This window comes from Streptomyces sp. NPDC052042 (genome assembly GCF_044548345.1).
Lineage (GTDB): Bacteria > Actinomycetota > Actinomycetes > Streptomycetales > Streptomycetaceae > Streptomyces.
In genome coordinates this window covers 285,227-342,897 of the sequence record NZ_JBIUBU010000001.1, presented here as the reverse complement: position 1 = coordinate 342,897, position 57,671 = coordinate 285,227, and the positions used below count along the sequence as shown (strand labels likewise).

Below are 57,671 nucleotides of genomic sequence, written 5' to 3'. Positions count from 1 at the left end.
CGACGCGGCCCGGCTGCGGCCCGTCCTCGACGAACGGCATGACGTCGTGGTCGTCGGCGCGGGCTGGATCGGCGCCGAGTTCGCCACCGCGGCCCGCGCCGCCGGCTGCACGGTCACCGTCCTGGAGGCCGCCGACCGGCCGCTGGCCGGCGCGCTGCCCGCCGAGGTCGCCGCCCCGATGGCGGCCTGGTACGCCGAGAGTGGCGCCGAACTCCTCACCGGCGCCCGGGTCGACCGGGTCGAACCGGGCCGGGTGGTCCTGGCGGACGGCCGTGAGATCCCGGCCGGGGCCGTCGTCGTCGGCATCGGCGCCCGCCCCGCCACCGGCTGGCTGGCCGGCTCCGGCATCGGTCTCGGCCCCGACGGATCGGTGACCGCCGACGCCGCGCTGTGCACCTCGCTGCCCGACGTGTACGCGGTCGGGGACTGCGCCTCGTTCCCCTCCGCCCGGTACGGCGAGCGCCTGCTCGTCCACCACTGGGACAACGCGCTCCAGGGCCCCCGGACCGTCGCGGCGGGCATCGTCGCGGCGGACGGGGACCGCCCGGCTCCGCCCGCCTACGACCCCGTCCCGTACTTCTGGTCCGAGCAGTTCGACCGGTTCGTGCAGTACGCGGGCCACCACGAGGGCGCCGACACCCTGCTGTGGCGCGGCGATCCCGCGGACCCCGCCTGGTCGGTGTGCTGGCTGCGCGACGGCGTCCTGGTCGCGGTCCTCGCCGTCGGCCGCCCCCGCGACCTGGCGCAGGGCCGCAGGCTCGTCGAGGCGGGCGCGCGGATCGACCCGGTGCGGGCCGCCGACCCCTCCGTACCCCTGAAGTCGACGACCCTCTGACGGCGTACCGGCACCGCCCGTACGGTCGGCCCGGCTACCGACTGTCGGTCCGGGATGGCACGCTTGTCCCGTGACCGAGATTGACACGAAAACCGATGCTCTCGTCCCCGCCTGGCTCCACCTCCCCGACATCGCCGAGAAGCTCGGCGTCGAGGTGACACGTGTGCGGCAGCTGGTCAAGGAGGGTCAGCTCATCGCCGTGCGCCGAGGTGAGAACCGGGCGCTCCAGGTGCCGGCCGCCTTCATCGCCGGCAACAAGGTGGTCAAGGGCCTCTCCGGCACCCTGACCCTGCTGCGGGACGACGGCTTCAACGACGAAGAGATGCTGGAGTGGCTCTTCACCCCCGATCCGACCCTGCCGGGCACCCCCGCCCAGGCGCTGAGCGAGAATCGCGGCACGGAGGTGAAGCGCCGCGCCCAGGCGCTCGCCGTCTGAACCGGTGACCGCCGGCCGGGTGCGGGTCCGACGGCCCGCACCCGGCCCCGCTCCGACCACCACCGCTCACGCTCTTTCGGGGGGAATCGCATCATGTCCACGCCTCGCGCACAGCTGTCCGACGCCCGGCTCTACCTGTGCACGGACGCCCGCAGGCGCCAAGGGGACCTCCCGGCCTTCCTCGACGCCGTTCTCGGCGCCGGGGTGGACATCGTCCAACTGCGCGACAAGGGCATGGAGGCCGCCGAGGAACTCGAACACCTCGCGGTCTTCGCCGACGCCTGCAAGCGCCACGGCAAGCTCCTCGCGGTGAACGACCGGGCCGACGTCGCGCACGCCATCGGCTCCGATGTGCTCCATCTCGGCCAGGGCGATCTGCCGGTCCCTGCGGCCCGCGCCGTCCTCGGCGACGACGTGCTGATCGGCCGCTCCACCCACGCCGAGTCCGAGGTCGACGCGGCCGCTGCCCAGCCCGGCGTGGACTACTTCTGCACCGGGCCCTGCTGGCCCACCCCGACCAAGCCCGGACGGCCCGCGCCGGGGCTGGACCTCGTGCGGTACGCCGCCTCGCTCGGCACCCGGCGGCCCTGGTTCGCCATCGGCGGGATCGACGCGGGCAATCTCGACGAGGTCCTGGACGCCGGGGCGCGCCGGGTGGTCGTCGTCCGGGCGATCACCGAGGCCGACGACCCCGCCGCGGCCACTGCCGAACTCGCCGGAAGGATCAGGGCCCGCGCCGGAGCCTGAGCGGGAGGTGTGCCCGCGTCCCGGCCCGGGGCGGACGGAGGTCCGGACCGCCCGTGAACCGGACTCGGTCCGGGGCCGCGCCGGGGCGCGATCCGGACCGCGCCGCCGTGCGATCGGTGGCACGTATCGAAGCGTGGGCCGGCCGGATGTCCGAAGGATGGACAAACAAACGCGCAATCCGGACATTTAGCGCTGGTCTGGTCCTGTGGTCCGCGCACTCTGGTTAACCTGCCCGTATGGCCCTTGGCACACCTACCACCAGGACGGATCACGCCCCCACGGTGCGTGAACTTCTCGCGACCGGCGAGCCTTCGTACTCCTTCGAGTTCTGGGCGCCCAAGACCGAGAAGGGCGAGCGGAACCTCTGGAACGCCCTGCGCCGCGTCGAGGCGGTGCGGCCGAGCTTTGTCTCCGTGACCTACGGCGCCGGCGGCTCCACCCGGGCGGGGACGGTCAAGGCCACGCAGGAGATCGCCGCCGACACCACCCTGACCCCGGTCGCGCACCTCACCGCCGTCAACCACTCCGTCGCCGAACTGCGCAACATGGTCGGGCAGTACGCCGACGCCGGGATCAGGAACATCCTGGCCGTGCGCGGCGACCCGCCGGGCGACCCGATGGGTGAATGGGTCGAGCACCCGCAGGGCGTCCGGTACGCGGCCGACCTCGTCCGGCTCATCAAGGAATCCGGCGATTTCTGTGTGGGGGTCGCGGCATTTCCCGAGAGGCATCCGCGCTCCACCGACTGGGACACCGACATCCGGCATTTCGTGGAAAAGTGCCGCGCCGGTGCCGATTATGCGATCACCCAGATGTTCTTCAATCCGGACGACTATGTGCGCATGCGTGACCGAGTGGTCGCCGCGGGTTGCGAAACTCCGATCATTCCCGAGGTCATGCCACTGACCAGCGTCAAGCAGCTCGAGCGGTTCGCCCAGCTCAGCAACGCCTCCGTCCCGTCGTCGCTGAGAGAGCGCATCCTCGAGGTCAAGGACGATCCCGCCGCTGTACGCTCCATTGGTATCGACTTCGCAACGCGGTTCTGCGCGAAGCTGCTTTCCGAAGGTGTGCCCGGACTGCACTTCATCACGCTCAACAACTCGACGGCGACGCTCGAAATCCACGAGAATCTCGGACTGCACAAGCAGTTGTGACCGGCCGTACCCGCCACGACCCCGGGCGGTGGCCGTAGGAGGGGGCGGGCATGGGCTGGACGGTCCTCTACATCGCGTTCGGAATCGTCGCGCTGTGGTTGCTCGGCGAGGTGCTCCTGCAGTACAAGGCGCGCCTTCGCTGGCGCCTGCTGGCCTTCACCGGCTTCCTCTGCGTGGTCGTCGGCGTGCTGCTGCCGTCCGTGCCGGTGATCGCCGCCGGTACGATCGCGTTCGCGGTCGGCCAGTCGTACGTCACGTTGTCCTTCCGGCGCGGCTTCTCCACCGGCTGGGCGCTGGGGGAGGGCCCCCGTGAGAGCCGTCGCCGCCGCGCCGGGAAGGGCCGGGGCGCCCGCAGGGCGGCACCCGCGCCCAAGGGGGCTGACGCGGACGCGGAGCAGAACGGGCAGGCCCCCGCGCAGGTACAGCCCGAGTCCCCGGCCACCGCCGTCTACGAGCCGGAGCCGCTGCCCGACGACACCGGCCAGTACGGCGTCTACTCCGACCACGCCCGGGCGGTGCGGGACGGCGGTCACGACGACCAGACGGGGATGCTGTCGCAGCCGGGGTACGCCGCGTACGACGGCGGCACCGGCCCCGCCGGGTACCCGGCGCCTGGCCAGGACCTCCTCACCGGCCATGATCCGTTCGCCACGAGCCATGACCCGTTCGCCACCGGCCATGGTCCGTTCCCGTCCGGACAGGACGCCCCGGGCGGCCGGGACTCCTTCGCCGCGTCGTACGACTACGGCACGGGCGGACAGCAGCAGTACGCCGCCTACTCCGACCCCTACGTCGGGGGTGGCACCTCGGGCGGCCACCCCCCGTACGACGGCTACGGCGACGGCTACGACGTCTTCGGCGGCCGACAGCAGTACGCCGCCGACCCTTACACCCAGCAGTACGCGGAGACTCCAGCGGGCGGAGTCTGGGTGCCGCAGCAGCGCGAGGGCGAGCAGTACCCGGCCATGCCCCCGGGACAGCCCGCGGGGCCCGCCCCGTACCCGAACGGCCATGAGGACGGCGACGGGTACGACGGGCGGTACCGCTGAGGGCCGTTTTGCCATCCGCGGCGGATCGGCGCGGGGCGTGGGGTGCGAGGCGGAGGGACAACCCGGATACCGGGTGCGCGCGGGGTTCCGACGACGCGGCGCGGCACTGCGGCCGACACCGGGCGCCCGCCGGGGAGCGCGGGAGCGCCCTCACCCAGGGGCGGGTGCCCTTCCCGCCGGCCCCGGTCCGGGCGGCTTTCGGGACACCGGGATCCGAAGCGGGTCACTGGGAACCGCGGAACGCGTCCCCCTCCACGATCAGCCCCGCGACCAGCGCCCCCGACATTCCGGCGTGGGCGAGCCCGCCACCGGGATGCGCCCAGCCGCCCGCGAGGTAGAGCCCCGGCAGGTCGGTGCGGTTGCCGGGACGCAGATATGCCCCCCCGGCCCCGGCCAGCGCGGGCCCGGGCACCGAACCGCCCTCGGCTCCCGTGTCCGCCGCCGTCTCGGCCGGGGTCCGCACCTCGGCGTGGAGCGTCCGCTCCCGCAGGCCCGGCACGACCGTTCCGGCAACCTCGATCAGGGTGTCGGCGAACCGCGTGCGGGTCGCCGTGCCCGTCCAGTCCACCGCCCCCTGCGGGGCGACCGTCGCCGTCAGCGTCACCGCCTCGTGCGCGTCGTCGGGGCGGGCCGTCGGGTCGTCCGGGCGCAGCACCGTCACCGTGGGCCGCTCGGCGACCCGGCCGGCGAACACCGCCTCCTGCTCCGCCGCGCCGTCCGCCGGATGCACCACGGTCCGGTGGACGGTGTCCGCGGGCCGGGCGCCGCGCAGCGACAGCATGACCAGGAACCGGCCCGGCACCACCGGCCGCCCCGCCATGTCCCCGTCCGGCCACGGCTCTTGGCCCGGCACCAGACCGGGACGGGGCCGGGCACCCAGCACGACGTGGTCGGCCTCCGCGGCCGAGCCGTCCGCGAACTCGACGCCCGCCGCCCGGCCGTCCTTCGCGATCACCCGGACGACCTCACGGCCCAGGACGAACTCCACCCTCCGGGCCAGGCACCGTTCGTACACCGCCTGCGCCAGGGCCCGGATCCCGCCCTCGACGTACCAGCTGCCGAAGGTCTCCTCCATGTACGGCAGCAGGGCGGCAGAGGCCGGCGCGCGACGCGGGTCCAGTCCGTACGACAGGGCGTAGCCGTCCAGCAGGGCGGCCAGCCGGGGGTCCGCCAGCTCCCACGCGCCGATCTCGGCCACCGTGCCCGCCTGCCGGGCGGGCCGCAGCAGCCGGCGCTGCCGGAGCGCCGGATACGGATCACGGCCGAGCAGCTGCGGATCGGCACCGAGCGGCTCCTCCAGGAGCGGGCGTCTCGACCGGTCCCAGGCGTCCCGCGCCCGGTCGAGGAACGCCCCCCAGACCGCACCCGCACCGCCGCCCAGCGCGGTGTCCAGGGCGGCGACGACCCCGGCCCGGGAGGCGTTCGGCAGCGAGACGGCCGTGCCGTCCGCGAAGACGTGACGGCTCGCCGGGTCGACCTGGCTCATCGCGACGCACCGCTCCAGCGGCTCCTTGCCCGTCTTCACGAACAGGTCGCGGTAGACCGCGGGCAGATGCAGCAGGGCGGGCCCGGTGTCGAAGGCGAAGCCGTCCCGGGTACAGCGGCCGACCGAGCCGCCGTAGGTCTGCGACCGCTCGTACACCGTCACCCGGTGGCCTGCCACCGCGAGCCGGGCCGCCGCCGCCATCGCGCCCATCCCGGCGCCGATCACCGCAATCCGTGCCATGCCAGCGACCTTAACCGCCGCCTTCGGCACCCCGTCCACGGGCCTCGCGACCGCCCGCGACGCTCAGGCCGGTGGCGCGGGCGAACCCGCCGCGGTGGCCAGGCGTCGCTGCTCGCGGCGCCGGGCCCTGTGGCGCAGGAACCGGCTGATGCGGGACGTCAGGAAGACCACGACCACCAGGCCGAGCAGCAGCAGCGTCGCGGCGATGATCGCGGCCGCCAGCGGATGGAACAGGGCGAAGACGATGATCCCCGCCACGCCCAGGTCCTCGGCCGCACTCACCGCGATATTGCTGAACGGCTCGGGGGAGGTGTTGACCGCCATCCTGGTGCCCGCCTTCACCAGATGGCTGACCAACGCCGTGGAACCGCCGATGGCACCGGCCGCGATTTCCGGCAGCGAGCCGCTCTCGCCCGCCAGCAGCGCCGCCACGACCGCCCCGGCGACCGGTCTGACGGCGGTCTGCAGCGCGTCCCAGGCCGTGTCCACGTACGGGATCTTGTCCGCGACCATCTCGCACAGGAACAGCACACCGGCCACGATCAGGACGTCCGTGCGCTGCAGCGCCGCGGGCACCTCGTCGGAGAAACCGGTCACGCCGAAGACGCCGAGCAGCAGGACCACCGCGTAGGCGTTGATCCCGCTCGCCCAGCCGCTCGTGAACACCAGGGGAAGTACGGACACGGACGCGATGGTAACCAGACGGATCCCGGTCCCGGGCGGGGTTCCGCGCAGGACGTGAGTATCCGTACCTAGACGGTGAGATGAGTAGGTGTGCGGATGGGTTCCCTCCCGCGCGGACGGAAGAGTGGAACGCGGACAGGGGAGCGGCGCACGGCACCGCCGGCACGGGGCGGCGGAACGGGCGCGGCACTCCTTCCGGACCAAGGGGGGTACGGGGGAGCACGACGGAGAGCCGGCGGGCCACGGGGGAGAACGCGGCCAGGGGGACGGCTTTCCGGCAACGAGGAGGACGCCGGTCCGGTACGGACCCGGGAGACCGGGCCCACCGGGCCGGCGTCCTTCGCGCACCGGCCCGGTGACGGCGGATCAGCGTCCGCCGACCCGGCCGCGCAGCAGCAGCGACAGCGCCGAGTGCACGTCGTCGATCGACCGCTCCGGCTGGAACGCCTGCCAGTCCAGGGCCGCCACCAGCACCATGCCGACCAGGGCGGCGGCCGTCAGCGGAATGTCGATCTCCTCGCTGAGCTCACCGCGTTCCACGCCCTCGCGCAGCACCCCCTCGACCACGGCCACCGCGTCCTGACGCACCACCAGGAGGGTCGACTGCCAGGCCCGGTTGGTGCGCCACAGCTCCGCGACGTACAGCTGGGTGAAGGCCGGGTAGCGGTCGATGAAGACCAGGCCCGCCCTGATCATCGCGTCCAGGGCCTCGACCGGGGTGCCGCCTCGCTCCCCGGTCTCCTCGGCCGCGGAGCGCAGCGACGCGGTGAGCAGCCCCACGCCGTGGCGCAGCAGTTCCTCGAAGAGCTCGGTCTTGCTCTTGAAGTTGTAGTAGACCGTGCCCTTGGCGACCCCGGCGCGCTCGGCGATCTCGTCCACCGTGGTCGCCGAGAAACCCTTCTCGGCGATGAGGGTCACAGCCGCCTCGTAGAGCTTCTGCCGGGTGGCCTGGCGGCGCGTGCCGCTGCTGCTTTCCATGCCCTTGATTCTCACAGGTTCCGCGCTCACAGGCTCAGCTCCGGATGCAGTCGGTCCAGGGTCCACACCTGCTTGCGGCGAGCCGCGAACGCGGTCAGGGCGAGTGCCCCCGCCGTGAAGGCCAACAGCACCGCGGAGCCCTGCCAGACCGGGCCGAGCCCGCCGCCCGTGATCAGTCTGCGCAGCGCGTCGACGATGTAACTCATCGGCAGGTAGGGGTGGATCGCGTTGAAGAAGCCGGGGCTGGTCTGCACGGGGTACGTGCCCCCGGCCGAGGTCAGCTGGAGCATCAGCACGGCCAGCACCAGAATGCGTCCGGCGGCCCCGAACTGGGCGTTGAGCCACTGCACGATCGCGGCGAAGCAGAAGATCACCAGTGCGAGGAAGCCGATCGTCCCGGCCGCCCTGGTCATCTCCAGGCCAAGTCCCCAGTGCAGTACGGACATCAGCGCGGCGACCTGGAGCAGGCCGATCGTGGCCACCGGCAGCCAGCCCGCGAAGGCGACCCGCCAGGCGGAGGCCCCGGCGGCCAGCGCACGCCGGTTGAGCGGCTGGATGAGCATGTACGCCACCATCGCGCCGACCCAGAGGGAGAGCGGGATGAAGTAGGGGGCGAAGCCGGTGCCGTAATTGGGGGCGGCGTGCAGCGACTCGGAGGCCAGCTTCACCGGGTCGGCCATGACCTCCGAGCGCGCCTCGCGGTCTTCCTTGCCGTAGTCGGGGATCTTGCCGACGCCGTCGTTGAGCCCCTGGGCGAGGCTCGTCGAGCCGTCGCCGAGCCGAACCAGCCCGCTGTCCAGGTCGGTTGCGCCCTTCTTGAGGTTGCCGACGCCGGTGTCCAGGTCGGCGGAGCCGGTCTGGGCCGTGACGAGACCGGTGTGCAGCTCGCTCGCTCCCTTGGCGACCTTGTGGGCGCCAGTGTTGAGCGCGTTGACCTTCGCCACGGCGGACTTCAGGTCCTCGTCCAGGCGCGGCGCGCTCTTGGCCAGGTCATCGGCCTGCCGCTGCAGCGTGGTCAGTTGGGAACGCAGCGTCTTCAGGTTCCCGTTCTCGTTCGTCACCAGTGTGTTGACGTCGTCGGCGACCTTCGCGACATCGGCCGCCGCGGTCGTCGCTCGCTTCAGCGGCGGGCAGGCGGAGGCGGCGGAGGGATCGGCGGCGTCGGCGGGCGGCTGCTCCGCACACGTGGTGCGGTAGACCTCGGCCAGGTCGTCGGAGGCCGTGTGGGCGGCGGTGGCCGCGGTGGGCGCCGCCTTCACCAGCAGGTCGAGGTTGTCCCGTACGGTCTGCGCGGAATCGGCGACCAGCCGGGCGGTGTCGCCGATCGACTCGCCGTTGTTCTTCAGGAACGGGCGCACCTGGGTCGCCACTCCGTTGACCTTGTCGGCCAGCGCCTGGGTTCCGCCCGCGACCTGCCGGGAGCCCGCTTCGAGGTCCCCGGAGCCCTTGTTGAGCTTGACGATCCCGCCGGCCAGGTTGCTGCTGCCGTTCTTGGCGTTCTTCAGCCCGTCGGCGAGGTCCTGCGAGCCCTTCTTCGCCTTGCCGATGCCGCCCTTGAGGTCGTCGGCGCCCTTGGCGGCCTTCGCGGTCGCTTCGTGCAGGTCGGAGAAGTTGATGAAGATCCGGTCGTAGAAACCCCGGGAGGCGTTGGTCGACGCGGCGGTGCGCACCTCGGAGAAGACCGAGCGCGAGATCTGCCCGACGATGTAGTTGTTGGCGTCGTTCGTGCGCACCTGGAGCGCGCCGGTCTCGGGGGAGTCGCCCGAACTGGAGGCGATCCGCTTGCTGAAGTCCGACGGCATGGTGAGCGAGAGGTAGAACGTGCCGTTCTCCACGCCCTTGCGGGCCTCGGCGGAGCTCACCTCGTGCCACTCGAAGGTCTTGGAGTCGAGGAGCTTGCCGGTGATCTCGTCACCGGCCGTGATGCGCTTCCCGCCGACGGTGGCGCCCTTGTCGTCGTTGACGAGCGCGACGGGGATCTTGTCGAGGCGGCCGTACGGGTCCCAGAAGGAGCAGAGGTACAGGGCGCCGTAGAGCAGCGGCAGGAGCAGCAGTGCGATCAGCGCGGCGACCGGCAGTCTTCCCCGGCCGAAACGCCTCAGCTCAAGCGCGGCAAGTTTCGGCGAACGCATCGGCCGGCCGTCCTTCCTCGGTGGTGGTCCGGTCGGTCGTGGGTTCCCCGGCCGCGGTCTTCTCCGAAGTGGCGGCCGTGGCCGCCGGGGCCGATGCCGCGTCGGCCGGGGCCTTCTCCCGCGTGGCCGTCGCGCCGGGCGTCGCGTCGGCCGGGGGCCCGCCCGCCGCGGACTTGTCGGCCGCGGTGCCGGTCCGTACGGTGACGGCGCCCTCGGGCGCCTGGCTGCACACGGCGAGCACGGTGGTGCCGTCGTCGGCGATGGACCGCAGCAGCTCCCAGGCCCGGTCACGTTCGGCGTCGGACAGCTTGAGGTCGGTGTCGTCCACCGCGAGCAGCCGCGGGCGGCCGATCAGGGCGAGGGCGATGGACAGCCGCAGCGCCTCCAGCCGCTCCAGGTCCCGGACGGCGGTCCGCTCGCCCTTGGGCAGGGTGGCGGGGTCGAGTCCGGCGGCGTCCAGCGCCGCGTCGATCCGCGCCCGCGCGGTGGCGACGCGCTCGGAGCGCGGACGCAGCAGGGCGCGCAGCGATCCGTCGTAACGGTGCTGGAGCAGGGCCCGTTCGCGCAGGTGCTCGGCGACGGTGAAGGCCGGGTCGAGTTCATTGACCCCGGGCACCTGGCCCAGGGCGCTGATGCGGCGTACGGCGGCCATCTTGCGGGGCAGACGCAGTCCGCCGATCTTCGCGTGGCCCGCGGTGGGGCGCATCCGTCCGGTGAGCGCGAGCAGCAGGCAGGTGCGACCGGAGCCGGACGGCCCCTCGATCGCCACCAGCGACCCGGGTCCGGCGTCGATGTCCACGTCCTGGAAGACCCAGCCGCGCGGCCCCTTGAGGCCGAAGCCCCCGGCGGTGACGGCTGCCCCGTGCGGACTGTCCACAAGCTCTCCCTTGTTTTTGAACTGACTAGTCAGTTCAAAAACATTATCGCGGACCCGTGATCGGCGCAAAGCGCGGGCGCCGTCACGGGCCGACCGCGGATGATCCGGTGTCCGGCGCCGGTGCGGGCGACGGTGCGGGCGGCGGGGGCCGCCGGGAGGAACGGCGGATCGATGCGTGGACCGGGCCGACTGTCAGTGGTGCCCGCGACGATGGATGCGTACGACCCCGCAGTCGTTGCACGAGACAGGAGGTTCGCCATGGCCCACTCCTCCGCCGCGCCCGCACCGCGGTACCGCGCGAGCGGTCCCGCCGTCCCCTCGCCGACCGGTCCGGCCGACGACGTCCACCCCGTCCCGCGTCGCGCCACGGCGCCCCCGGCCGCCCTCGACCTGCTCGCCCAGGCCCGTGCCGGGCTCGACGAGGCCGCCGCCCTCGACCTGCCGAACGAGCGCTACGCGACCGCCCACCTCGCCGCCCTGCGCACCGCCGCCGCGGTGCTCGCCGTGCGTGGCCGCCCCGAGACCTCGCGGCGGCGTCGGCAGCGAATCCGCAGCGCCTGGGAAGTCCTGCCCGAGACCGCGCCCGAGCTGGCCGAATGGAGCGCGTTGTTCGCCTCCGGCGCCCGCCGCAGGGCCCGTGCGGAAGCCGGCATACCGGGCGCGGCCAGCCGGCGGGACGCCGATGACCTGCTGCGCGACGCCGAGATGTTCCTGCGCCTGGTCGAACGGATGCTGGTGCCCCGGCCGGTCCTCCCGCGGCGCCGAGGAGACCGGCCCGACACGTGATGGAGGCGACGGCGGCGCGAGGCAATAGGGTGGAGAGCACCTGTACCACCTGCACCGTTCACGATCCGCCGTCACCGGCGGCACCGTGCCGAGGAGTCAACTGCCGTGTCGGACCAGCTGCGCCCCCGAGCCTCCCTCCGTACCGCCGTGGTCTGGGAGGTCCTCAAGGACGCCCTCGACCACCAGGTCAAGGCGACCGGCCGGGACGTCCTGGACGTACTGGACACCGGCGGCGGCACCGGCAACTTCGCGGTGCCGGTCGCCCGCCTCGGCCATCGGGTCACCGTCGTCGACCCCAGCCCCAACGCGCTCTTCGCGCTGGAGCGCCGCGCCGCCGAGGCCGGGGTCGCCGACCGGGTCCGCGGGGTCCAGGGCGATGTCCACGGCCTGTTCGAGGTGGTCGAGCGCGGTGGCTTCGACACGGTCCTGTGCCACGGGGTCCTGGAGTACGTGGACGACCCCGCCGAGGGCGTCCGCAACGCCGTCGAGGCACTCCGCCCGTCCGGGGCGCTCAGCCTGCTGGCCGCCGGGCTCGGCGGCGCCGTCCTGGCCAGGGCACTGGCCGGTCACTTCACCGAGGCGAGGCAGGCGCTCAGCGACCCGACGGGCCGCTGGGGTGCCGGGGACCCGGTACCCCGGCGCTACACGGCCGAGCAGCTCACCGACCTGGTCTCCTCGGCGGACGTGGAGGTCGGCGCCGTGCACGGCGTACGGGTCTTCGCCGACCTGGTGCCGGGCGTCCTGGTGGACACCGAGCCCGGCGCCATGGACGCGCTGCTCAAGCTGGAGGCGGCCGTCGCCGAACTGCCCGCGTTCCACTCGGTGGCGACGCAGCTGCACGTCCTGGGCACGAAGCGCGCCTGAGCGCCTGCCGCGCACCGCACCGGGCCGCCGCGGGGTCGCGGGCCGGCCGCGGTGCGGTTGATCTGGGACGCAGCCGCAGACGGAGTACGTCCCGAGCCGCCCGATCGCGGATCGCGCCCCGTATGATCGGAGGACAGCGTCCGGCATGACGGATCGGGGGTTGGGGAATCAACGCCTCAGCAGCCGATCCTTCGTGGCGGCCCGGACTGGCTGTGTGGCAAAGAGGGCGGGTTTCACGGGGGCGATTCCCTGCCTATCCTGGAAGGGCCGCAGACCGGCCGCCCCCCGCGGCCGACGACGAGGAGGACTCCGTGCCGCTCTCGGAGCACGAGCAGCGAATGCTCGAGCAGATGGAGCGAGCGCTGTACGCCGAAGATCCCAAGTTCGCGACAGCGCTCGAGGGAAGCGGGCTGCGTACGTACACCCGACGACGGGTCTACCAGGCGGTCGCAGGCTTCCTTGTGGGTATCGCGCTCCTCATGGCCGGAATGGTCGCCCAGCAGATCTGGATGGGCGTGGTGGGATTCCTCGTCATGCTGGGTTGCGCGGTTCTCGCGATCACCGGCTGGCGCAAGGCGCCCAGGCCGGGAGAGCAACCGGCGCCCGCGGCCGGCGGTTCGAACCGGCGGACCAGGCAGCGCCGCACGGTCATGGACCGGATCGAGCAGCGGTGGCAGCGCCGCCGCGACGAACCGGGCCGCTGATCCGGACCGCGTCCGGCACACGGCCCATGTGCTGAAACGCCGCTTGAACGCTTGAAGGCGAGGGGCGACCGCGAGAACGCGGTCGCCCCTCGCGCCTGTGCGGCGTCGGCCGTGAGCCCGGCGGGCGTGCACATCTCGGCGGGGTCCTTGCCGGGGTCCTTGGGTTCCCTTGTGGGGCCCGGCAAGGATCCCGCCGTCGGATGGGTCATCCCCGTCGGCGGAACGGCACGCGTGGCCGGCCCGCCCAGCGGATCCGCTCCCCTCGCGCCGTCCACTCACCCCTGAACGCCGCCCAGCGCTCCGACGCCGCGCGGATCACCCGAGCGGCCGAGCGCGGCGCCACGACGGCGCGGATTCGCGCCCTGCGACCCGCCGAGTCCCGCAGCCCGGCTCGTACCCGCTCCACGTCCTCGGCGAGCCCCACGGCGGGCCGGGGTTCCGGGGCGTAGAGCACCTGCTCCACCGCGTCCGCGACCCGGTGAGCCGCGGCCGAGGCCCCGGGGCCGAGCCGCCCCAGTCGCACCAGCCGGTCGGCCGTTCCGCGCGGGGTCAGGGAGTCGTCGGGCCCGATCCCGTGGTCCCACGCGGTGTCGACGACCTCCCGCCAGGCCGCCAGTGTCCTGGCCGTCGTGTCCGCCGGTGTGCGTCCCGCCGAGTAGGACAGCCGCCGCCTGCGCAGGCGAAGCCGCCAGATCAGGGGCAGTGACGGCAGCACCAGGACCGCCAGCGCGAGGGCGGCCAGGCCGAGAACGACACCCGGGGGCGTCCCCTGGTCCTGAGGAACCACCGCGCTCGGCGCCGCCTGGCTTCCGCACTCGCCCTGCTTGCGCATCTGGGCCGGGCAGTCGTCCGCGGCGGACGGCTCTGTGCTCGGAACGGCCGTGGGCCCGCTCTCCTGCGTGGCCGGTTCGGGCGCCTCACCGCCGCTCGGGGCGTCCGGCAGGGTGTAGGAGGGGGTGGTGCCCCGGGTGGGGGTCGGCTCGAAGCGTGTCCACCCGGTGCCCTCGAAGTACAGCTCCGGCCAGGCATGGGCGTCGCGCAGACCCACCGACATCGACCCGTCCGCCTGTGCGGTGCCGGGAGCGAAGCCCACCGCGACCCGCGCCGGAATGCCCAGCGTCCGGGCCATCGCGGCCATCGTGAACGAGAAGTGGACGCAGAAACCCTGCTTGTCCTCCAGGAACCGGACGATCGCGGTGCTTCCGGTGCCCGAGTCGACCGAGGTGCTGTAGGAGAAACCACCGTCCGAGACGAAGAAGTCCTGGAGCTTCACCGCGCGCTCGTAGTCGTTGGCGGCGCCCCTCGTCACCTCGGCGGCGGTCTCACCGACCACCTTCGGCAGGGACGGCGGGACGCGGGTGTACTCCCGCCGCAGGGCGGGCGGCGCGGCGGGGGCTGCGGCCAACTGAGCGGCGGTCGGCCGGACCACCAGGCTGGAGACCCGGTACCGCGCGCCGCCCGTCGTTTCCCCGTCGTCACCGACGAGGGTCCGGCCCGCCGGTTCGTACCGCCAGGACCCGTCGATCCTGACCTCGGTCGCGGGGTAGGGGAGCGGCAGATAGGTCTGCCGGTAGGAGGGGGAGGCGGAGACGCTCGACCTGATCTCGTCGACCGCGACGTCCGGACCCAGACCCGCCGGGTCCGGGAGCCGCTCCGGCACATCGCGCAGTCGGCGTGTGGCGGGCCGCCACGTGCTTCCGTCGAACGTGTCCAGGGCCAGGATCCGCAGATAGAAGTCCTGCGGATCCCGGGAGTCGGTGCGGTAGGAGAGCACCTGCCGGTTGTCCGGCTGATTCAGATCGTCCTGCATCGACACCAGGGGGTTCACCGCCGAGATGGTGCCGCCGCCCCCCTTGCCGTTCCCGGTCCTCGCGGCCAGCAGGCCGCCGTCGAGGGCGGGCAGGGCCGCCGGTGCCACCAGTGCGATCCCCAGCACCAGCAAGCCGATGCGGCGCCCGGTGCGGACCGGTGCCGTCGGCCGCCCGTCGGAGAACAGGCCGCCGCCCGTACCGTCCCGGGGCCCGGCACCGCCGGTGAAGACCCGCCCCCACCGGGAGAGCCGGTCCCGGCCCTCGGTCAGCAGGAGCAGCAGATAGCCGCCGGCCGCCAGCAGGAACCAGAGCCAGTCCGCCCCGCCCTCGGTCAGCGCCGCCGCGACCGAGAACAGCGCGAGGAGCGGCAGCCCGGCCGGCGCCGCGCTGCGGAACGTCACGGCGAGCGCGTCCACCAGCAGACCGACCAGCAGTACGCCGCCGATCAGCATCAGCCGGATGCCGTCCGTCGCCGGCGCCGGGGTGGCGTACCGTGCGACGTCGTCGGCACCCGAGACCAGCAGGTGCGCCAGATGCCGAACGGCCTCCGGTCCCGGCAGGACACCGGCGATCGCCCGCTCCCTGGCGAACACCAGTGTCAGCAGGACCAGCGCGACCAGCGCCTGCCCGACGACGACCAGCGTCCGCGGCACCGGCGCCCGGCGGATCACGGCCCCCGCCCCGCCCTGCACCGCCAGCAGGATCGTGGCCGGCAGGATCCACCCCGCCGGTTCGACCAGCGGCAGCATGGAGCACGCCGCCAGCAGTGTCGCCGCGACGGAGCACACCGCCAACCGCCCACGACCGCTCATGACCATCCCCCGGAGAAGCCCGTCGTGCCGCCGACGGCGGCCGGTCCGTCCACCGCCCCGGCCCGCCCCGCCTGCCGCCAGTGATCGGCGAGACCGGACCCCGGCCCCACCACGACCGCGGTCCAGCCCGATTCCCGCAGCAGCCGCAACCGCCGCTCGAAGTCCTCCCGTGCCCCCGGGGGCGCGACATCGTCCGGCTCCCAGGCCGTGCCGTCCATCACGAACGCGACGGCACCCGCGCCGCGCCGCCGCATCCCGGCCGCCACCGCCGCCTGCTCCTCGTCCAGATCGCCGAGGAACGCGATGAGCAGCCCGTCGCCGTCGTGGCGCAGCACGTCGTACGCGGCCGACAGACCGGCCGCGTCGGAGTGGCCGACCACCGCCAGGGCGTCCAGCAGCAGGTTCGCGGCCTCGCCGGACGCGTGCGCCGATCCCGTGAAACCGCCCCCGCCCGCGCCCGGGACGGCGTGCCCGTCGTCCGTCAGCAACCGGACCGAGTAGCCCCGCTCCAGCAGGTGCACCAGGGCGGACGCCGCCCCGGACACCGCCCACTCGAAGGCGGCGTCGGGCCCGGCCTCCCGGTACGCGGTCCGCCGGGTGTCCAGCAGCACCGTGCACTGCGGACGCTGCGGCTGCTCCTCGCGGCGCACCATCAGCTCCCCGTACCGCGCGGTCGAGCGCCAGTGCACCCGGCGCAGGTCGTCGCCGTGCCGGTAGCCGCGCGGAATCACGTCGTCTTCGCCGGCCAGGGCGGGTGACCGCTGACGCCCCTCGCCGTATCCCGGGGCCCCGCCCGCCAGCCGCACCGGCGGCAGCGGCTCGGTCCGCGGCACGACGACGAGCGTGTCGTACGCGCTGAACGAGCGGATGAGTTCGCACATGCCGAACGGGTCGCTCAGCCGCAGCTGCAACGGGCCCAGCGGATAGCGTCCCCGCAGGTCCGACCGCACCCGGTAGGACACCTCGCGCCGGCCCCCCGGCTCCATCCGGTCCAGTACGAACCGGGGCCTCGGCCCGAGCACATGGGGCACCCGGTCCTGGAGCATCAGCAGCCCGGTCGGCAGCCGCGACACGTTCTCCGTCCGCAGGTGGACGCGCGCCTCCGAGCCCGCGGGGACCCGGGACGGCGTGAGGCGCCGGGTGCCCGCGACCCGGTGGCGCGTGCGGACGAGCACCAGCACGCACACCAGGGGCAGCGCGGCGAGCAGCAGCCCCACCCGCAGCAGATCCACCTGGCCCAGCACATACGCGCAGACCACCGCGGCGACACCGGCCGCGAGGAAGGACCGCCCGCGCGTGGTCAGTCCGCTCAGAGCGGCCCGCACACCGCCCCCGCCGCCGTCGGCCCCGGGCTCCGGCAGCCCCCCGGCCACCCTCACACCCGCCGCGCGCCGGGCCGGGTACGGTCGTGCGCCGGGCGGCCCGGCTGGTGCCCGGGCACCCGGACGCCGCCGTCGGCGGAGGGCACCGGTGTCCGTCCGAGGATCTCCAGCACGACCTCCTCGGAGGTACGGCGGTCGAGCTGGGCCTGAGCCGTCGGCAGCAGCCGGTGTGCGAGCACCGCGACCGCGAGCGCCTGCACATCGTCCGGCAGGCAGTACTCGCGGCCGGCCAGGGCCGCCGAGGCCCGTGCCGCACGCAGCAGATGCAGGGTGGCCCGCGGTGACGCGCCGAGCCTGAGATCGGGATGGGAGCGTGTGGCCCCGACCAGTTCCACGGCGTACCGTCGCACGGGATCGGCGACATGGACGGTCCGTACCGCCTCGATCAGTTTCGCGATCTCGTGGGCGTGCGCCGCCGGTCGCAGATCGTCGAGCGGCGAGAGCTCACCGTGCGCGTCGAGCATCCGGAACTCGGCCTCCGGGCTCGGATAGCCCATCGACACCCTGGCCATGAACCGGTCGCGCTGGGCCTCGGGCAGCGGGTAGGTGCCCTCCATCTCCACCGGGTTCTGGGTGGCCACCACCATGAAGGGGTCGGGCAGCTCGTAGGTGCGCCCGTCGATGGTGACCTGGCGCTCCTCCATGGACTCCAGCAGCGCCGACTGCGTCTTCGGCGACGCGCGGTTGATCTCGTCGCCGATCACGATCTGGGCGAAGATCGCGCCGGGTTTGAACTCGAAGTCGCGCCGCTGCTGGTCGAAGACGGACACACCGGTGATGTCCGAGGGCAGCAGGTCCGGCGTGAACTGGATGCGCCGCACCGAGCAGTCGACCGACCGTGCCAGCGCCTTGGCCAGCATCGTCTTGCCGACCCCGGGAACGTCCTCGATGAGGAGATGCCCCTCCGCCAGCAGCACCGTCAGCGAGAGCCGCACGACTTCGGGCTTCCCCTCGATCACGCTCTCCACGGACCTGCGCACCCGCTCCGTGATCGCGGTCAGATCTGTGAGGCGCGCTCGATCGTCATAGGTCGTCACCCGGCCCTCCTCGGCCCTGCCCCACGCTCGCCAGGAGCAGGGGATACCCCATCCACGGACCGAATGCGCGCACGGCGGTCCGGTCCACCCCGAAACACGGACACCGCACCGGGAACCTCCGGCGAGGTGTCACACGCGCATTCTTGTGCCGTTACCGCCCCGTGTCACTCGCCTGTGGGCAACTGGAGGCGGTATGTCGGTTCCGGGCTGATTTGCCGGGACCGGTGGGCGGGTGTCCGGGTGGTCAGGAGGCGGGGAACACTTCGCGCAGCAGGCCGGTGGTCACGTCGAAGACGAAACCGCGGACGTCGTCCGTGTACAGCAGGAACGGCGAGGTGCGCACGCGCTGCATCGACTGCCGCACGTCCTGATCGGCGTCCTTGTACGCCTCCACCGCCCAGACCGGACGCTGTCCGACCTCCTCCTCCAGTTCGTGGCGGAATTCCTCCGTGATCGATTCCAGACCGCAATTCGTGTGGTGGATCAGGATGATGCTGCGAGTGCCGAGCGCCCGCTGGCTGATGGTCAGTGAACGGATGACGTCGTCGGTGACCACGCCGCCCGCGTTGCGAATGGTGTGGCAGTCGCCGAGCGACAGGCCCAGCGCGTCGTGCAGGTCGAGCCGGGCGTCCATGCACGCGACCACGGCGACGCGGAGCACCGGCCGGGCGTCCATGCCCGGGTCCCGGAACTCGGCGGCGTACTGGATGTTCGCCTCGACCAGGCGGTCGGTGACCGTGCCCCCGGCAGGATCCGGAGCGACGGTGGGTGCGGAGGCTCCGACGGGGGAGTGCGCGGAAGTCGACATGGCAATGACGTTATCGCCCGAGGTGGGGCGCGTCGTGCTGTGGAAGGGGACAAAGAACGTCGACGACTCCTGTTGTGAGGTAAACCACAAGTCTCGTAACGGTTCATTCGACCGGGTGAACAGTCAGGCGGCCGAGGGGCTCTGCGACGCGCTGTCCGGCTGATTGATCGGGAATCGATCGAATGGCAGGGTGGACTAAAGTGACAGGAAGTTACGACCCCCCGCACATTCCGTGGAATTCCCCCGTGCGCCGCGTACGTACGGCCCGGCCCTCTCCCGCTCGCCGGTCGCCCGACGCCCCTTCCCCGGCGCCGGACGGCCTCCCCTTCCGAGCGGGCGGGGACCCGGCCGCGCGTCCGCCGCCGGACCTGAGCCTGAGAGGGCGCATGAGCCAGACCCGACACGTCCCGGTGATGCTCCAGCGGTGCCTGGACCTGTTGGCCCCGGCTCTGGAGGCGCCGGAGCCGCGGCAACCGGTGGTCGTCGACTGCACCCTCGGCCTCGGCGGGCACAGCGAGGCGCTGCTCTCCGCCTTCCCCTCCGCGCGGCTGATCGCCCTCGACCGCGACAAGGAGGCGCTGCGGCTCTCCGGTGAGCGGCTCGCCCCGTACGGCGACCGGGCCACCCTGGTGCACGCCGTCTACGACGAACTGCCCGAGGTGCTCGACCGGCTCGGCGTCCCGAAGGTCCAGGGCGTCCTGTTCGACCTCGGCGTCTCCTCCATGCAGCTTGACGAGGCCGACCGCGGCTTCGCCTACGCCCAGGACGCCCCGCTCGACATGCGCATGGACCAGACCACGGGCGTCAGCGCCGCCGAGGTGCTCAACACCTATCCGCCGGGCGAACTGGTCCGGATCCTGCGCGCGTACGGCGAGGAGAAGCAGGCCAAGCGGATCGTTTCGGCGATCGTGCGCGAGCGCGAGAAGGAGCCGTTCAGCAACAGCGCCCGGCTCGTCGAACTGATCCGCGAGGCGTTGCCGCAGGCCGCCAAGCGCACCGGGGGCAACCCCGCCAAGCGCACCTTCCAGGCCCTGCGCATCGAGGTCAACGGCGAGCTCGCCGTCCTGGAACGGGCCATTCCGGCCGCGGTGCGGAGCCTCGCGGTCGGCGGCCGCATCGCCGTCCTCTCGTACCACTCGCTGGAGGACCGGCTGGTCAAGCAGGTCCTCGCGGCGGGCGCCGCCACCACGGCACCGCCCGGACTGCCCGTCGTGCCCGAGCGCTACCAGCCCCGGCTGAAGCTGCTGACGCGCGGCGCGGAGCTGCCCACCGAGGAGGAGATCGCCGAGAACCGGCGGGCCGCCCCCGCCCGGCTGCGCGGCGCCGAGCGGATCCGCGAGGACGAACGATGAGCGCCCGGCGCCCGGGGACCCGGACACCGGCGACGGCCGGGACGGCACGGTGAGCGGACCGGCCCGGCAGCTGAAAGGGCGGGCCGCGCGACTCGTCCGGATGATGCCCTCCGGACCCAGCACGGCGGCCCGCACCCCCTTCGTCCTGCTCGTTGTCCTGCTCCTCGGCGGTGGCCTCATCGCGCTCCTGGTGCTCAACTCGGCCATCAACGAGGGTTCGTTCAGGCTGAGCGAGCTCAAGAAGCGGACCACCGAGCTCACTGACGAGCAGCAGGCCCTCCAGCACGACGTCGACAGCTTCTCCAGGCCGGACGCGCTGGAGCGGCGGGCCCGCGAACTGGGCATGGTGCCCGGCGGCAGCCCGGCCTTCCTCGGCCCGGACGGCAAGGTCCGGGGCGAGCCCGACGAGGCCACCGCCGAACCGAGGCCCACGCCGCCGCCGAGCAAGCCCGTCGACCCCGCGCCCCCCACCACCCCCGCCTCCCCGACCACGTCGGACGCGGACCCGGCGGCGACTTCGCCCGCCCCGCCGGTGACGGCCGCTCCCACGAGCGCCGCCCCGAACCCCACCGGCACCGTCCCCAACCCGTCCGCGGGGCCGGACATCCCGTTGAACCAGACCCCGACGAGCCCCGGCAGGTGACGCAGTGCCGCCCAAGGAAACACCGCGCCGCCGGGTGCCCGGCCCCGCGCGCCCGCGTGGCGCCGGCGGCGGCCAGGGACGCCCCCGGCCCGCCACCCGCCGGCCCGCGCCCCGCTCCCGCGCGCCCCACAGCCCCTCCGCGCGCCGCCTGCGACTCGGTAGCCCGCGTCCCCGCCTCCGCCTGGTCAGCCTCACCCTGACGCTCGTCATGCTGGTGTTCGTCGTCCGGCTCCTCCAGATCCAGGCCGTCGACGCCGACGCGTACGCGGCCAAGGCCGAGGTCAACCGCTACTTCAAGCACACCGTCGCCGCCGAACGCGGCCAGATCACCGACCGCCGGGGCGTGGCGCTGGCCACCAGCGTCGACGCGTACGACATCACCGCCGACCCGTCGATGTTCACGCCCGAGTTCAGCAAGGTCTCCGACGCGCCCCGGCAGGCGGCCGAACTCCTCGCCCCGATCCTCGGCGCCGACACCGCCGAACTGACTGCCAAGCTGACCGGGAAGGGTCGCTACGTCGTCCTGGCCCGTCGGCAGACCCCGCAGGTCTGGAACCAGATCAGGGACCTCAAGTCCGTCTTCGCCCAGAAGGCCGCCAAGGACAAGGCGGCCGGCGGCCTCGGGACCAACGTGCTGGTGGGCGTCTTCCAGGAGAAGACCACCAAGCGGGTCTACCCCAACGGCGGACTGGCCGCCGGGATACTCGGCTACGTCAACGCCGAGGGCAAGGGCTCGGGCGGCCTGGAGGCGCAGCTGAACAAGGAGCTCGCGGGCGAGGACGGCACCATCAGCTACGCCCAGTCCGGCGGCCGGCGGGTGCCCACCGCGAACTCCGAGGAGGTCCCGGCCGTCCCCGGCTCCGACATCGAGCTGACCATCGACCGGGACATCCAGTGGGCCGCCCAGCAGGCCATCACCGCCCAGGTGAAGCAGTCCAGGGCGGACCGCGGCTACGTCATCGTGCAGAACGCCAGGACCGGCGAGGTCCTCGCGATGGCGAACGCACCCGGCTTCGACCCCAACGACCTCTCGAAGGCCGACCCGGCGTCGTTGGGCAACGCGGCGCTCCAGGACGCGTACGAACCCGGTTCCACCAGCAAGGTCATGTCCATGGCCGCGGTACTGGAGGAGGGCGCCGCCGCCCCGGGCACCCATGTCACCGTCCCGAACCGGCTGCACCGCGGCGACCGGCTCTTCAAGGACGACATCGACCACCCCACCTGGTACCTGACGCTCAACGGCGTGCTCGCCAAGTCCAGCAACATCGGCACCATCCTGGCCACCGGCGAACTCGGCAAGACGCAGGCCGAGGCCAACCAGGTCCTCTACTCCTACCTGCGCAAGTTCGGGCTCGGCTCGCCGACCGGGCTCGGCTACCCGGGCGAGACGCCCGGCATCCTCGCCAAGCCCGGGGACTGGTCGACTTCGCAGCAGTACACGATCCCGTTCGGTCAGGGCCTCTCGGTCAACGCGATGCAGGCCGCCTCCATCTACTCGACCATCGCGAACGGAGGCGTCCGCATCGCTCCCACGCTGGTGCGCGGCGCCAAGGGCCCCGACGGCCGCTTCGAACCCGCGCCCGCGCCGAAGAAGACCCGGGTGGTCAGCGAGAAGACCGCCAAGACGCTCGCCACCATGCTGGAATCGGTGGTCGGCGACGAGGAGGGCACCGGGACGAAGGCCAGGATCCCCGGCTACCGGGTGGCCGGCAAGACCGGTACGGCCAACCGGGTCGATCCCGTGCGGGGCGGCTACCGTGGCTACACCGCGTCCTTCGCGGGCTTCGCACCGGCAGACGATCCGCAGATCACCGTCTACTGCGCGATCCAGAACCCCACCAAGGGCAGCTACTTCGGCGGCCAGATCTGCGGGCCGATCTACAAGCAGGTCATGGAGTTCGCGCTGAAGACGCTCCAGACTCCGCCCTCCGGCCGGGCACCGGCCAGGCTGCCGGTCTCCTTCGACCCCGGCGAGTGAACACGGGGAACCGACCAGTGACGACCATCACCCCCGATCCAGGGAACCGGAACGGGAAGCACCGGGCCCCCGGCCCCTCACGTCGCGAGAGGCCGGGGGAGCCCGGTACGCTCACCGCCGTGCCCCACGCTGATCAGTTCCAAACCACTCAGAAGGCCGCCCCCGTGAATCACCCGGGAGCGCCCCGCCCGGATCGGCTCAGGCCGACGCCGCTCGGTGAGCTGGCAGCCCGGCTGGGAGTCGAACCGCCGGGGATCGCCGAGGTCACCGGGATCACCCACGATTCCCGGGCGGTCCGCCCCGGCGACGTCTACGCGGCCCTGCCGGGCGCCCGCTTCCACGGCGCCGACTTCGCCGCCCAGGCGGCCGACCTCGGCGCGGCGGCGGTCCTCACCGACCCGGCCGGCGCCGAGCGCGCCGCCGCCACCGGACTGCCGGTCCTGGTCACCGAGGATCCCCGCGGCCGCATGGGCGATCTCGCCGCCGAGATCTACGGGCGGCCCGGCGACGGCCTCCTGCGGATCGGCATCACCGGGACCTCGGGCAAGACCACCACCGCCTACCTCGTCGAGGGCGGCCTCCGCGCCGCCGGACGCGCCACCGGACTGATCGGCACGGTGGAGACGCGGATCGGCGACGAGCGCATCAAGTCCGAGCGCACCACCCCCGAGGCCACCGACCTCCAGGCCCTGCTCGCCGTGATGCGCGAACGCGGCGTCGACGCGGTGACCATGGAGGTCTCCAGCCACGCGCTGGTGCTCGGCCGGGTCGACGGCTGCGTCTTCGACGTCGCGGTCTTCAACAACCTCAGCCCGGAGCACATGGAGTTCCACTCCGGGATGGAGGACTACTTCCAGGCCAAGGCGCGGCTCTTCACCCCGCTCCGCAGCGGGCGGGGCGTGGTCAACCTCGACGACGCGTACGGCCGCAGGCTGGTCACCGAGGCGTCGGTCCCGGTGGTCACCTTCTCCGCGGAGGGGCACCCGGACGCCGACTGGCGGGCCGAGGACGTGGAGGTCGGGCCGCTGGGCTCCACCTTCACCGCCGTCGGCCCCGAGGGCGAGCGGATCGCCGCCCGGTCCCCGCTGCCCGGACCGTTCAACGTGGCCAACGCGCTCGCCGCCGTCACCGTGCTCGCCGTCGCGGGCCTCGACCCGCAGACCGCGGCCGACGGCGTCGCCGCGGTCCCGGGCGTCCCCGGCCGGCTGGAGCGCGTCGACGCCGGACAGGACTACCTGGCCGTCGTCGACTACGCGCACAAGACCGACGCCGTCGAGTCCGTGCTCCGTTCGCTGCGCAAGGTCACCCGCGGCAGGCTGCACATCGTGCTCGGCTGCGGCGGCGACCGCGACACCACCAAACGCGGCCCGATGGGCGCCGCCGCGGCCCGGCTCGCCGACACCGCCGTACTGACCTCCGACAATCCCCGTTCCGAGGACCCCCTCGGAATCCTCGCCACCATGCTCGCGGGCGCCGCCGAGGTGCCCGCCCACGAGCGGGGCGACGTCCTGGTCGACGCCGACCGGGCCGCCGCCATCGCCGCCGCGGTCGCCCGTGCCGAGGCCGGTGACACCGTGCTGGTCGCCGGCAAGGGCCACGAGCAGGGGCAGGACATCCATGGCGTGGTACGCCCCTTCGACGACCGCGTGGTCCTGCGCGCGGCCATTGAACGCTCCCTGGGGCACGGCGACACCCCCGGTGCCGACGACCGCGCCCACACCCACGAGAACAACAGTCAGGGATGACCAAGTGATCGCCCTTTCCCTCGCCGAGATCGCCGAAATCGTCGGCGGGCAGCCACACGACATACCCGATCCGGCAGCAGTCGTCGGCGGGCCCGTCGTCATCGACTCCCGACAGGTGGAGCAGGGCAGCCTGTTCGCCGCCTTCGCCGGAGAGCGGGTCGACGGCCACGACTACGCGCAGCGCGCCGTCGAGGCGGGCGCGGCAGCGGTGCTGGCCGCCCGCCCCGTCGGTGTTCCGGCGATCGTCGTCGACGACGTCGTGGCCGCGCTCGGCGCGCTCGCCCGCGCCGTCGTCGGCCGCCTCGGCACCACCGTCGTCGCCCTCACCGGATCCGCGGGCAAGACCTCCACCAAGGACCTCATCGCCCAGCTGCTCGAACGCAAGGGCCCCACCGTCTACCCGGCGGGCAACCTGAACAACGAGATCGGCCTGCCGCTCACCGCGTTGCGCGCCACCGAGGAGACCCGGCACCTCGTCCTGGAGATGGGCGCGCGCTACATCGGCGACATCCGCTACCTCACCGGCCTCGTCCCGCCCCGCGTCGGCCTCGTCCTCAACGTCGGCACCGCCCACATCGGCGAGTTCGGCGGTCGGGAGCAGATCGCCCGGGCCAAGGGCGAGATGGTCGAGTCCCTGCCCGAGGACGGCCTCGCCGTGCTCAACGCCGACGACCCGCTCGTACGCGCCATGACCGCCCGCACGAAGGCGCGGGTGCTGCTCTTCGGCGAGGCCGCGGATGCGGACGTACGGGGCGAGAACGTGCGTCTCACCGACGACGGCCGCCCCGCCTTCACGCTCCACACACCCACCGGGTGCAGTGATGTGACGATGCGCCTGTACGGTGAGCACCACGTGTCGAACGCGCTCGCCGCGGCCGCCGTCGCCCATGAGCTGGGCCTGTCCGCAGACGAGATCGCCGAAGGGCTCTCCGAGGCGGGCACCCTCTCCCGCTGGCGGATGGAGGTCACCGAGCGTCCGGACGGCGTGACGATCGTCAACGACGCCTACAACGCGAACCCCGAATCCATGAAGGCTGCGCTGCGCGCACTGGCCGCCATGGGGAAGGGCCGCCGTACGTGGGCGGTGCTCGGCTCCATGGCCGAGCTGGGCGACGCCTCGCTCGCCGAGCACGACGCGGTCGGACGGCTCGCCGTCCGGCTCAACGTCAGCAAGCTCGTCGCGGTCGGGGGCAGAGAGGCCTCCTGGCTGCAACTGGGCGCATACAACGAGGGTTCGTGGGGTGAGGAGTCGGTGCACGTGTCCGACGCACAGGCTGCGGTCGACCTGTTGCGCAGTGAGCTGCGCCCGGGAGACGTCGTGCTGGTGAAGGCGTCCCGGTCGGTCGGCCTGGAGCAGGTCGCCATGGCACTGCTGGAGAACGCGTCCGAGGGCGAGGTCGCCGGCCGATGAGGCAGATCCTGTTCGCGGGGGCCATCGGGCTCTTCCTGACCCTGGTCGGAACTCCGCTGCTGATCAAGCTGCTGGCCCGCAAGGGATACGGTCAGTTCATCCGGGACGACGGCCCGCGCACCCACGGGTCCAAGAAGGGCACGCCCACCATGGGTGGGATCGCCTTCATCCTGGCCACGATCATCGCGTACATCCTGGCGAAGGTGATCACCGGCGAGCCGATGACCTTCTCCGGCGTGCTGGTGCTTTTCCTCATGGCCGGTATGGGCCTCGTCGGCTTCCTCGACGACTACATCAAGATCGTCAAGCAGCGCTCGCTGGGTCTGCGGGCCAAGGCCAAGATGGCGGGCCAGCTGATCGTCGGCGTCGCCTTCGCGGTGCTCTCGCTCCAGTTCGCCGACTCCCGGGGCAACACCCCGGCCTCCACCAAGCTGTCGTTCGTCACGGACTTCGGCTGGTCGATCGGCCCGGTGCTGTTCGTCGTCTGGGCCCTGTTCATGATCCTCGCCATGTCCAACGGCGTGAACCTGACGGACGGCCTGGACGGCCTGGCCACCGGCGCGTCCGTGATGGTCTTCGGCGCGTACACCTTCATCGGGCTGTGGCAGTTCCAGGAGTCCTGCGCCAACGCGGAGGCCCTGACCAACCCCAACGCCTGCTTCCAGGTACGCGATCCGCTCGACCTCGCCGTCGTCGCCTCCGCCTTGATGGGCGCCTGCTTCGGCTTCCTGTGGTGGAACACCTCGCCCGCCAAGATCTTCATGGGCGACACCGGATCGCTCGCCCTCGGCGGCGCGCTGGCCGGTCTGGCGATCTGCTCCCGCACGGAGTTCCTGATGGCCGTCCTCGGCGGTCTGTTCGTGATGATCACCATGTCCGTGGTCATCCAGGTCGGTTCGTTCAAGATGACCGGCAAGCGCGTCTTCCGCATGGCACCCCTCCAGCACCACTTCGAACTCAAGGGATGGTCGGAAGTCCTCGTGGTGGTCCGCTTCTGGATCATCCAGGGCATGTGCGTGATCGTCGGCCTGGGACTCTTCTACGCGGGATGGGCAGCCGAGAAGTGAGCACAGTGGACTGGCAGGGCACACACGTCACCGTCGCCGGACTGGGCGTCTCCGGAATCCCGGCGGCCCGGGCGCTGCACGGCCTCGGCGCCGTCGTCACGGTCGTCAACGACGGGGACGACGAGCGTTCCCGCGCGCAGGCGGCCGAGCTGGAGGCGGAGGGCATGACCGTCCGCCTCGGCGACGGGGCGACCCTGCCCGAGTCCACCGAGCTCGTCGTCACCACACCCGGCTGGAAGCCCGACAAGCCGCTGTTCGCCGCAGCCGCCGAGGCGGGCGTCCCGGTCTGGGGCGACGTCGAACTCGCCTGGCGGCTGCGCGGCCCCGGTGCCGCGCCGTGGCTCGCGGTCACCGGCACCAACGGCAAGACCACGACCGTCCGGATGCTCGCCTCGATCCTGGAGGCGGCCGGGCTGCGCACCGCGGCCGTCGGCAACATCGGTGTGTCCCTCCTCGACGCCGTCCTCGGCGAGGAGGAGTACGACGTGCTCGCCGTCGAACTCTCCAGCTACCAGCTGCACTGGGCGCCGTCGCTGCGCGCCCACTCCGCGGCCGTCCTCAACCTGGCTCCCGACCATCTCGACTGGCACGGCTCCATGGAGGCGTACGTCGCGGACAAGGGCCGGATCTACGAGGGCAACCGCGTCGCCTGCGTCTACAACGTGGCGGAGAAGGCCACCGAGGACCTGGTCCGCGAGGCCGATGTCGAGGAGGGCTGCCGGGCCATCGGCTTCACCCTCGGCACACCGGGCCCCTCCCAACTGGGTGTCGTCGACGGCATCCTCGTCGACCGGGCCTTCGTGGAGAACCGGCAGCAGCAGGCCCAGGAGCTCGCCGAGGTCTCCGACGTCGCCCCGGCCGCCCCCCACAACATCGCCAACGCCCTGGCGGCGGCGGCCCTGGCCCGCGCCTTCGGCGTCCAGCCCGCGGCCGTACGGGACGGCCTGCGGGCCTTCCGCCCCGACCCGCACCGCATCGAGCACGTCGCGGACCTCGCCGGGGTCGCGTACGTCGACGACTCCAAGGCCACCAACACGCACGCCGCGCAGGCGTCCCTCGCCGCCTACGACCCGATCGTCTGGATCGCCGGCGGCCTCGCCAAGGGCGCCACCTTCGACGAGCTGGTGGCCGGCGCCGCCGGGCGGCTGCGGGGCGTCGTGCTGATGGGCCGGGACCGGGCGCTGATCCGCGAAGCCCTGGCGCGACACGCCCCCGAGGTCCCGGTGGTCGACCTCGACCGGACCGACACTGGGGCGATGTCCGAGGCGGTCCGCGAGGCAGCACGGCTCGCCGGGCCGGGGGACACGGTCCTGCTGGCCCCGGCCTGCGCCTCGATGGACATGTTCGTCAACTACAACAAGCGGGGCGAGGCGTTCGCGGACGCGGTCCGCGCGCTCGCAGCCGAGAGCGACTGACGGGCCCGGCCCGCGCACCGTACCGCCCGGACGACCGGGCGCGGGCGCCCGGCCCTCGGCGGCGGCCCCGGGCACGCACAGTGGAGGGGACAGCGACAATGCCGGCCGACGAGAGTTCCGCCGCGGTGGCCCGTGGCAACCGCCCACGGGCCACCGCGGCGATCCGCCGGGCACTCGCCCCGCCCCTGCCCGCGGGCGCCGCGGTGAGCGCCCAGGCGCCCTTCGGCCCCCTCCTGCGGGTCCGCTCCGCCGCCGGTGCCCGGCGCCCCGCGGCGGAGCGCCCCAGGAGCCGTTCCACCGGGTCCTCCCGCGCCCCCCGCGGCGGCACCGCACGACGGCTGTACGAGCGGGCACGGCGGGCCTGGGACCGCCCGCTGACCGCGTACTACCTGATCCTGGGCGCCGGCCTGCTGCTCACCGTGCTCGGCCTGGTGATGGTCTACTCCGCCTCGATGATCAAGGCCCTGGAGTTGGACAAGCCGGGCAGCTTCTTCTTCCGCAAGCAGTTCCTCGCCGCCGTCATCGGCGCCGGGCTGATGGCGATCGCCGTCCGGATGCCCGTCAAGCTGCACCGGGCGCTGGCCTATCCGCTGCTCGTGGGAACGGCCGTCCTGATGGCGCTGGTCCAGGTGCCGGGGATCGGGAAGTCGATCAACGGCAACCAGAACTGGCTCTCCCTGGGCGGACCCTTCCTGCTCCAGCCCAGCGAGTTCGGCAAGCTGGCCCTGATCCTGTGGGGCGCGGATCTGCTCGCCCGCAAACAGGACAAGCAACTGCTGGCGCAGTGGAAGCACATGCTCGTGCCGCTGGTCCCCGTCGCCTTCCTGATCCTCGGGCTGATCATGCTCGGCGGCGACATGGGCACTGCGATGATTCTCACGGCGATCCTGTTCGGGCTGCTCTGGCTGGCGGGCGCCCCCACCCGGCTCTTCGCCGGGGTGCTCGCCTTCGCCGTCGCGATCTCCGTCGTGCTGATCAAGACCAGCCCGAACCGGATGTCCCGGCTCGCCTGCGTCGGCGCCACCGAGCCGGGCCCCGATGACTCCTGCTGGCAGGCCGTGCACGGCATCTACGCCCTGGCCTCCGGCGGATGGTTCGGTTCCGGGCTCGGCGCGAGTGTGGAAAAATGGGGTCAACTGCCTGAACCGCACACCGACTTCATCTTCGCCATCACCGGGGAGGAACTGGGGCTGGCGGGGACGCTGTCGGTGCTCGCTCTCTTCGCGGCTCTAGGCTATGCGAGTATCCGCGTGGCCGGACGCACGGAGGACCCCTTCGTGAGGTACGCCGCGGGAGGCGTGACCACCTGGATCATGGTGCAGTTCGTGATCAACATCGGTGCGGTGCTCGGCCTGCTGCCGATCGCCGGTGTCCCGCTCCCGCTGTTCTCCTACGGAGGGTCTGCCCTGCTGCCGACCATGTTCGCCGTCGGGCTGCTGATCGCGTTCGCGCGAGAGGAACCCGCCGCGAAGGCGGCCCTGGCCATGCGGAGGTCCGGGGTGAGATGGAAGTCGATGAGACGGCGCGTCAAGAAGCGTTCGTCCGGAGAGCGGTGAATTTCGGTGCATGTCGTACTCGCCGGCGGGGGGACCGCCGGCCACATCGAGCCCGCGCTCGCCCTCGCGGACGCCCTGCGCAGGCAGGACCCGACGGTGGGAATCACCGCCCTCGGCACGGAGCGCGGCCTGGAGACCAGGCTGGTGCCCGAGCGGGGGTACGAACTCGCCCTGATCCCGGCCGTGCCGCTGCCGCGCAAGCCCACCCCGGAACTGATCACCGTCCCGGGACGGCTGCGCGGCACCATCAAGGCGGCCGAGCAGATCCTGGAGCGCACCAAGGCGGACTGCGTGGTCGGCTTCGGCGGCTATGTCGCCCTGCCCGGTTATCTGGCGGCCAAGCGTGCCGGTGTGCCGATCGTCGTCCACGAGGCCAACGCCCGGCCCGGTCTGGCCAACAAGATCGGCTCGCGGTACGCCGAAGCGGTCGCCGTCTCCACCCCCGACAGCAAGCTGCGCGGCGCCCGCTACATCGGCATCCCGCTGCGCCGGACCATCGCCACGCTGGACCGCGCCCGGGTGCGCCCCGAGGCGCGTGCCGCCTTCGGCCTGGACCCCAACCTGCCGACGCTGCTGGTCTCCGGCGGCTCCCAGGGCGCGCGCCGCCTCAACGAGGTGGTCCAGAGTGTCGCCCCGCTGCTCCAGCGCTCCGGGATCCAGATCCTCCACGTGGTCGGCCCGAAGAACGAACTGCCGCACGTCGACAACATGCCCGGAATGCCGCCGTACATCCCGGTACCGTACGTGGACCGGATGGATCTCGCGTACGCGGCGGCCGACATGATGCTGTGCCGGGCGGGCGCGATGACCGTCGCCGAACTCTCCGCCGTCGGGCTCCCCGCCGCCTACGTACCGCTGCCCATCGGCAACGGCGAACAGCGGCTCAACGCCCAGCCGGTGGTGAACGCCGGTGGCGGCCTGCTGGTGGACGACGCGGCGCTCACCCCCGAGTGGGTGCAGGGCAACGTCCTGCCGGTGCTCGCGGATCCGCACCGGTTGTATGAAATGTCCCGTTCCGCCACGGAGTTCGGCCGCCGGGACGCCGACGATCTGCTCGTCGGCATGGTGTACGAGGCGATTGCCGCACGCCGAGGCGCGTGAGGCGGACGGGTCCGGGGGCGCCGCTCCCGGACCCGGTGTGAGGAGCGAGCGTGGCCGGACCGACGACCGCCCGGCGCGGTGCAGCGCGACAGCAGGACTCACCGGCCGACCCGCCGGGCGCCGAAGGGCGTTGGCGGCCCAGCCGCACCCAGCTGATCGTGACGGGCGTGCTGGTTCTGCTGCTCGGTTCGGGTGCCGTCTGGGCGCTCTACGGCTCTCCCTGGCTCCGGGTCGAAAAGGTCAGGACGACCGGCGTCGACGTGCTGACCCCCGCCGAGGTCGAGGCCGCCGCGGCGGTGCCGATCGGTGCTCCGCTCATCTCCGTGGACGCCGACGTCATCGCCGAACGGTTGCGCCGGAAGGTGCCTCGTATCGACTCGGTGGATGTCGTACGGGCGTGGCCGCATGGAATCGGACTTAAAGTGACCGAACGGCAGCCGGTCCTGCTGATGAAAAAGGGTGCGAAGTTCATCGAAGTGGACGCCAAGGGTGTGCGTTTCGCGACGGTGGACCGGGCGCCCAAGCGCGTGCCGATCCTGGAGCTGACAGCCCGTCAGTCGCCTGGTCTGCGCCGCTTCGGCAGTGCCCGGCTGGTGCGGGAGGCGGTCCGGGTCGCGGGCGGACTTCCGGGCGGTGTCGCCGGGGACACCAAGGTCGTGCGGGTCGCCTCGTACGATTCGATCTCCCTGGAGCTCACCCGGGGACGCACGGTGAACTGGGGCAGCGGCGAGGACGGGCAGGTGAAGGCGCGGGTCCTGACCGCTCTCATGAAAGCCGCTCCCGACGCGGAGCGCTTCGACGTGAGCGCGCCCACCGCCCCTGCCGTATCGGGCGGTTGACGCATATGCGTCCAGGCCAGCACCCTGGTTGGTCAGCGCTACGGGTGATCACATAGGGTGAAAAGAAAAACGGGAGGTTCGGCGTGTTCGTTGAACACGCGCCACTTGTCGACTTAGTGTCCTGTTCGGAAGAGTCCATGAAGCAGACACACTGGTAACCCTAAACTTCAACGTTAGGGTTCGGGTCGGCGTTTCGGACCGCCCCAATCGGCATCCGTCGTCGCGGCGGGAACACCGTCAAGCGGCGACACGTAACTCGAGGCGAGAGGCCTTCGACGTGGCAGCACCGCAGAACTACCTCGCAGTCATCAAGGTCATCGGTGTCGGCGGCGGTGGTGTCAATGCCATCAACCGAATGATCGAGGTCGGTCTCAAGGGCGTCGAGTTCATCGCGATCAACACGGATGCGCAAGCCCTGTTGATGAGCGATGCCGACGTCAAGCTCGACGTCGGCCGCGAACTCACCCGCGGACTCGGCGCCGGGGCCAACCCGGCCGTCGGCCGCAAGGCGGCAGAGGACCACCGCGAGGAGATCGAGGAGGTCCTCAAGGGGGCCGACATGGTCTTCGTCACCGCCGGAGAGGGCGGCGGCACCGGCACCGGCGGCGCACCCGTCGTCGCGAACATCGCGCGCTCGCTGGGCGCCCTGACGATCGGCGTGGTCACCCGCCCGTTCACCTTCGAGGGCCGGCGCCGGGCGAACCAGGCGGAGGACGGCATCGCCGAACTCCGCGAAGAGGTCGACACCCTCATCGTCATCCCCAACGACCGGCTGCTGTCCATCTCGGACCGGCAGGTCAGCGTGCTCGACGCGTTCAAGTCGGCCGACCAGGTACTGCTCTCCGGTGTCCAGGGCATCACCGACCTCATCACGACGCCCGGTCTGATCAACCTCGACTTCGCCGACGTCAAGTCGGTCATGTCCGAGGCCGGATCGGCGCTCATGGGCATCGGCTCCGCCCGCGGCGACGACCGCGCGGTGGCCGCCGCGGAGATGGCGATCTCCTCGCCGCTCCTCGAGGCGTCCATCGACGGCGCCCGCGGCGTGCTGCTCTCCATCTCCGGCGGCAGCGACCTCGGTCTCTTCGAGATCAACGAGGCCGCGCAGCTGGTGAGCGAGGCGGCGCACCCCGAGGCGAACATCATCTTCGGCGCCGTCATCGACGACGCGCTGGGCGACGAGGTGCGCGTCACCGTGATCGCGGCCGGTTTCGACGGCGGACAGCCGCCGGCCCGCCGGGAGAACGTCCTGGGCGCGGGCTCCGCCAAGCGCGAGGAGTCGGCGGCTCCTCCGGTCCGGTCCGAGCCCGTGCGCCACACCGGCGGACTGGGATCCCTGCCCTCGCGCGAGGATCCCCTGGCCCCGGCCGAGCCCGCGCCCATGGCCGGTGAGAAGCACCTGCCGCCGGTCGCCACGCCGCACATCCCGCCGGCCCGTCCCTACCCGGACTCCCAGGTCGAAGAGCTGGATGTCCCGGACTTCTTGAAGTGATAGTCCCGCACCGCTCGGTTCCTGCGGTGGCCTCGGAGACTTCGGGCCGCGCGCGCTTCGCCTTCACCGACAGGTGGGGCGGGGTGAGCGCGGCCCCGTATGCGGAACTCAACCTCGGCGGCGCGGTCGGTGACGACCCCGCCGCCGTTCTGGCCAATCGGGAGCGCGCCGCCGGGGCCCTCGGACTGGACCCGGCTCGGGTCGTCTGGATGAACCAGGTGCACGGACGGGACGTCGCGGTCGTCGACGCACCCTGGGGGGACATTTCGGAAATCCCCGCCGTGGACGCGCTGGTCACAGCGGGGCGCGGGCTCGCACTCGCCGTGCTCACCGCCGACTGCACCCCCGTCCTGCTCGCCGATCCCGTCGCCGGGATCGCGGCGGCGGCACACGCGGGCCGTCCCGGACTGGTCGCCGGGGTCGTCCCCGCCGCGGTCGAGGCGATGACCGCGCTCGGCGCGAAGACCTCGCGGATCGTCGCACGGACCGGACCGGCCGTCTGCGGACGGTGCTACGAGGTCCCCGCCCCGATGCGCGCCGAGGTCGCCGAGACCGTCCCGGCCTCCTGGTCCGAGACCAGTTGGGGCACCCCGGCCGTGGACGTCACCGCGGGGGTCCATGCGCAACTCGAGGCGCTCGGGGTGGAGGACCGGCGGGCCTCCTCGGTCTGCACCCTCGAATCGGGCGATCACTTCTCGTACCGACGCGACCGCACCACCGGGCGGCTCGCCGGATATGTCTGGTTGGACTGATAGCGCATGACGGACCGTAGAACCCAGCTCGCTGAAAACCTGGCACGGGTGGAGGAGCGCATCGCCTCCGCCTGCGCCTCCGCCGGCCGTGCGCGGGAGGAGGTGACCCTCGTCGTGGTCACCAAGACCTACCCCGCGAGCGATGTGCGGATCCTGCATGAACTCGGTGTGCGTCATGTCGCGGAGAACCGCGACCAGGAGGCCGCTCCCAAGGCGGCCGAGTGTGCGGATCTATCGCTCACGTGGCACTTTGTCGGTCAGTTGCAGACGAATAAGGTTCGTTCTGTCGCTGGTTATGCCGATTTTGTGCAGTCGATGGATCGGGTCAAACTGGTCACGTCCCTCTCGGCGGCGGCCGAGCGTGAAAGTCGCGAACTCGGCTGCCTGGTACAGGTGGCGCTCGACGCGGAGAGCGGCGAGCGAGGTGTCCGGGGCGGTGTCGCCCCGGACGGAGTGGAGGAGTTGGCCGCCGCGGTCGACTCCGCGCCCGGGCTGCGGCTCGCCGGTCTGATGACCGTCGCGCCGCTCGCCGGACCGTTCGCGGGACGGCGGCGTGCGGCCTTCGATCGGCTGATGGAATTGTCGACCCGCCTGCGCGTGGACCACCCGGCTGCGAACATGGTCTCCGCGGGGATGAGTTCGGACCTCGAGGAGGCCGTCGCGGCCGGGGCGACACATGTACGCGTCGGTACGGCGGTACTCGGAGTCCGACCGAGCCTCCGGTAACGTCGCCAGACGAGTCGGACCACAGCAGAAAATATGGTCAATCCCGCTGATGGCGGGCAGGCCACAGTGGATCACGCGGCACTTGGTGACAGATGCCGATCCACCACAGAGCGGAGGATTCAGAGCATGGCCGGCGCGATGCGCAAGATGGCGGTCTACCTCGGCCTCGTGGAGGACGATGGGTACGACGGTCCGGGGTTCGACCCCGATGACGAATTCGAACCCGAGCCGGAGCCCGAGCGCGACCGGCGTCGGCATCAGTCCTCGCACCAGGTCGAACGGGAGCGGGACCGGGAGCGCGAAGAGGACGAACCGGTGCGAGCGGTGCAGCCCCCCGCGCAGCGGGAGCCGGTGCAGATCCCGGTGGAAAGGGAGCGACCCGCCCGGATCGCACCCGTGGCATCCATCACACCCGAACGTCCGAACCTGGAGAAGAACGCGCCGGTGATCATGCCCAAGGTCGTGTCCGAGCGGGAGCCGTACCGCATCACCACACTGCACCCCAGGACCTACAACGAGGCCCGTACCATCGGCGAACACTTCCGCGAGGGTACTCCGGTGATCATGAACCTCACGGAGATGGACGATACGGACGCGAAGCGACTTGTCGACTTTGCGGCAGGACTCGTCTTCGGACTCCATGGCAGCATTGAGCGTGTGACGCAGAAGGTGTTCCTGTTGTCGCCTGCTAACGTCGATGTCACGGCGGAGGACAAGGCCCGCATCGCTGAGGGCGGATTCTTCAACCAGAGCTGAGAACACGAGACACCGGGAATGGTCCGGCCGGGAGGCCGGGGCCAGGGAGCCAGGGGAGAGGGAAGCGCGCGATGGGCGTCGCACAAGAGGTTGTCTATATCGCGTTGACGTGTTTCCTCATCGTGCTGATCTTCCGGCTGGTCATGGACTACGTCTTCCAGTTCGCACGTTCATGGCAGCCCGGCAAGCCGATGGTGGTCATACTTGAGGCCGCCTATACGGTCACCGATCCACCGCTCAAGCTTCTGCGGCGGTTCATCCCGCCGCTGCGTCTCGGGGGCGTGGCACTCGACCTGTCCTTCTTCGTTCTGATGATCATCGTTTTCATCCTGAGAGGCATCGTGATCGGGTTGTGAGCGATACGGTCTTGCCGACTGCCGACGACTACGTAGAGGTGAAGAAGAGATGCCGCTGACCCCCGAGGACGTGCGGAACAAGCAGTTCACAACCGTCCGTCTACGAGAAGGCTACGACGAGGACGAGGTCGATGCCTTCCTCGACGAGGTCGAGGCCGAGCTGACCCGCCTGCTCCGTGAGAACGAGGATCTGCGCGCCAAGCTGGCCGCCGCGACGCGGGCCGCCGCGCAGAACCAGCAGCAGGGCATGCGCAAGCCGGAGCCGCAGGACCGGCCCGGGGCCCCCGTGCCCGCCGCCATATCGGGACCGCCGGTCCAGCAGCAGCCCCCGCAGATGGGTCCCCCCCAGCTGCCCGGTGGTGCTCCGCAGCTGCCCGCCGGTCCCAGTGGTCACGGCCCCGGTCCCCAGGGTCAGCACGGCCCCGGTCCGCAGGGCCCGCACGGCCCCGGCCCGATGCAGGGTGGTCCCATGGGCGGCCCGATGGGTGGCCCCATGGGTGGTCACGCCCCGCAGCAGCAGATGCAGCAGCCGCCGATGCAGCAGCCCGCTCAGGGCCCCGGCGGCGACAGCGCCGCCCGTGTTCTCTCGCTCGCGCAGCAGACGGCCGACCAGGCGATCGCGGAGGCCCGTTCCGAGGCCAACAAGATCGTCGGTGAGGCGCGCAGCCGTGCCGAGGGGCTGGAGCGCGACGCGCGGGCCAAGGCGGACGCTCTGGAGCGGGACGCGCAGGAGAAGCACCGCGTGGCGATGGGCTCGCTGGAGTCGGCCCGCGCGACGCTGGAGCGCAAGGTCGAGGACCTGCGCGGCTTCGAGCGCGAATACCGCACCCGGCTGAAGTCCTACCTGGAGAGCCAGCTGCGTCAGCTGGAGACCCAGGCGGACGACTCGCTCGCCCCGCCGCGCACCCCCGCGGCCGCCTCGCTCCCGCCGTCGCCCTCGCTGGCCCCGGCCGGTGCGGGCGCCATGGGCCACAGCATGGGCGGCAACCACGGCAACCACGGCAACCAGCAGATGGGCGGCAACCCGTCCATGGGCGGAGGGCCCTCGTACGGCGGTCAGCAGCAGATGTCGCCGGCGATGACCCAGCCGATGGCGCCGGTGCGGCCGCAGGCGCCGCAGCCGATGCAGCAGCAGGCCCCGTCGCCGATGCGCGGGTTCCTGATCGACGAGGACGACAACTGAGCCGGGTACGCGCGGTCAGCGCGTAGCCGTCGGCAGGCAAGGGCCGGTTTCCGGGGAGACCCGGGGGCCGGCCCTTCGCCGTGTCGGGGCCGTGGTGCCGGTGGGGCCAGGGACGAAGAACGGCGGGTCCGTCCGGAACGGGTGTTCCGGACGGACCCGCCGAGGAGCCGGTGCTACTGCTCCGTCTTGCGGAGGCGGAAGGCCAGGGCCAGGCCCTCGTCCTCGAACGGGGCACCGTAGGCCGCGTCCGCCTCGCCCTGCGCGTAGTCCAGCGCCAGGACCTCGTCCGCGATCAGGGCCGCGTGCTCGGTCAGCGCCTCCACCGTGGCGGGAGAGGTGGACGTCCAGCGGACGGCGATGCGGTCCGCGACGTCCAGGCCGCTGTTCTTGCGGGCCTCCTGGATGAGACGGATCGCGTCCCGGGCCAGGCCCGCGCGCCGCAGTTCCGGGGTGATCTCCAGGTCCAGGGCGACGGTCGCGCCCGCATCGGAGGCCACGGACCAGCCCTCGCGCGGCGTCTCCGTGACGATCACCTCGTCGGGGGCGAGGCTGACCGTCTCACCGTCCACCTCGACCGAGGCCGTGCCCTCGCGCAGGGCCAGCGAGAGGGCCGCCGCGTCGGCGTTCGCGATCGCCTTGGCCACCGCCTGGACGCCCTTGCCGAACCGCTTGCCGAGCGCGCGGAAGTTCGCCTTCGCGGTGGTGTCGACCAGCGAGCCGCCGACGTCGGAGAGCGAGGCCAGCGAGGAGACGTTCAGCTCCTCGGTGATCTGGGAGCGCAGTTCGGGCGAGAGCGACTCGAAACCGGCCGCCGCGACCAGGGCCCGGGACAACGGCTGGCGGGTCTTGACACCGGACTCGGCGCGGGTGGCCCGGCCCAGCTCGACCAGCCGGCGCACCAGCGCCATCTGGGCCGACAGCTCCGGGTCGACGACCGTGAAGTAGGCCGTCGGCCAGGAGGAGAGGTGCACCGACTCGGGGGCGTCCGGAGTCACCGGGACCACCAGGTCCTGCCAGACCCGCTCGGTGATGAACGGGGTGAGCGGGGCCATCAGCCGGGTCACGGTCTCGACGACCTCGTGCAGGGTGCGCAGCGCGGCCTTGTCGCCCTGCCAGAAGCGGCGGCGGGAGCGGCGGACGTACCAGTTGGACAGGTCGTCGACGAACGCCGACAGGAGCTTGCCGGCGCGCTGGGTGTCGTACCCTTCCAGCGCCTGCGTGACCTGGTCCACCAGCGCGTTCAGTTCGCTCAGCAGCCAGCGGTCCAGGACCGTGCGGTCCGCGGGGGCCGGGTCGGCCGCCGACGGCGCCCAGTCCGACGTGCGGGCGTACAGCGCCTGGAAGGCCACCGTGTTCCAGTAGGTCAGGAGGGTCTTGCGGACGACCTCCTGGATGGTGTTGTGGCCGACGCGCCGGGCCGCCCACGGGGAGCCGCCGGCCGCCATGAACCAGCGGACCGCGTCGGCGCCGTGCTGGTCCATGAGGGGGATCGGCTGGAGGATGTTCCCGAGGTGCTTGGACATCTTGCGGCCGTCCTCGGCGAGGATGTGGCCCAGGCAGACCACGTTCTCGTAGGACGACCGGTCGAAGACCAGCGTGCCGACCGCCATCATCGTGTAGAACCAGCCGCGGGTCTGGTCGATGGCCTCGGAGATGAACTGGGCCGGGTAGCGGCTCTCGAACAGCTCCTTGTTCTTGTACGGGTAGCCCCACTGCGCGAACGGCATCGAGCCCGAGTCGTACCAGGCGTCGATGACCTCCGGGACGCGGTACGCCTCCAGCTGGCAGTTCTCGTGCGAGCAGGTGAACGTGATCTCGTCGATGAAGGGGCGGTGCGGGTCGAGGCCGGACAGGTCGGCGCCGACGAGCTCGCCCAGCTCGGTGCGCGAACCGACACAGGTGAGGTGGCCGTCCTCGCAGCGCCAGATCGGCAGCGGGGTGCCCCAGTAGCGGTTGCGGGACAGCGCCCAGTCGACGTTGTTGTTCAGCCAGTCGCCGAAGCGGCCGTGCTTGACCGAGTCCGGGAACCAGTTGGTCTTCTCGTTCTCCGCGAGCAGCCGGTCCTTGATCGCGGTCGTGCGGATGTACCAGGACGGCTGCGCGTAGTAGAGGAGCGCGGTGTGGCAGCGCCAGCAGTGCGGGTAGCTGTGCTCGTACGGAACGTGCCGGAACAGCTTGCCCCGGGCGGCCAGGTCCTCGGTGAGCGCCCCGTCGGCCTTCTTGAAGAAGACCCCGCCGACCAGCGGCAGGTCCTCCTCGAAGGTGCCGTCGGGGCGGACCGGGTTGACGACGGGGAGACCGTACGCCTTGCAGACCTGGAGGTCGTCGGCGCCGAAGGCGGGGGACTGGTGGACCAGACCCGTACCGTCCTCGGTCGTCACGTACTCGGCGTTGACGACGTAGTGGGCCTCGCTCGGGAAGTCCACGAGGGCGAACGGGCGCTCGTAGGCCCAGCGCTCCATCTCGCGTCCGGTGAAGGTCTCACCGGTGGTCTCCCAGCCCTCGCCCAGGGCCTTCTCGACGAGCGGCTGCGCGACGACGAGCTTCTCCTCGCCGTCCGTCGCGACGACGTAGGTGACGTCGGGGTGGGCGGCGACGGCGGTGTTGGAGACCAGGGTCCAGGGGGTGGTCGTCCAGACGAGGAGGGAGGCTTCGCCGGCCAGCGGGCCGGAGGTGAGGGGGAAGCGGACGAAGACCGACGGGTCGACGACCGTCTCGTACCCCTGCGCCAGCTCGTGGTCGGAGAGGCCGGTGCCGCAGCGGGGGCACCAGGGGGCGACGCGGTGGTCCTGGACCAGCAGCCCCTTCTTGAAGATCTCCTTCAGCGACCACCACACCGACTCGACGTATTCGGGGTCCATCGTGCGGTAGGCGTCGTCGAGGTCGACCCAGTAGCCCATCCGGGTCGTCAGCTCGGAGAACGCGTCGGTGTGGCGGGTCACGGACTCGCGGCACCTGGCGTTGAACTCGGCGATGCCGTACGCCTCGATGTCCTTCTTGCCGTTGAAGCCGAGTTCCTTCTCGACCGCGAGCTCGACCGGCAGGCCGTGGCAGTCCCAGCCGGCCTTGCGCCCGACGTGGTAGCCCTGCATGGTGCGGAAGCGGGGGAAGACGTCCTTGAAGACGCGGGCCTCGATGTGGTGGGCGCCGGGCATGCCGTTGGCGGTGGGCGGGCCCTCGTAGAAGACCCACTCGGGGCGGCCCTCGGACTGTTCGAGGGTCTTGGCGAAGACCTTGCTCTCGCGCCAGAAGTCGAGCACGGCGTGCTCCAGCGCGGGCAGGTCGACCTGGGCGGGCACCTGGCGGTACTGCGGTGATGTCATGGGCGGAATTCCTCCGGCGGACGGTCTCCACTTCCGTCGGAGGGACGAGAGTCTCCTCGACTCCCGCGGTACCACCCTCCTTGGCCCCGGGTACACGCCCGTGGCCCCCTCATTGGGGTCGCGATGCCGGTTCTACTTGCCTCTCGGCGTTCTTCCGGCGGCTCCGGGGTGATCTTCACGACGCGCTCGCCCCCGGGCTTCCACCGTCCCCGGGTCGCTCCTGGCTGCGTACGACGCTACTCGGCCCATCCACGCCTCTCGCTCAGGCCAGTGTACGGGCCCGTGCGGACGTCGGCCGACCGGATATCGACAGGTGCGCGGCGTGACCCGAATGGGGAGAGGGGATCGGACGGACCCGGGGGAGGCGGGTCGGCGGCCGTGGGAGTCGGATTATCGGGCGATGAGCTGGGCACAACGGATGGGGGCAGGCCGGCGCGGGGGGCGCGGGCGGTGCAAATCGGCGGCGTGCCCCGTTGCCGCGGGGCCGGGGCCGATTTATCGTCCCAGCACGATTCGCGTGCAAGATCACAATATGTGAAGGGGCCGCGGCCATGGTGGCGAAGAAGAACGCCGCGAAGAAGACGGCGTCGACGAGATCCACGGGTGCGGCGGCGGGAAGGACGGACACGGAGGGCGTCCCCGGGGCCGCGGCGAAGAAGGCGGCCACGAGGAAGGCGGCGAAGAAGACGACGAGTAAGGCGGCCGGGAGGAAAGCGGTCGCCGGGACGACCACGGCGAAGAAGACCACGGGGGAGAAGGCCGCGGCCTCGAAGAAGGTGTCCGCCGCCCGCGCGGACGCCGGGCACGCGGCACCGGCCGGGAAAGCGCCCGCGAAGAGGAGCGCGGCCAGGAAGTCCTCGAAGAAGGCCGCCTCGGCGGCCACGGAGGCGGCCGAGTCCGCCGAGCAGACGGGAGCCCACACGGTGGTAGCCAAGAAGAGCGGGGCACGGACCCGCAAGACCGACGAGGACGCGCCGGCGGGCGGGGGAGCCGTCACGACGGCCCCTGGCGAGCTGGCGGTCCGGCCGGACGAGGACCCGTGGACCCCGGAGGAGGTCGACGAGGCGCGGGCCGTGCTGAGCGGTGAGAGCACGCGGCTGCGCAACGAGCTGGAGGCCGCGGGCATCGCCCTCGCCGGACTGATGCGCGACTCCGGCGATGGGGCGGGCGACGACGAGGCCGACACGGGCACCAAGAACATCACCCGCGAGCACGAGATGGCGCTCGCCGCCAACGCCCAGGAGATGCTGGAACAGACCGAACGGGCGCTGGCCCGGCTCGACGCCGGGACGTACGGACTGTGCGAGGTCTGCGGCAGGCCGATCGGCAAGGCCCGGATGCAGGCGTTCCCCCGTGCCACGCTCTGCGTCGAGGACAAGCAGAGGCAGGAGCGGCGCGGTTGATCCGGTGCGGTGTGCCGTACCCTCGTCCTCAGTCAGGAACCTAGGTTGAGGGACTCACGTGGCAGAGGCGGAGCGCATCATCGATACGCCGGACATCCCCGATGCTGAGGGGACCGAGGGCAAGGAGACCGCCGACCGGGCCGGGAGTCCGGCCGAGGAGACACCCGCCGCCAGGGGCAAGCGGAAGATCGCGGTGCTCTTCGGCGTGGCCGCCTTCGCCTACCTGCTGGACCTGATCAGCAAGCTGCTGGTGGTCGCGAAGCTGGAGCACCACCAGCCGGTCGAGGTCATCGGCGACTGGCTGAAGTTCGAGGTGATCCGCAACTCGGGCGCCGCGTTCAGCTTCGGCGAGGCGTTCACGGTGATCTTCACCGCCATCGCGGCGACCGTGATCGTGGTGATCGCGCGACTGGCCCGGAAGCTCTACAGCCTGCCGTGGGCCATCGCGCTCGGCCTGCTGCTCGGCGGGGCGCTGGGCAACCTGACCGACCGCCTCTTCCGTTCCCCCGCCGTCTTCGAGGGCGCGGTGGTGGACTTCATCTCCGTCGAGCACTTCGCCGTCTTCAACCTCGCCGACTCCGGAATCGTCTGCGGCGGCATCCTGATCGTGCTCCTCTCCTTCCGCGGCCTGGACCCGGACGGGACCGTGCACAAGGACTAGTGCCGCATCAGGCAACGTTCGCCCCGTCGCGACGTCCGGCACGCCCTCTCGCCGCACCGGCCGAAAACCCGAGTACGTCCAGTACGAGGGCTTCCGGCCAGTACACCGAGAGCACGCACCGGACGCGCTCCTTGACAGGCAAACGTCGCCTGCCGCGGCATTAGCGCTGCTCCCGGCACCAGGACGGGACCGCACACGAGGACCGGCGCTTCTCCCCGCCCGGTGCCGTTCCCGGCACCGGGCGGGACCGTGCACGAGGACCGGCGGCCGCAAGGCATACTCGATCAGGTGAGTACGTATCCCGAGGTCCGCACCCTGCCCGTACCCGACGGTCTGGAGGGCGAGCGCGTCGACGCCGCCATCTCCCGGATGTTCGGTTTCTCCCGCACCAAGGCCGCCGACCTGGCCGCCGCCGGAAAGGTGCAGGTGGACGGCGCGGTGGTCGGCAAGTCCGAGCGGGTGCGGGGCGGCGCCTGGCTGGAGGTGGAGATGCCGCAGGCGCCCGCGCCGCTGCGGATCGTCGCCGAACCCGTCGAGGGCATGGAGATCGTGCACGACGACGAGGACATCGTGGTGATCGTGAAGCCGGTCGGGGTCGCCGCCCACCCCAGCCCCGGCTGGACCGGCACGACGGTGATCGGCGGGCTGGCCGCGGCCGGGTACCGGATCTCGACGTCCGGCGCGGCCGAGCGCCAGGGCATCGTCCACCGCCTCGACGTCGGCACCTCCGGCCTGATGGTCGTCGCCAAGTCCGAGCGGGCCTACACCCTGTTGAAGGCGCAGTTCCGCGAGCGGGTCGTCGAGAAGAAGTACCACGCGCTGGTGCAGGGTCACCCGGACCCGATGAGCGGCACCATCGACGCCCCCATCGGGCGTCACCCCAACCACGACTACAAGTGGGCCGTCACCGCCGACGGCAAGCCCTCCGTGACCCACTACGACCTCATCGAGGCGTACCGGGCCGCCAGCCTCCTCGACATCAAGCTGGAGACCGGCCGCACGCACCAGATCCGGGTGCACATGTCCGCGCACCGCCACCCCTGCGTCGGCGACCTCACCTACGGCGCCGATCCGACGATGGCCAAGCGCCTCGGCCTGACGCGGCAGTGGCTGCACGCCGTCCGCCTCGGCTTCGAGCATCCGTCCGACGGTGGCTGGGTGGAGTTCTCCAGCGACTACCCCGACGACCTCCAGCAGGCCCTGGACAGGGTCGCGGCGGAGAGCCGGTGACGAGCCGTTGCTCCGCCGGTCACGGTCGGCGGACCAGGGGGCCAAGGCGGAAAAAGGGGGTGTTGTCCGGGTAGCGGCTGATGCATGGCAGGCTTGAAGCCCTGCCCGCCCGGCCTCGACGGCCGGATCGCCGTGTTTCGGAAGGCACCTCTTGTGGACCAGATGGCACTGCTCCTCCTGCTGTTGCTCGGAGCCGTGGTCACGGTGCCGTTGGGGGAGCGCCTGGGGCTGCCCGCGCCGGTGCTGATGACGCTCGCCGGGGTCGGCCTCGCGTTCCTCAGCTTCGTGCCGAACGTGAACATCCCGCCGGAGATCATCCTGCCCGCGCTGCTGCCACCGCTGCTCTACGCCTCCGTGCAGCGCACCTCCTGGCGGCAGTTCGCCGCCAACAAGCGGCCGATCTTCCTGCTGGCCGTGGCACTGGTCTTCGTCACCACGGCCGCGGTCGCCGCCGTGGCCAACGCGATCGTCCCCGGACTGCCCCTCGCCGCCGCCGTGGCCCTGGGAGCGCTGGTCGCCCCGCCCGACCCGGTCGCCGCGACGGCCGTCGCGGGTTCCGTCGGTCTGCCGCGCAGGCTCGTCTCCATCCTGGAGGGCGAGGGGCTGTTCAACGACGTGACCGCGATCGTGCTGTACCACGTGGCGATCGCCGCCGCGGTGAGCGGTACCTTCTCCCTTCCCGAGGCGTTCGGTCTGCTGATCCTGTCCGCGGTCGTCGCCGTGGTGGTGGGCCTGGCGCTCGGCTGGCTCACCATCAAGCTCATGGGTCTGCTCGGCGATGCCACGCTCCAGGTCGGACTCACGCTGCTGGTGCCGTTCGTGAGCTATGTGCTCGCGGAGGAACTGATGGGGTCGGGCGTCCTGGCCGTCCTCACCACCGCGCTCTACCTCGCCGAGCGCACCGCCGACGCCGACGACGTCCTCGGCCGGCTCGCCGGCCGCTCCTTCTGGGAGATCGTCGACACCCTCGTGACGGGCGTCGCCTTCGGGCTGATCGGCCTCGAACTCCACAACGTCTTCGGCACGGCGAACGGCCGTGAGACGCAGCTGCTCGGCTGGGGGCTGGCCGTCGTCGCGGTCGTCGTCGGGGTACGGCTGCTCTATCTGCTGCCCGCGACCTGGCTCACCAAGCGGCTGCACACCCGGCGCGACGTCAGCGAGGACATCCCCACCGGCTGGCGGGAGACCGTCGTCATGTGGTGGTCCGGCATGCGCGGGGTCGCCTCCGTGGCCCTGGCGCTGGCGATCCCGCTGACGACGGACGACGGGAAGCCGTTCCCGGGGCGTGACGAGATCATCTTCATCGCCTTCGCCGTGATCATGGCCACGTTGGTCGTCCAGGGCCTCACCCTGCCCTGGCTGGTCCGCAAGCTCCATGTCCGGGCGGACACGGCGGCCGAGGAGGCGCTGGAGAAGGACCTCGCGGCCCGCGCGGCCAGGGCGGCGAAGCAGCGGCTGAAGGAGATCCAGGAGGCCGAGGAGTTCCCCGAGGAGGTCGCCGAGCGCTTGCAGCGGCTGGCGTACGACATGGGGGCCCGGATCAGCCCCGACCTGGTCGACGAGGAGCGCCGGGAGGCGTACGCCCAGCGGGCCGAGCGCTTCAAGGCGATCACCCGGGTCCAGCGCGAGATGATGTCCGCCGCCCGCCACGCGGTGCTGGCCGCCCGCAGCGAGGCGGGCAGCGACCCGGAGGTGGTCGACCGGGTGCTGAGGCAGCTGGACGTGCGCAGCCTGCGGTGAGGCCGGCCGGTGCGGCGGTCCCCCGTCATCCCGGTCCGGGCCGCCCGCTCACGTCGGCCTCCGGGGCGCGGCCGGGCCGGTGTGCGGCGCGACCCCGCCCGTAACTGGCACCATGGCCCTCATGAACATCATGCTTTTCCACTCGACGTACGGCCTGCGTCCCGCGGTGCACGCCGCCGCTGCCCGGCTGCGCGCCGCCGGGCATGAGGTGCACGTGCCCGATCTCTTCGAGGGGCGCACCTTCGACACCGTCGAGGAAGGGCTGGCCTTCAAGGAGGAGCTGGGCAAGGAAGAGTTGCTCCGGAGGGCGGTGCTGGCCGCCGCGCCCTACTCCGAGCGGGGCCTGGTGTACGCCGGTTTCTCCCTCGGGGCGGCCACCGCGCAGACGCTGGCGCTCGGCGACGAGAAGGCGCGCGGGCTGCTGCTGTTCCACGGCACCTCGGACATCGCCGAGAACGCCTCGGTGGACGAGCTGCCCGTGCAGCTGCACGTCGCCGATCCCGACCCGTTCGAGACGCATGACTGGCTGAACTCCTGGTATCTGCGGATGCAGCGGACCGGCGCCGACGTCGAGGTCTACCGCTACCCGGGCGCGGGGCATCTCTTCACCGACCACGAACTGCCCGACCACGACGCGGCGTCGGCCGAGCTGGCCTGGAAGGTCGCGCTCGGTTTCCTCGCCACCCTCTGACCGCGCGGGAGCCGGGGCCCGGCCGGGCGGACGGCCGCGCGAAGGGCCCGGCGCGGTGCGCGGGCCCTCCGGCGGACGGGGGGATCAGGCGCGGTAGGCGGTCCAGTGGTCGTTCATCCGCTGCACCTGGCCCGGGGTGAACTGGTACATGCAGGAGTCGTACGAGTAGTCCATGAAGTTGTGGATCGGGTCGACGCCCGGGCTGGTGCAGGTGTCGCGCCCGGTCGGGCACCCGGACGCGGGGCTCTGCTCGGCGGGGGTGTCGGCGACGTAGTCGCCGTTGCCGGTGCAGCCGCCCTGGAACGTGTGGTACAGCCCCAGCCAGTGGCCGACCTCGTGGGTGGCGGTGTCGCCCTGGTTGTAGTTGGTGGCCGAGCCACCGGGCAGCGAGGCGTTCAGGATGACGACGCCGTCGTCGGACGGGTTGGACCGGTAGGAGCTGGGGAAGGTCGCCCAGCCGAGCAGTCCGCCGCCGAGGTTGGCGGTGTAGACGTTGAGCGCGTTCGCTCCGCCCCTGCGCAGCGCCGACTTCATCGACCTCTCGGCGGAGGAGCCCGGCGAGACGCCGTACCAGGAGCTGTTGTCCGTGTAGTCCGTGCCGGCCAGCGTGAAGCGGAAGCCGGAGTTGGCGTTGCCGGTGCCCTGGCCGCCGTAGGCGGCGTTCAGCACGTTCATCTGGTTGTTGATGGCGGTCGCGCTGAGCTTGCCGGCCGTCCCGGAGTGGATGACGTGGAAGTACACCGGGATCGTGGCGCCCGCGGCGAGGGCGGTGCCGTTGACCCGCCGCTCCGTGAGTCTCTCCCGCAGCTGCGTTTCCATGGCCTTGGTCTGCGCGGTGGTCAGCTCGTTGGGGTCGTGGGTGTTCGTGGTCTGCGAGGGGTGTGCCCTGCGGGCCGTGGCCTCGGTGGCCGTGTCGTCCGCGCACTGCTGGGCGGTCGTGGTGGCCGACGAGGCCGATACCTTCGTGGAGGCGGAGCCGGGGGTGGCGTAGAGGGGCGCCAGGGCCAGGGTTCCGGCCAGGAGGGCGGTGCCGAGCGCACGGTGGCGCATACGCGGCGAAATACGGGCAAGAGCCTGCACGGGGTCTCCTCGCGGGTATGTGGAGGAGGCACGTCCTCCTCGCCGTCAGGGAGATTACGTGTTCATGTCAGGCTGTCAGCAGGGATGATCAAGCCTGATCGGCCGAAGGGTGAATCGGTTGGAACGGGGAGGAAAGAATCCCTGTGTTCCAGGGTTTGAGATGCCGGCGCAGCGTCTCGCGTTACCTCGGCGGGTGGTGTGTCCCCATTGGGGTACGGGGACACACCACCCGCCGTAGCGATGTCATCCGCCGTCGACATGAGCCCGGCTGGCCGGAAATGGTCTCTCAGCGGACCGGCTGGTTCACCCGCTCGACCTTCTGCGTTCCGCTGAGCGTCCGGTACGAACGCGTCCAGGAGGAGGTCGCGTCCCGCTTCGTCCGGTCGGACACGGCGTAGTAGTCCATCTGCGAGCGCTCCGGGGTCACATCGAGCACGCCGTAGCCGTGCGCGTCCATGTCCACCCACTTCACATGGCGGTTGGCGGCCTTGACCGCCGTGCTCGCGACCGCCGAGAGCGTCCCCGGTGCCACGTGCAGGATGTCGTCCAGGTTGTCCGAGGTCACCGACGTCACCACGAACTCGGTGGCCGCCGAGGCCGACAGCGGGTACGTGGCCGCCTTCACCGGCACGTCGTTGGCCCACGCCATGTGGATGTCGCCGGTCAGGAACACCGTGTTGGCGATCGACCGGTCCCGCAGATGCGTGATCAGTTCCTTGCGGTCGCTGGTGTAGCCGTCCCACTGGTCGACGTTGACGGCTATCCCCTCCTTCGGCAGCCCCAGCAGTTCGGCCAGCGGCTTCAGCAGATGCGCGGGCAGCGAGCCGAACGCGACCGGCGAGATCATCACCGACGTCCCGACCAGCTTCCAGGTCGCGTCCGAACCGGCCAGGCCCGCCTTGAGCCAGTCCAGCTGTGTCCGGCCGGTGATCGTGCGGTCGGGGTCGTCGACCGAGCCGTTGCCGATCGTCGTCTGCTGCGAGCGGAAGGTGCGCAGATCGAGCAGGTGGAGGTCGGCCAGATCGCCGAAGCGCAGCCGCCGGTAGACGGTGCCTTCGGTGGCGGGGCGGACCGGCATCCACTCGAAGTACGCCTGCCTGGCGCCCGCGGCGCGGTCGGCCCAGGGCCCCTCCGTGGCCGGCGTGTGGTTCTCGGCCCCGCCCGACCAGGTGTCGTTGGCGATCTCGTGGTCGTCCCAGATCGCGATCACGGGGTGTGCGGCGTGCAGGGCCTGGAGGTCGGCGTCCGTCTTGTAGTGGCCGTGCCGGGTGCGGTAGTCGGCGAGCGTGAGGATCTCGTGCCGGGGCTCGTGCGGCCGTACGACGTACTGTGCGGCCGGGTAGTCGCCCGACGCGTACTCGTAGATGTAGTCGCCCAGGTGCAGGACCGCGTCGAGGTCGGCGCGGGCCGCGAGGTGCCGGTACGGGGAGAAGAAGCCGGCCTCCCAGTTGGCGCACGAGACCACGCCGAAGCGCAGACCGGTGACGGAGGCCCCGGCCGCGGGCGCGGTGCGGGTGCGGCCGGCGGGCGAGAGGGCGGCCGCACCCTCGCCCGCCGAGAAGCGGAACCAGTACGTGGTCGCCGGGCGCAGCCCGCGGATGTCGGCCTTGACGGTGTGGTCGGAGGCGGCCCGCGCGACGGTGGAGCCCCGCGAGACGATCCGGGAGAAGCCCTTGTCCTCGGCGACCTCCCAGTGCACCGCCGTGTCGGCACCGCGGCCGGAACCGGGCACCGCGTCGGGCGCGGGGGTGACGCGGGTCCACAGGAGGACGCCGTCGGGGAGCGGATCGCCGGAGGCGACGCCGTGCAGGAAGGCGGGCCCGTCGGCGGCGCGCGCGGTGGCGGCGGAGCCCAGTACGGGGATCGCGACGGCGGCGGTGGCGGCAGCCTTGACGACCGTGCGGCGGCTGGGGGCGGCGGGCTGCGGCGAAGGGTGTCGAGACGTCATGGGCCAGGACCTTACTGGCCGGTAAGCCCAACAGGCAGGCGAACCAAGGAAGTTCGCCTGCCTGTTGCTGAACAGCCGTCAGGATTTGGCCATGCGGCGGGACCCGTTCCGCCCGGAACGTGCGGCTCCGGTGCGGCGGGCGGGTCTCAGCCCTTCAGCGCGGCGTCGACCGCGGCGGTGAACTCCTCCACCGTCATCGGGGAGTTCTCGCTGCCCGCGGCGGTGATCTTCTTGCCGTCCATCATCAGGGTCGGGGTGCCCTGCACACCGCTCTTGTCGAACGCCTCCGACATCTTCATCGCCCAGGCGTCGAACGTGCCGTCCTCGACGTTCTTCTGGAACGTCTTGTTGTCCTTCAGCGCGTCGACCGTGTTCGCGATCTCGATCAGGTAGGAGTCCTTCTTGAACTTGTCGTCGCTCTCCTCCGGGTGGAACTTCGTCGAGTAGAGCGCGTACTTGTAGTCGAGGAAGGCCTCCGGGCTGACGTCGAGCGCCGCGCCGAGTGCGCTCAGCGCGTTCTTCGACCCCTCGCCGTTGGTGGCGTTGTCGATGAACGTGGCACCGACGTACTTGACCTTGTACTTGCCGGCGTCGACGTCCTTGTGCAGCGTCTCGCCGATGGCCTGCTCGAAGGTGCCGCAGACCGGGCAGCGGGAGTCCTCGTACAGCTCCAGCGTCTTCTTGGCGGTCGACTTGCCGATGACGACGGTCGTGCCGTTCTCGCCCGAGGTGTTCTTGGGCGCCGTCACGTTCTTCTCGTCCTTGGCCGCGTCCCAGTGGGACGGCTTGTTCATCTCCATGACACCCCAGCCGACGCCGCCGGCGATCGCCAGCACCGCGACGATCGAGAGGCCGACGAGTATCTGCCGGCGGGTCTTCTCCCGCTTGGCCTGCCGCTCGCGTTCGGCGCGCAGACGCTCGCGGGCCGCCGCCTTGTTGGCCTGACTGTTGCGCTTGCTCATGTTGGTCTCTCCATGGTGATAGGTCTTCGGGGGCGTACTGCCGTGACCGGCGATGTCCGCGCGCAAGGAGCGCCGTCCGGTGCGCGCGACCGCGGGCGGCCGGAAGCCTCGCAGCGGCGCTGCTCGGGCTTCGGCCGACGCCGGGCGCCGGGGTCTTTCCCGCTCGAACGAAGCCGAGTGCCGGGGAGCGCCGGGCGGCGCGACGGGGCGGACGCTGCCGGGAGCGGCAGTACGTGCTCAGGCGAGGGCGCGGGCCGGGCGCGGAGGCCCCCTGCGTCCCATGGAGTGCACGAGCAGACGGGCATGGACGCGCGGGTGCGGGCCGTGCCCGGCGGCACGCACCTTGAGGCGTACGGGGCGGTCGGCCGTACTCACCGCGGCGACCGCGACCAGCAGCGGCCGGAACGCCAGGGCGGCAGCCGCGCCCAACAGGGCGACCAGGGCCGACTCGCCGCGCCGGAGCCAGGCCGCCGCGAGCAGCCCGACCGACACATGGGCGGCGAGCAGCAGCCACGGCACCGCGGGGCCGGGGGAGGCCAGCAGCGAGGCCGCCGTGCGCCCGGCATCGGTCACCGAGGCGAGCGGGACTCCGACATCGGCGACCTGCGGCGCACCGGCACCGATGCCGCCGCCGCACAGCACGTCCACCCCGACCGAGCGCAGCGGCCCCGCGATCGGGCCGCCCGCCGCGCCGTAGCAGAGGTGCTGGCCGGTGGTGAAGAAGGTGTCGGCGGCCAGTTCCAGCGGGACCAGCAGCCCCGCGATGGCGCCGAAGCGGCGCTCCCGTCCGGCCAGCGCGTACGCCACGGAGAAGACCGCGCAGGCCAGCAGCGCGATGGCGGTCAGCGGCAGCGGGACCTGGGAGAGCAGGACGTGGGACGCGGTGGAGAGCGTCACGACGAGCGCCGTGAAGAGCGCCGCGCGAACGGTCCTGAGCTGCGTCCCGGATATGTCCATCGTCGAGGAGTGTGCCATGCCAAGCTGTGAGCGTCCCCCGAAGGGGGCCAAGTCGTGTCCGACGCGCGCCGGGCGGGACGCGCCGGACCCGGTCCGACGGGGCCGCGGCCCGGGAGCGCGGCCGTTGCGGAAGGGACGGGGGACGGTCCGGAGGCCGGCGCGGGCGCGCGGGCCGCGGGCGCGCGCGAGGTCCACCGGCGGCTCGGCGCGGGACCGCACGCGCAAGGCGGCGGGGTCCGCCGCCGGCAACTCGCCGGAAGCCGCGCCGACGGCCTCGAAAATCCGCTGTTGGGCCGCACCGGTCCGTTGTTCAGGCATCTGCGGGTGCCTCCTGGGACCCGATGGGCGAGGACGGACGGAACGGGGTTTCCGGCACCTCCAACGCGCGACGGCGTCCGGGAGTGCCCCGCGGTCCTCTCCCCGGAGACGTAGACTTCCACGCTGTCCCCACCCGTCACCCAGAGTCCGTTCCCCCGGAGGCACAGCGCCGTGAGCAAGCCGCCTTTCACGCACCTTCACGTACACACCCAGTACTCGCTGCTGGACGGTGCCGCGCGGCTCAAGGACATGTTCAGCGCGTGCAACGAGATGGGCATGACGCACATCGCGATGACGGACCACGGCAACCTGCACGGGGCGTACGACTTCTTCCACTCCGCGAAGAAGGCCGGCGTCACGCCGATCATCGGGATCGAGGCGTACGTCGCCCCGGAGTCCCGCAAGCACAAGCGGAAGGTCCTCTGGGGCCAGCCGCACCAGAAGCGCGACGACGTCTCGGGTTCGGGCGGTTACACCCACAAGACCATCTGGGCCTCGAACAGCACGGGCCTGCACAACCTCTTCCGGCTGTCCTCGGACGCGTACGCCGAGGGCTGGCTCCAGAAGTGGCCGCGCATGGACAAGGAGACCATCGCCCAGTGGTCCGAGGGCCTCATCGCGTCCACCGGCTGCCCCTCCGGCGAGCTGCAGACCCGGCTGCGGCTGGGCCAGTTCGACGAGGCGCTCCAGGCGGCCTCCGACTACAAGGACATCTTCGGCGAGGGCCGGTACTTCCTGGAGCTGATGGACCACGGCATCGACATCGAGCGCCGGGTCCGCGACGGGCTCCTGGAGATCGGCCGGAAGCTCGGCATCCCGCCGCTGGTGACCAACGACTCGCACTACACCTACGCGCACGAGGCCACCGCGCACGACGCGCTGCTCTGCATCCAGACCGGCAAGAACCTCTCGGACCCGGACCGCTTCCGCTTCGACGGCAGCGGCTACTACATCAAGACGACCGACGAGATGTACGCGGTCGACTCCTCCGACGCCTGGCAGGAGGGGTGCCGCAACACGCTGCTGGTCGCCGAGCAGATCGACACCACCGGCATGTTCGAGAAGCGCGACCTGATGCCGAAGTTCGAGATCCCGGACGGCTTCACCGAGGTCACCTGGTTCCAGGAGGAGGTCCGCCGCGGCATGGCGCGCCGCTTCCCGGGCGGCGTCCCCGAGGACCGGCAGAAGCAGGCCGAGTACGAGATGGACGTCATCATCCAGATGGGGTTCCCGGGGTACTTCCTCGTCGTCGCCGACTTCATCATGTGGGCGAAGAACAACGGCATCGCGGTCGGCCCCGGCCGAGGCTCCGCGGCCGGCTCGATCGTGGCGTACGCGATGGGCATCACCGACCTCGACCCGATCGAGCACGGGCTGATCTTCGAGCGGTTCCTCAACCCCGAGCGCGTCTCGATGCCCGATGTCGACATCGACTTCGACGAGCGCAGGCGCGTCGAGGTGATCAGGTACGTGACGGAGAAGTACGGCGCCGACAAGGTCGCCATGATCGGCACGTACGGCAAGATCAAGGCCAAGAACGCGATCAAGGACTCCGCGCGTGTGCTCGGCTACCCGTACGCGATGGGCGACCGCATCACCAAGGCCATGCCCGCGGACGTCCTCGGCAAGGGCATCGACCTCGACGGCATCACCAACCCCAAGCACCCGCGCTACAGCGAGGCGGGCGAGGTCCGGTCGATGTACGAGAACGAGCCGGACGTCAAGAAGGTCATCGACACCGCCAAGGGCGTGGAGGGCCTGGTCCGGCAGATGGGCGTGCACGCCGCCGGCGTCATCATGTCCAGCGAGCCGATCATCGAGCACGCCCCGATCTGGGTGCGGCACACCGACGGCGTGACCATCACGCAGTGGGACTATCCGCAGTGCGAGTCGCTCGGCCTGCTGAAGATGGACTTCCTGGGCCTGCGCAACCTCACCATCATGGACGACGCCGTGAAGATGGTGGAGAGCAACAAGGGCGTCAAGCTCGATCTCCTCGGCCTCCCGCTGGACGACCCGAAGACGTACGAGATGCTCTGCCGCGGCGACACGCTCGGTGTGTTCCAGTTCGACGGCGGGCCGATGCGCTCCCTGCTGCGCCAGATGCAGCCCGACAACTTCGAGGACATCTCCGCCGTCTCGGCCCTCTACCGGCCGGGCCCGATGGGCATGAACTCGCATACGAACTACGCCGAGCGCAAGAACGGCCGCCAGGAGATCACCCCGATCCACCCGGAGCTGGAGGAGCCGCTCAAGGAGACGCTCGGCCTGACGTACGGCCTGATCGTCTACCAGGAGCAGGTGCAGAAGGCCGCCCAGATCGTCGCCGGGTACTCGCTCGGCGAGGCCGACATCCTGCGCCGCGTGATGGGCAAGAAGAAGCCCGAGGAGCTGGAGAAGAACTTCGTCCTCTTCCAGGCCGGTGCCAAGAAGAAGAACTACTCGGACGAGGCGATCCAGGCCCTGTGGGACGTGCTGGTCCCCTTCGCCGGCTACGCGTTCAACAAGGCGCACTCCTCCGCGTACGGCCTGGTCACGTACTGGACCGCGTACCTGAAGGCGAACTACCCCGCCGAGTACATGGCGGCGCTGCTGACCTCGGTCAAGGACGACAAGGACAAGTCGGCGGTCTACCTGAACGAGTGCCGCCGCATGGGCATCAAGGTGCTGCCGCCCAATGTGAACGAGTCCCTGTCGAACTTCGCGGCGCAGGGCGACGACGTGATCCTCTTCGGCCTGACGGCCGTGCGCAACGTCGGCCAGAACGTGGTCGACTCGATCATCCGGTGCCGCAAGGCGAAGGGGAAGTACAGCAGCTTCCCGGACTTCCTGGACAAGGTCGAGGCCGTGGTCTGCAACAAGCGGACCGTCGAGTCGCTGATCAAGGCCGGGGCCTTCGACGAGATGGGACACACCCGCAAGGGCCTGGTCGCCCACCACGAACCGATGATCGACAACGTGGTGCAGGTCAAGCGCAAGGAGGCCGAGGGGCAGTTCGACCTCTTCGGCGGCATGGGCGACGAGGGCGGCGACGAGCCGGGCTTCGGCCTCGACGTGGAGTTCTCCGACGTCGAGTGGGAGAAGTCCTACCTGCTGGCGCAGGAGCGCGAAATGCTCGGCCTCTACGTCTCGGACCACCCGCTCTTCGGCCTGGAGCACGTGCTGTCCGACAAGGCCGACGCCTCGATCTCCCAGCTGACCGGCGGCGAGCACGGAGACGGCGCCATCGTCACCGTCGGCGGCATCATCTCCGGTCTCCAGCGCAAGATGACCAAGCAGGGCAACGCCTGGGCGATCGCCACCGTCGAGGACCTGGCCGGCTCCATCGAGTGCATGTTCTTCCCGGCCACCTACCAGCTCGTCTCCACCCAGCTCGTCGAGGACACCATCGTGTTCGTCAAGGGCCGCCTCGACAAGCGCGAGGACGTGCCCCGGCTGGTCGCGATGGAGATGCAGGTCCCCGACGTCTCGGCGGCGGGCACCAACGCCCCCGTGGTCCTGACCATCCCCACCGTCAAGGTCACCCCGCCCATGGTCAGCCGCCTCGGCGAGGTGCTCAGCAACCACCGCGGCGACACCGAGGTGCGGATCAGGCTCCAGGGCCCTCGCAAGACCACGGTGCTCCGGCTCGACCGGCACCGGGTGAAGCCCGACCCGGCGCTCTACGGTGACCTGAAGGTGCTGCTCGGACCGTCCTGCCTGGCCGGCTGAACGGGCCGCGCGGCGGCGGGAGGCCCGCGCACGGAGGACACGCACAGGGGCGGCCCCGCGAACAGCGGGGCCGCCCCTGGCGTTCGCCCGGCCTGCCGCCGGACCTCGGGTCAGTTGTGGCCGAAGCGCCGCTGGTGCTTACGGGCCACATCGGCAGGGCTGCCCTGGGCCTGGGACTGGGGCTGTATCTGCGACTCGTACGAGGTCTGCTTGGCCTCATCCGCGCTGTGCTGGGAGGCGGACGCGCGGTTCTGCCGACTGCCCTGCTTGCGGTTCTTGTTCTTGGCCATGGGGTTCCTCCTGTGGGGGATCTCGGGGCCAGGGCCGCGTTCAGGCTCACATAGCGGAATAAATCACGCATGTTGGATCATTACTCTCTGTAGTGATGGTGTATTATGCGCGGTTCTTCGGGTTCGCCACGCCGATGATCGAGTTCCGGCCGTTTACCCCCGAGCATTCGGGCAGACTCGAAGGAAAACTCTTCGCAAAGACCACACCCGAACTCCCGGAAGAGGGTGGAACGCGTGGACCGTTGCGTCGTCCTGGTGGACGCCGGCTATCTGCTGGGCGCAGCCGCGAGCCTGCTGGCCGGAGAACCCGCCCGTTCCCGCATTACCGTCGACCACGCGGCCCTCATCCGGGGACTGCGCGAACTGGCGGAGGCCGATACGCGTCAGCCGCTGCTGCGCATCTATTGGTTCGACGGCGCCCCCGACCGGGTGCCGCAGCCCGAGCACCGCAGGCTGCGGGTGATGCCCCGGGTGACGGTCCGGCTCGGCGCCCTGACCCGCAGCGACGGGCGCTGGGCGCAGAAGGGCGTCGACGCCGCGATGCACGCGGAACTCACCGAGCTGGCGAGGAACCGGGCCTGTTCCGACGTGGTGCTGGTGACCGGCGACGGCGATCTGCTGCCGGGCCTGATGTCCGCGAAGGAACACGGCGTCGCCGTCCATCTGTGGGCCGTGCAGGCCGCCGACGGCGATTACAACCAGTCCGAGGACCTGGTCGCCGAGGCGGACGAACGCCGGGTGCTCGACCGGAGCTGGATCACCCGGGCCGTGCAGGCCAAGGAGACGGGCGGTGTCTGCGCCCCGCCGCCCGCGCCCGGCCCGGAGATCGCCGCGATCCTCTCCGCACCGCTGCCGGAGGCGGCGCTCGCCGCGGCCGCCGAGCGGGCTTCGCGGGAGCGGACGGCGGACGACGAGGCGGACGGCACCGCCCGGCCCTCCGAGACGGGCGGCGCCGCCGACCGGCCCGGCCAGGGCGGAAGGGCCGGCGTCCCCACCCCGAAGGACCTGGCGGGCAGCCTGCGCGGTCCGGGCGCCCAGCCCTCCACCCCCTCCGCGCCCTCGGGCGCCACCCTGCGCTGGTCCTCCGACAAGGGCTGGATCGAGCGCGGCGGACCCCTCGGCGAACCCGCCGACACCGCGTCCCTCCCCACGCTGGCCCAGCTCACCAGCGCCGAGCAGCGCTGGGCGGACCGGGAGGAGGACATCACCACCGTCGGCGGCGATCCCTTCGAGGTCGGCCAGGTCTTCGCCCGCCGCTGGATGGAACGGCTCCCCGACCACTCCCACCTGCAGAAGCTGTCCGCGATGTATCCGCGCATCCCGCACCGCATCGACGGCGAACTGCTGCGCTACGCGGCGCGCTTCGGCCTGCTCGCCCATAAGGACGACCAGATCGACGAGCACGACCGCTACGCCATCCGGGCGGGCTTCTGGCGGGAGATCGACGTACGCGCGGCGGCGGGGCGCACCCCGGTGCCCGAGCGCGCGGGCCCGTCCGGGGACTGACCGCGCGCCCGCCCCGGAACCGGCGGGGGCGTGCACCGGAGCCGGCCGTGCCCCGCCCGTACACGCCCGGAGGCGTACGGGGAGGCGACGCGTACGGAGGCATACGGGCGTGCGGGGGAGGCGGCGCGGCCGGCGGGAGTGGTGCCGGCGCCGGACCGGCATGGCCCCGGACGTGATCCGGGCGGTGCGACCCCGTACTCTCGTACCTCGTGAGTACGGGCACGGCGCAGGCGCAGACGGGGACCGGGGCCGTGTGCGCGGTGCGTGACCTGGTCAAGACCTACCCCGCCGCACGCGGGCGCCGCGGCGCGCCGGCCACCCCCGAGGTCCGCGCCACCGACGGCATCAGCCTGGACGTGCGGCGCGGCGAGATCTTCGGACTGCTCGGTCCCAACGGCGCCGGGAAGTCCACCCTGGTACGGCAGCTCACCGGGCTGATGCGGCCCGACTCCGGCAGCATCACCGTGCTCGGGCACGATCTCGTGCGCCACCCCGAACGGGCCTCCCGGCTGATCGGCTACCTCGGGCAGGAGTCCACCGCCCTCGACGAACTGACCGTGTCGCTCGCCGCCGAGACCACCGGACGGCTGCGCGGCCTCACGGCGGCCGGGGCCCGCACCGAGCGCGACGAGGTGTTCGACGAACTGGGCCTCACCG

The 57,671-nt window shown here is 71.7% G+C and carries 47 protein-coding genes (2 of these 47 running past the window's edge); 32 read left to right on the top strand and 15 right to left on the bottom strand.

Annotation, left to right across the window (positions count from 1 at the left end):
• The 5 genes from ACIHCL_RS01495 to ACIHCL_RS01475 all read left to right on the top strand — a co-directional run.
• Positions 1-835: the 3' portion of an NAD(P)/FAD-dependent oxidoreductase gene (locus ACIHCL_RS01495; RefSeq protein ID WP_399857091.1), read on the top strand. The gene continues 344 nt to the left of window position 1, outside the view; 835 of the gene's 1,179 nt are visible here — the last part of the coding sequence; the start codon falls outside the window, past its left edge; it ends in the stop codon at positions 833-835.
• A gap of 70 nt (positions 836-905) precedes the next feature.
• Positions 906-1,271 (top strand): Rv2175c family DNA-binding protein, encoded by a 366-nt coding sequence (locus ACIHCL_RS01490; protein WP_399855617.1) that lies wholly within the window; start codon positions 906-908, stop codon positions 1,269-1,271.
• Between the two features lie 93 nt (positions 1,272-1,364).
• Positions 1,365-2,018, top strand: a complete 654-nt coding sequence (gene thiE / locus ACIHCL_RS01485) for a thiamine phosphate synthase (protein WP_399855615.1) — start codon at positions 1,365-1,367, stop codon at positions 2,016-2,018.
• Between the two features lie 236 nt (positions 2,019-2,254).
• Entirely contained in the window at positions 2,255-3,172 is a 918-nt protein-coding gene (metF, locus tag ACIHCL_RS01480) for a methylenetetrahydrofolate reductase [NAD(P)H] (protein ID WP_399855611.1), read from the top strand.
• 50 nt (positions 3,173-3,222) lie between these two features.
• Complete coding sequence (locus ACIHCL_RS01475; protein ID WP_399855609.1) at positions 3,223-4,221, top strand: hypothetical protein; 999 nt, start codon at positions 3,223-3,225, stop codon at positions 4,219-4,221.
• 223 nt (positions 4,222-4,444) lie between these two features.
• On the opposite strand, the gene ACIHCL_RS01470 is transcribed toward ACIHCL_RS01475, so the two are convergent.
• From ACIHCL_RS01470 to ACIHCL_RS01450, 5 genes are all read right to left on the bottom strand, one after another.
• The gene (locus ACIHCL_RS01470; protein ID WP_399855607.1) at positions 4,445-5,947 is read right to left on the bottom strand and encodes a phytoene desaturase family protein; all 1,503 of its coding nucleotides are present in this window, start codon (positions 5,945-5,947) and stop codon (positions 4,445-4,447) included.
• 63 nt (positions 5,948-6,010) lie between these two features.
• Positions 6,011-6,631 carry a DUF4126 domain-containing protein gene (locus tag ACIHCL_RS01465; protein ID WP_399855604.1) on the bottom strand — a complete coding sequence of 207 codons (621 nt, stop codon included), beginning with the start codon at positions 6,629-6,631 and terminating at the stop codon, positions 6,011-6,013.
• A 366-nt stretch (positions 6,632-6,997) separates the two neighbouring features.
• Complete coding sequence (locus ACIHCL_RS01460; protein ID WP_399855601.1) at positions 6,998-7,609, bottom strand: TetR/AcrR family transcriptional regulator; 612 nt, start codon at positions 7,607-7,609, stop codon at positions 6,998-7,000.
• Between the two features lie 26 nt (positions 7,610-7,635).
• Positions 7,636-9,741 (bottom strand): YhgE/Pip family protein, encoded by a 2,106-nt coding sequence (locus ACIHCL_RS01455; RefSeq protein WP_399855598.1) that lies wholly within the window; start codon positions 9,739-9,741, stop codon positions 7,636-7,638.
• Positions 9,713-10,618 carry an ATP-binding cassette domain-containing protein gene (locus ACIHCL_RS01450; protein WP_399855595.1) on the bottom strand — a complete coding sequence of 302 codons (906 nt, stop codon included), beginning with the start codon at positions 10,616-10,618 and terminating at the stop codon, positions 9,713-9,715. The genes ACIHCL_RS01455 and ACIHCL_RS01450 overlap by 29 nt, the downstream gene beginning before the upstream one ends.
• A 258-nt stretch (positions 10,619-10,876) precedes the next feature.
• On the opposite strand from ACIHCL_RS01450, the gene ACIHCL_RS01445 reads away from it, so the two are divergent.
• The 3 genes from ACIHCL_RS01445 (at position 10,877) to ACIHCL_RS01435 (ending at position 12,972) form a co-directional block, all read left to right on the top strand.
• Complete coding sequence (locus tag ACIHCL_RS01445; RefSeq protein WP_399855592.1) at positions 10,877-11,404, top strand: SAV_6107 family HEPN domain-containing protein; 528 nt, start codon at positions 10,877-10,879, stop codon at positions 11,402-11,404.
• A 105-nt stretch (positions 11,405-11,509) separates the two neighbouring features.
• Positions 11,510-12,268 carry a class I SAM-dependent methyltransferase gene (locus ACIHCL_RS01440; RefSeq protein WP_399855589.1) on the top strand — a complete coding sequence of 253 codons (759 nt, stop codon included), beginning with the start codon at positions 11,510-11,512 and terminating at the stop codon, positions 12,266-12,268.
• A gap of 311 nt (positions 12,269-12,579) precedes the next feature.
• On the top strand, positions 12,580-12,972 hold the full coding sequence (locus ACIHCL_RS01435; RefSeq protein WP_399855586.1) for a DUF3040 domain-containing protein: 393 nt from the start codon (positions 12,580-12,582) through the stop codon (positions 12,970-12,972).
• Positions 12,973-13,177: 205 nt separating this feature from the next.
• Here ACIHCL_RS01435 and ACIHCL_RS01430 read toward each other — a convergent pair whose 3' ends face one another.
• From ACIHCL_RS01430 to ACIHCL_RS01415, 4 genes are all read right to left on the bottom strand, one after another.
• A complete protein-coding gene (locus ACIHCL_RS01430; protein ID WP_399855583.1) occupies positions 13,178-15,595 on the bottom strand; it encodes a DUF3488 and DUF4129 domain-containing transglutaminase family protein in 2,418 nt (805 codons plus the stop codon).
• On the bottom strand, positions 15,592-16,968 hold the full coding sequence (locus ACIHCL_RS01425; protein WP_399855580.1) for a DUF58 domain-containing protein: 1,377 nt from the start codon (positions 16,966-16,968) through the stop codon (positions 15,592-15,594). The genes ACIHCL_RS01430 and ACIHCL_RS01425 overlap by 4 nt, the downstream gene beginning before the upstream one ends.
• 2 nt (positions 16,969-16,970) lie before the next feature.
• Complete coding sequence (locus tag ACIHCL_RS01420; RefSeq protein ID WP_399855577.1) at positions 16,971-18,014, bottom strand: AAA family ATPase; 1,044 nt, start codon at positions 18,012-18,014, stop codon at positions 16,971-16,973.
• A gap of 244 nt (positions 18,015-18,258) precedes the next feature.
• Positions 18,259-18,822 carry a beta-class carbonic anhydrase gene (locus tag ACIHCL_RS01415; RefSeq protein WP_399855574.1) on the bottom strand — a complete coding sequence of 188 codons (564 nt, stop codon included), beginning with the start codon at positions 18,820-18,822 and terminating at the stop codon, positions 18,259-18,261.
• 386 nt (positions 18,823-19,208) lie between these two features.
• Here ACIHCL_RS01415 and rsmH point away from each other — a divergent pair, with 386 nt between their 5' ends.
• The 16 genes from rsmH to ACIHCL_RS01335 all read left to right on the top strand — a co-directional run bounded on the left by rsmH (position 19,209) and on the right by ACIHCL_RS01335 (position 37,194).
• Entirely contained in the window at positions 19,209-20,174 is a 966-nt protein-coding gene (gene rsmH, locus ACIHCL_RS01410) for a 16S rRNA (cytosine(1402)-N(4))-methyltransferase RsmH (protein ID WP_399855571.1), read from the top strand.
• A 49-nt stretch (positions 20,175-20,223) separates the two neighbouring features.
• Positions 20,224-20,817, top strand: coding sequence for a septum formation initiator family protein (locus ACIHCL_RS01405; protein ID WP_399855568.1), 594 nt, complete (start codon positions 20,224-20,226; stop codon positions 20,815-20,817).
• Between the two features lie 4 nt (positions 20,818-20,821).
• The gene (locus tag ACIHCL_RS01400; protein ID WP_399855566.1) at positions 20,822-22,795 is read left to right on the top strand and encodes a peptidoglycan D,D-transpeptidase FtsI family protein; all 1,974 of its coding nucleotides are present in this window, start codon (positions 20,822-20,824) and stop codon (positions 22,793-22,795) included.
• A 17-nt stretch (positions 22,796-22,812) separates the two neighbouring features.
• Complete coding sequence (locus tag ACIHCL_RS01395; RefSeq protein ID WP_399855564.1) at positions 22,813-24,540, top strand: UDP-N-acetylmuramoyl-L-alanyl-D-glutamate--2,6-diaminopimelate ligase; 1,728 nt, start codon at positions 22,813-22,815, stop codon at positions 24,538-24,540.
• Between the two features lie 4 nt (positions 24,541-24,544).
• Complete coding sequence (gene murF, locus ACIHCL_RS01390; RefSeq protein WP_399855561.1) at positions 24,545-25,951, top strand: UDP-N-acetylmuramoyl-tripeptide--D-alanyl-D-alanine ligase; 1,407 nt, start codon at positions 24,545-24,547, stop codon at positions 25,949-25,951.
• Positions 25,948-27,018, top strand: coding sequence for a phospho-N-acetylmuramoyl-pentapeptide-transferase (gene mraY, locus ACIHCL_RS01385; protein WP_399855559.1), 1,071 nt, complete (start codon positions 25,948-25,950; stop codon positions 27,016-27,018). The genes murF and mraY overlap by 4 nt, the downstream gene beginning before the upstream one ends.
• A complete protein-coding gene (murD, locus tag ACIHCL_RS01380) occupies positions 27,000-28,433 on the top strand; it encodes a UDP-N-acetylmuramoyl-L-alanine--D-glutamate ligase (RefSeq protein WP_399855556.1) in 1,434 nt (477 codons plus the stop codon). The genes mraY and murD overlap by 19 nt, the downstream gene beginning before the upstream one ends.
• 98 nt (positions 28,434-28,531) lie before the next feature.
• Complete coding sequence (gene ftsW, locus ACIHCL_RS01375; RefSeq protein WP_399855553.1) at positions 28,532-29,989, top strand: putative lipid II flippase FtsW; 1,458 nt, start codon at positions 28,532-28,534, stop codon at positions 29,987-29,989.
• 6 nt (positions 29,990-29,995) lie between these two features.
• The gene (gene murG, locus ACIHCL_RS01370; RefSeq protein WP_399855550.1) at positions 29,996-31,090 is read left to right on the top strand and encodes an undecaprenyldiphospho-muramoylpentapeptide beta-N-acetylglucosaminyltransferase; all 1,095 of its coding nucleotides are present in this window, start codon (positions 29,996-29,998) and stop codon (positions 31,088-31,090) included.
• 50 nt (positions 31,091-31,140) lie between these two features.
• Positions 31,141-31,929, top strand: a complete 789-nt coding sequence (locus tag ACIHCL_RS01365; RefSeq protein ID WP_399855546.1) for a cell division protein FtsQ/DivIB — start codon at positions 31,141-31,143, stop codon at positions 31,927-31,929.
• Between the two features lie 277 nt (positions 31,930-32,206).
• The gene (gene ftsZ / locus ACIHCL_RS01360) at positions 32,207-33,421 is read left to right on the top strand and encodes a cell division protein FtsZ (RefSeq protein WP_399855544.1); all 1,215 of its coding nucleotides are present in this window, start codon (positions 32,207-32,209) and stop codon (positions 33,419-33,421) included.
• Positions 33,418-34,173 (top strand): peptidoglycan editing factor PgeF, encoded by a 756-nt coding sequence (gene pgeF / locus ACIHCL_RS01355; protein ID WP_399855541.1) that lies wholly within the window; start codon positions 33,418-33,420, stop codon positions 34,171-34,173. Before ftsZ ends, pgeF begins: the two co-directional genes overlap by 4 nt.
• Before the next feature lie 6 nt (positions 34,174-34,179).
• Positions 34,180-34,899 (top strand): YggS family pyridoxal phosphate-dependent enzyme, encoded by a 720-nt coding sequence (locus ACIHCL_RS01350; RefSeq protein ID WP_399855538.1) that lies wholly within the window; start codon positions 34,180-34,182, stop codon positions 34,897-34,899.
• A 126-nt stretch (positions 34,900-35,025) separates the two neighbouring features.
• Complete coding sequence (locus tag ACIHCL_RS01345) at positions 35,026-35,655, top strand: cell division protein SepF (RefSeq protein ID WP_399857089.1); 630 nt, start codon at positions 35,026-35,028, stop codon at positions 35,653-35,655.
• A gap of 71 nt (positions 35,656-35,726) precedes the next feature.
• A complete protein-coding gene (locus tag ACIHCL_RS01340) occupies positions 35,727-36,011 on the top strand; it encodes a YggT family protein (protein WP_399855535.1) in 285 nt (94 codons plus the stop codon).
• Between the two features lie 49 nt (positions 36,012-36,060).
• A complete protein-coding gene (locus ACIHCL_RS01335; protein ID WP_399855532.1) occupies positions 36,061-37,194 on the top strand; it encodes a DivIVA domain-containing protein in 1,134 nt (377 codons plus the stop codon).
• A 173-nt stretch (positions 37,195-37,367) separates the two neighbouring features.
• Here the strand turns inward: ACIHCL_RS01335 and ileS are convergent, their stop codons facing one another.
• Complete coding sequence (gene ileS, locus ACIHCL_RS01330) at positions 37,368-40,517, bottom strand: isoleucine--tRNA ligase (RefSeq protein ID WP_399855529.1); 3,150 nt, start codon at positions 40,515-40,517, stop codon at positions 37,368-37,370.
• 551 nt (positions 40,518-41,068) lie between these two features.
• Here ileS and ACIHCL_RS01325 point away from each other — a divergent pair.
• From ACIHCL_RS01325 to ACIHCL_RS01305, 5 genes are all read left to right on the top strand, one after another.
• Positions 41,069-41,920, top strand: coding sequence for a TraR/DksA family transcriptional regulator (locus ACIHCL_RS01325; RefSeq protein ID WP_399855526.1), 852 nt, complete (start codon positions 41,069-41,071; stop codon positions 41,918-41,920).
• A 58-nt stretch (positions 41,921-41,978) separates the two neighbouring features.
• Positions 41,979-42,581: a signal peptidase II gene (gene lspA / locus ACIHCL_RS01320; RefSeq protein ID WP_399855522.1), complete on the top strand. Its 603-nt coding sequence runs from the start codon at positions 41,979-41,981 to the stop codon at positions 42,579-42,581.
• Positions 42,582-42,869: 288 nt separating this feature from the next.
• Positions 42,870-43,811, top strand: coding sequence for an RluA family pseudouridine synthase (locus ACIHCL_RS01315; RefSeq protein ID WP_399855520.1), 942 nt, complete (start codon positions 42,870-42,872; stop codon positions 43,809-43,811).
• Positions 43,812-43,964: 153 nt separating this feature from the next.
• Positions 43,965-45,551, top strand: coding sequence for a Na+/H+ antiporter (locus ACIHCL_RS01310; RefSeq protein ID WP_399857087.1), 1,587 nt, complete (start codon positions 43,965-43,967; stop codon positions 45,549-45,551).
• Between the two features lie 112 nt (positions 45,552-45,663).
• A complete protein-coding gene (locus ACIHCL_RS01305; protein WP_399855518.1) occupies positions 45,664-46,242 on the top strand; it encodes a dienelactone hydrolase family protein in 579 nt (192 codons plus the stop codon).
• 84 nt (positions 46,243-46,326) lie between these two features.
• Here ACIHCL_RS01305 and ACIHCL_RS01300 read toward each other — a convergent pair whose 3' ends face one another.
• The 4 genes from ACIHCL_RS01300 to ACIHCL_RS01285 form a co-directional block, all read right to left on the bottom strand.
• Positions 46,327-47,292, bottom strand: a complete 966-nt coding sequence (locus tag ACIHCL_RS01300) for a zinc metalloprotease (protein WP_399857085.1) — start codon at positions 47,290-47,292, stop codon at positions 46,327-46,329.
• A gap of 316 nt (positions 47,293-47,608) precedes the next feature.
• Positions 47,609-49,270, bottom strand: a complete 1,662-nt coding sequence (locus tag ACIHCL_RS01295) for an alkaline phosphatase D family protein (protein ID WP_399855516.1) — start codon at positions 49,268-49,270, stop codon at positions 47,609-47,611.
• A gap of 146 nt (positions 49,271-49,416) precedes the next feature.
• Positions 49,417-50,232, bottom strand: a complete 816-nt coding sequence (locus ACIHCL_RS01290; RefSeq protein WP_399855514.1) for a DsbA family protein — start codon at positions 50,230-50,232, stop codon at positions 49,417-49,419.
• Between the two features lie 237 nt (positions 50,233-50,469).
• A complete protein-coding gene (locus tag ACIHCL_RS01285) occupies positions 50,470-51,189 on the bottom strand; it encodes a hypothetical protein (protein ID WP_399855511.1) in 720 nt (239 codons plus the stop codon).
• A gap of 489 nt (positions 51,190-51,678) precedes the next feature.
• On the opposite strand from ACIHCL_RS01285, the gene dnaE reads away from it, so the two are divergent.
• Positions 51,679-55,218 (top strand): DNA polymerase III subunit alpha, encoded by a 3,540-nt coding sequence (dnaE, locus tag ACIHCL_RS01280; protein WP_399855508.1) that lies wholly within the window; start codon positions 51,679-51,681, stop codon positions 55,216-55,218.
• Between the two features lie 110 nt (positions 55,219-55,328).
• On the opposite strand, the gene ACIHCL_RS01275 is transcribed toward dnaE, so the two are convergent.
• Positions 55,329-55,508: a hypothetical protein gene (locus tag ACIHCL_RS01275; protein ID WP_399855505.1), complete on the bottom strand. Its 180-nt coding sequence runs from the start codon at positions 55,506-55,508 to the stop codon at positions 55,329-55,331.
• A gap of 225 nt (positions 55,509-55,733) precedes the next feature.
• On the opposite strand from ACIHCL_RS01275, the gene ACIHCL_RS01270 reads away from it, so the two are divergent.
• Together ACIHCL_RS01270 and ACIHCL_RS01265 are read left to right on the top strand one after the other, a co-directional pair.
• Positions 55,734-57,014, top strand: a complete 1,281-nt coding sequence (locus ACIHCL_RS01270; protein ID WP_399855502.1) for an NYN domain-containing protein — start codon at positions 55,734-55,736, stop codon at positions 57,012-57,014.
• 251 nt (positions 57,015-57,265) lie between these two features.
• Positions 57,266-57,671: the 5' portion of an ABC transporter ATP-binding protein gene (locus tag ACIHCL_RS01265; RefSeq protein WP_399857083.1), read on the top strand. It continues 569 nt past the right edge of the window; only the first 406 of its 975 coding nucleotides appear in the window; the start codon lies at positions 57,266-57,268; its stop codon lies beyond the right edge, outside the window.

Coding starts and splice junctions, on each gene's coding strand:
- thiE (WP_399855615.1), top strand. CDS start 1,365: ATGTCCACGCCTCGCGCACAGCTGTCCGACGCCCGGCTCTACCTGTGC.
- metF (WP_399855611.1), top strand. CDS start 2,255: ATGGCCCTTGGCACACCTACCACCAGGACGGATCACGCCCCCACGGTG.
- ACIHCL_RS01475 (WP_399855609.1), top strand. CDS start 3,223: ATGGGCTGGACGGTCCTCTACATCGCGTTCGGAATCGTCGCGCTGTGG.
- ACIHCL_RS01470 (WP_399855607.1), bottom strand. CDS start 5,947: ATGGCACGGATTGCGGTGATCGGCGCCGGGATGGGCGCGATGGCGGCG.
- ACIHCL_RS01460 (WP_399855601.1), bottom strand. CDS start 7,609: ATGGAAAGCAGCAGCGGCACGCGCCGCCAGGCCACCCGGCAGAAGCTC.
- ACIHCL_RS01455 (WP_399855598.1), bottom strand. CDS start 9,741: ATGCGTTCGCCGAAACTTGCCGCGCTTGAGCTGAGGCGTTTCGGCCGG.
- ACIHCL_RS01445 (WP_399855592.1), top strand. CDS start 10,877: ATGGCCCACTCCTCCGCCGCGCCCGCACCGCGGTACCGCGCGAGCGGT.
- ACIHCL_RS01430 (WP_399855583.1), bottom strand. CDS start 15,595: ATGAGCGGTCGTGGGCGGTTGGCGGTGTGCTCCGTCGCGGCGACACTG.
- ACIHCL_RS01415 (WP_399855574.1), bottom strand. CDS start 18,822: ATGTCGACTTCCGCGCACTCCCCCGTCGGAGCCTCCGCACCCACCGTC.
- rsmH (WP_399855571.1), top strand. CDS start 19,209: ATGAGCCAGACCCGACACGTCCCGGTGATGCTCCAGCGGTGCCTGGAC.
- mraY (WP_399855559.1), top strand. CDS start 25,948: ATGAGGCAGATCCTGTTCGCGGGGGCCATCGGGCTCTTCCTGACCCTG.
- murD (WP_399855556.1), top strand. CDS start 27,000: ATGGGCAGCCGAGAAGTGAGCACAGTGGACTGGCAGGGCACACACGTC.
- ftsW (WP_399855553.1), top strand. CDS start 28,532: ATGCCGGCCGACGAGAGTTCCGCCGCGGTGGCCCGTGGCAACCGCCCA.
- ACIHCL_RS01350 (WP_399855538.1), top strand. CDS start 34,180: ATGACGGACCGTAGAACCCAGCTCGCTGAAAACCTGGCACGGGTGGAG.
- ACIHCL_RS01345 (WP_399857089.1), top strand. CDS start 35,026: ATGGCCGGCGCGATGCGCAAGATGGCGGTCTACCTCGGCCTCGTGGAG.
- ACIHCL_RS01340 (WP_399855535.1), top strand. CDS start 35,727: ATGGGCGTCGCACAAGAGGTTGTCTATATCGCGTTGACGTGTTTCCTC.
- ACIHCL_RS01335 (WP_399855532.1), top strand. CDS start 36,061: ATGCCGCTGACCCCCGAGGACGTGCGGAACAAGCAGTTCACAACCGTC.
- ileS (WP_399855529.1), bottom strand. CDS start 40,517: ATGACATCACCGCAGTACCGCCAGGTGCCCGCCCAGGTCGACCTGCCC.
- ACIHCL_RS01325 (WP_399855526.1), top strand. CDS start 41,069: ATGGTGGCGAAGAAGAACGCCGCGAAGAAGACGGCGTCGACGAGATCC.
- ACIHCL_RS01305 (WP_399855518.1), top strand. CDS start 45,664: ATGGCCCTCATGAACATCATGCTTTTCCACTCGACGTACGGCCTGCGT.
- ACIHCL_RS01300 (WP_399857085.1), bottom strand. CDS start 47,292: ATGCGCCACCGTGCGCTCGGCACCGCCCTCCTGGCCGGAACCCTGGCC.
- ACIHCL_RS01295 (WP_399855516.1), bottom strand. CDS start 49,270: ATGACGTCTCGACACCCTTCGCCGCAGCCCGCCGCCCCCAGCCGCCGC.
- ACIHCL_RS01290 (WP_399855514.1), bottom strand. CDS start 50,232: ATGAGCAAGCGCAACAGTCAGGCCAACAAGGCGGCGGCCCGCGAGCGT.
- ACIHCL_RS01285 (WP_399855511.1), bottom strand. CDS start 51,189: ATGGACATATCCGGGACGCAGCTCAGGACCGTTCGCGCGGCGCTCTTC.
- ACIHCL_RS01275 (WP_399855505.1), bottom strand. CDS start 55,508: ATGGCCAAGAACAAGAACCGCAAGCAGGGCAGTCGGCAGAACCGCGCG.